Source organism: Acinetobacter sp. YH12155 (assembly GCF_013418255.1).
Taxonomy (GTDB): Bacteria; Pseudomonadota; Gammaproteobacteria; order Pseudomonadales; family Moraxellaceae; genus Acinetobacter; species Acinetobacter indicus.
The window spans coordinates 1-57,671 of record NZ_VPCK01000010.1 but is presented as its reverse complement, the minus strand read 5'-3'; the positions used below and the strand labels follow the sequence as shown (position 1 = coordinate 57,671).

General features: G+C 46.1%; 47 protein-coding genes and 1 rRNA gene (1 of these 48 running past the window's edge). 16 read left to right on the top strand and 32 right to left on the bottom strand.

All coding sequences use genetic code 11. The features are described 5' to 3' along the window. The 5 genes in view from thiL to FTU86_RS08700 are tightly spaced (at most 57 nt apart) and all read left to right on the top strand, a layout consistent with a single transcriptional unit that may run on beyond the window. On the top strand, window positions 1-186 hold the 3' portion of the coding sequence (thiL, locus tag FTU86_RS08720; RefSeq protein WP_005181332.1) for a thiamine-phosphate kinase. The gene continues 732 nt to the left of window position 1, outside the view; only the last 186 of its 918 coding nucleotides appear in the window; its start codon lies beyond the left edge, outside the window; the stop codon is at window positions 184-186. Between the two features lie 22 nt (window positions 187-208). Then, entirely contained in the window at window positions 209-685 is a 477-nt protein-coding gene (locus FTU86_RS08715; RefSeq protein WP_168395641.1) for a phosphatidylglycerophosphatase A, read from the top strand. A gap of 18 nt (window positions 686-703) precedes the next feature. After that, entirely contained in the window at window positions 704-2,068 is a 1,365-nt protein-coding gene (gene glmU / locus FTU86_RS08710) for a bifunctional UDP-N-acetylglucosamine diphosphorylase/glucosamine-1-phosphate N-acetyltransferase GlmU (protein ID WP_180048482.1), read from the top strand. A 12-nt stretch (window positions 2,069-2,080) separates the two neighbouring features. After that, window positions 2,081-3,919 (top strand): glutamine--fructose-6-phosphate transaminase (isomerizing), encoded by a 1,839-nt coding sequence (gene glmS, locus FTU86_RS08705; RefSeq protein ID WP_075167635.1) that lies wholly within the window; start codon window positions 2,081-2,083, stop codon window positions 3,917-3,919. Between the two features lie 57 nt (window positions 3,920-3,976). After that, complete coding sequence (locus FTU86_RS08700; RefSeq protein WP_180048481.1) at window positions 3,977-5,347, top strand: phosphomannomutase CpsG; 1,371 nt, start codon at window positions 3,977-3,979, stop codon at window positions 5,345-5,347. Between the two features lie 55 nt (window positions 5,348-5,402). Here the strand turns inward: FTU86_RS08700 and galE are convergent, their stop codons facing one another. From galE to tviB, 15 genes are all read right to left on the bottom strand, one after another. Next, window positions 5,403-6,419 carry a UDP-glucose 4-epimerase GalE gene (gene galE / locus FTU86_RS08695; protein ID WP_180048480.1) on the bottom strand — a complete coding sequence of 339 codons (1,017 nt, stop codon included), beginning with the start codon at window positions 6,417-6,419 and terminating at the stop codon, window positions 5,403-5,405. Next, window positions 6,412-8,076, bottom strand: a complete 1,665-nt coding sequence (gene pgi / locus FTU86_RS08690; RefSeq protein WP_180048479.1) for a glucose-6-phosphate isomerase — start codon at window positions 8,074-8,076, stop codon at window positions 6,412-6,414. Before pgi ends, galE begins: the two co-directional genes overlap by 8 nt. Next, window positions 8,076-9,332 carry a nucleotide sugar dehydrogenase gene (locus FTU86_RS08685; RefSeq protein ID WP_168400393.1) on the bottom strand — a complete coding sequence of 419 codons (1,257 nt, stop codon included), beginning with the start codon at window positions 9,330-9,332 and terminating at the stop codon, window positions 8,076-8,078. The genes pgi and FTU86_RS08685 overlap by 1 nt, the downstream gene beginning before the upstream one ends. Window positions 9,333-9,350: 18 nt before the next feature. Continuing rightward, window positions 9,351-10,226 (bottom strand): UTP--glucose-1-phosphate uridylyltransferase GalU, encoded by an 876-nt coding sequence (gene galU, locus FTU86_RS08680; RefSeq protein WP_180048478.1) that lies wholly within the window; start codon window positions 10,224-10,226, stop codon window positions 9,351-9,353. Between the two features lie 24 nt (window positions 10,227-10,250). Continuing rightward, window positions 10,251-12,125 carry a nucleoside-diphosphate sugar epimerase/dehydratase gene (locus FTU86_RS08675; RefSeq protein WP_180048477.1) on the bottom strand — a complete coding sequence of 625 codons (1,875 nt, stop codon included), beginning with the start codon at window positions 12,123-12,125 and terminating at the stop codon, window positions 10,251-10,253. 140 nt (window positions 12,126-12,265) lie between these two features. Further along, window positions 12,266-13,435 (bottom strand): DegT/DnrJ/EryC1/StrS aminotransferase family protein, encoded by a 1,170-nt coding sequence (locus FTU86_RS08670; RefSeq protein ID WP_104489056.1) that lies wholly within the window; start codon window positions 13,433-13,435, stop codon window positions 12,266-12,268. Between the two features lie 41 nt (window positions 13,436-13,476). Then, the gene (locus FTU86_RS08665) at window positions 13,477-14,133 is read right to left on the bottom strand and encodes a NeuD/PglB/VioB family sugar acetyltransferase (RefSeq protein WP_180048476.1); all 657 of its coding nucleotides are present in this window, start codon (window positions 14,131-14,133) and stop codon (window positions 13,477-13,479) included. Then, window positions 14,126-14,737: a sugar transferase gene (locus FTU86_RS08660; protein ID WP_180048475.1), complete on the bottom strand. Its 612-nt coding sequence runs from the start codon at window positions 14,735-14,737 to the stop codon at window positions 14,126-14,128. The genes FTU86_RS08665 and FTU86_RS08660 overlap by 8 nt, the downstream gene beginning before the upstream one ends. After that, window positions 14,738-15,880 carry a glycosyltransferase family 4 protein gene (locus tag FTU86_RS08655; RefSeq protein ID WP_180048474.1) on the bottom strand — a complete coding sequence of 381 codons (1,143 nt, stop codon included), beginning with the start codon at window positions 15,878-15,880 and terminating at the stop codon, window positions 14,738-14,740. It lies immediately after the preceding gene. Continuing rightward, window positions 15,877-17,367, bottom strand: a complete 1,491-nt coding sequence (gene murJ, locus FTU86_RS08650) for a murein biosynthesis integral membrane protein MurJ (RefSeq protein ID WP_180048473.1) — start codon at window positions 17,365-17,367, stop codon at window positions 15,877-15,879. The genes FTU86_RS08655 and murJ overlap by 4 nt, the downstream gene beginning before the upstream one ends. A gap of 3 nt (window positions 17,368-17,370) precedes the next feature. After that, entirely contained in the window at window positions 17,371-18,741 is a 1,371-nt protein-coding gene (locus FTU86_RS08645) for a hypothetical protein (protein WP_180048472.1), read from the bottom strand. Further along, the gene (locus tag FTU86_RS08640; RefSeq protein ID WP_180048471.1) at window positions 18,734-19,273 is read right to left on the bottom strand and encodes an acyltransferase; all 540 of its coding nucleotides are present in this window, start codon (window positions 19,271-19,273) and stop codon (window positions 18,734-18,736) included. The genes FTU86_RS08645 and FTU86_RS08640 overlap by 8 nt, the downstream gene beginning before the upstream one ends. Window positions 19,274-19,276: 3 nt before the next feature. Then, window positions 19,277-20,443, bottom strand: a complete 1,167-nt coding sequence (locus tag FTU86_RS08635) for a glycosyltransferase family 4 protein (protein ID WP_180048470.1) — start codon at window positions 20,441-20,443, stop codon at window positions 19,277-19,279. A gap of 15 nt (window positions 20,444-20,458) precedes the next feature. Next, entirely contained in the window at window positions 20,459-21,478 is a 1,020-nt protein-coding gene (locus tag FTU86_RS08630) for an NAD-dependent epimerase/dehydratase family protein (protein ID WP_180048469.1), read from the bottom strand. A gap of 21 nt (window positions 21,479-21,499) precedes the next feature. Continuing rightward, window positions 21,500-22,777: a Vi polysaccharide biosynthesis UDP-N-acetylglucosamine C-6 dehydrogenase TviB gene (gene tviB, locus FTU86_RS08625; protein ID WP_180048468.1), complete on the bottom strand. Its 1,278-nt coding sequence runs from the start codon at window positions 22,775-22,777 to the stop codon at window positions 21,500-21,502. A 316-nt stretch (window positions 22,778-23,093) separates the two neighbouring features. On the opposite strand from tviB, the gene FTU86_RS08620 reads away from it, so the two are divergent. The 4 genes from FTU86_RS08620 to FTU86_RS08605 all read left to right on the top strand — a co-directional run bounded on the left by FTU86_RS08620 (window position 23,094) and on the right by FTU86_RS08605 (window position 28,432). Beyond that, window positions 23,094-24,197, top strand: coding sequence for a polysaccharide biosynthesis/export family protein (locus FTU86_RS08620; protein WP_180006923.1), 1,104 nt, complete (start codon window positions 23,094-23,096; stop codon window positions 24,195-24,197). Next, on the top strand, window positions 24,197-24,625 hold the full coding sequence (locus FTU86_RS08615) for a low molecular weight protein-tyrosine-phosphatase (protein WP_180048467.1): 429 nt from the start codon (window positions 24,197-24,199) through the stop codon (window positions 24,623-24,625). The genes FTU86_RS08620 and FTU86_RS08615 overlap by 1 nt, the downstream gene beginning before the upstream one ends. Window positions 24,626-24,642: 17 nt before the next feature. Continuing rightward, window positions 24,643-26,829, top strand: a complete 2,187-nt coding sequence (locus FTU86_RS08610; protein WP_180048466.1) for a polysaccharide biosynthesis tyrosine autokinase — start codon at window positions 24,643-24,645, stop codon at window positions 26,827-26,829. 145 nt (window positions 26,830-26,974) lie between these two features. Continuing rightward, window positions 26,975-28,432 (top strand): capsule assembly Wzi family protein, encoded by a 1,458-nt coding sequence (locus FTU86_RS08605; protein ID WP_180048465.1) that lies wholly within the window; start codon window positions 26,975-26,977, stop codon window positions 28,430-28,432. A 99-nt stretch (window positions 28,433-28,531) separates the two neighbouring features. Here FTU86_RS08605 and FTU86_RS08600 read toward each other — a convergent pair whose 3' ends face one another. Together FTU86_RS08600 and dapB are read right to left on the bottom strand one after the other, a co-directional pair. Continuing rightward, window positions 28,532-29,176 (bottom strand): START domain-containing protein, encoded by a 645-nt coding sequence (locus FTU86_RS08600; RefSeq protein WP_180048464.1) that lies wholly within the window; start codon window positions 29,174-29,176, stop codon window positions 28,532-28,534. Between the two features lie 56 nt (window positions 29,177-29,232). After that, window positions 29,233-30,054, bottom strand: a complete 822-nt coding sequence (gene dapB, locus FTU86_RS08595; protein WP_016658892.1) for a 4-hydroxy-tetrahydrodipicolinate reductase — start codon at window positions 30,052-30,054, stop codon at window positions 29,233-29,235. Window positions 30,055-30,302: 248 nt separating this feature from the next. Here dapB and FTU86_RS08590 point away from each other — a divergent pair, with 248 nt between their 5' ends. Then, window positions 30,303-30,575 carry a hypothetical protein gene (locus tag FTU86_RS08590; RefSeq protein WP_016658893.1) on the top strand — a complete coding sequence of 91 codons (273 nt, stop codon included), beginning with the start codon at window positions 30,303-30,305 and terminating at the stop codon, window positions 30,573-30,575. 85 nt (window positions 30,576-30,660) lie between these two features. On the opposite strand, the gene dnaJ is transcribed toward FTU86_RS08590, so the two are convergent. The 4 genes from dnaJ to FTU86_RS08570 all read right to left on the bottom strand — a co-directional run bounded on the left by dnaJ (window position 30,661) and on the right by FTU86_RS08570 (window position 36,635). Then, the gene (dnaJ, locus tag FTU86_RS08585) at window positions 30,661-31,770 is read right to left on the bottom strand and encodes a molecular chaperone DnaJ (RefSeq protein WP_104472330.1); all 1,110 of its coding nucleotides are present in this window, start codon (window positions 31,768-31,770) and stop codon (window positions 30,661-30,663) included. 106 nt (window positions 31,771-31,876) lie between these two features. Further along, window positions 31,877-32,254 carry a hypothetical protein gene (locus FTU86_RS08580; RefSeq protein ID WP_005181203.1) on the bottom strand — a complete coding sequence of 126 codons (378 nt, stop codon included), beginning with the start codon at window positions 32,252-32,254 and terminating at the stop codon, window positions 31,877-31,879. A gap of 131 nt (window positions 32,255-32,385) precedes the next feature. Further along, on the bottom strand, window positions 32,386-35,532 hold the full coding sequence (locus tag FTU86_RS08575) for an efflux RND transporter permease subunit (RefSeq protein ID WP_180048463.1): 3,147 nt from the start codon (window positions 35,530-35,532) through the stop codon (window positions 32,386-32,388). Between the two features lie 2 nt (window positions 35,533-35,534). Next, window positions 35,535-36,635: an efflux RND transporter periplasmic adaptor subunit gene (locus FTU86_RS08570; protein WP_016658896.1), complete on the bottom strand. Its 1,101-nt coding sequence runs from the start codon at window positions 36,633-36,635 to the stop codon at window positions 35,535-35,537. Between the two features lie 153 nt (window positions 36,636-36,788). Here FTU86_RS08570 and FTU86_RS08565 point away from each other — a divergent pair, with 153 nt between their 5' ends. The 3 genes from FTU86_RS08565 to FTU86_RS08555 all read left to right on the top strand — a co-directional run bounded on the left by FTU86_RS08565 (window position 36,789) and on the right by FTU86_RS08555 (window position 41,834). Then, window positions 36,789-37,400, top strand: coding sequence for a TetR/AcrR family transcriptional regulator (locus tag FTU86_RS08565; protein ID WP_180048462.1), 612 nt, complete (start codon window positions 36,789-36,791; stop codon window positions 37,398-37,400). A gap of 139 nt (window positions 37,401-37,539) precedes the next feature. Continuing rightward, a complete protein-coding gene (ppc, locus tag FTU86_RS08560) occupies window positions 37,540-40,224 on the top strand; it encodes a phosphoenolpyruvate carboxylase (protein WP_104470723.1) in 2,685 nt (894 codons plus the stop codon). A 299-nt stretch (window positions 40,225-40,523) separates the two neighbouring features. After that, complete coding sequence (locus FTU86_RS08555; RefSeq protein WP_180048461.1) at window positions 40,524-41,834, top strand: solute carrier family 23 protein; 1,311 nt, start codon at window positions 40,524-40,526, stop codon at window positions 41,832-41,834. A gap of 243 nt (window positions 41,835-42,077) precedes the next feature. On the opposite strand, the gene FTU86_RS08550 is transcribed toward FTU86_RS08555, so the two are convergent. The 6 genes from FTU86_RS08550 to ilvD (FTU86_RS08525) all read right to left on the bottom strand — a co-directional run bounded on the left by FTU86_RS08550 (window position 42,078) and on the right by ilvD (FTU86_RS08525) (window position 48,542). Then, window positions 42,078-42,254, bottom strand: a complete 177-nt coding sequence (locus FTU86_RS08550; protein ID WP_005181183.1) for a hypothetical protein — start codon at window positions 42,252-42,254, stop codon at window positions 42,078-42,080. Between the two features lie 406 nt (window positions 42,255-42,660). After that, entirely contained in the window at window positions 42,661-42,948 is a 288-nt protein-coding gene (locus FTU86_RS08545) for a chorismate mutase (protein WP_075167674.1), read from the bottom strand. Next, entirely contained in the window at window positions 42,929-44,251 is a 1,323-nt protein-coding gene (locus FTU86_RS08540; protein WP_005181177.1) for a hypothetical protein, read from the bottom strand. The genes FTU86_RS08545 and FTU86_RS08540 overlap by 20 nt, the downstream gene beginning before the upstream one ends. A 79-nt stretch (window positions 44,252-44,330) precedes the next feature. Next, window positions 44,331-46,016, bottom strand: a complete 1,686-nt coding sequence (ilvD, locus tag FTU86_RS08535; protein ID WP_005181175.1) for a dihydroxy-acid dehydratase — start codon at window positions 46,014-46,016, stop codon at window positions 44,331-44,333. 293 nt (window positions 46,017-46,309) lie between these two features. Next, the gene (locus FTU86_RS08530; RefSeq protein WP_067731511.1) at window positions 46,310-46,513 is read right to left on the bottom strand and encodes a hypothetical protein; all 204 of its coding nucleotides are present in this window, start codon (window positions 46,511-46,513) and stop codon (window positions 46,310-46,312) included. Window positions 46,514-46,712: 199 nt separating this feature from the next. After that, window positions 46,713-48,542, bottom strand: coding sequence for a dihydroxy-acid dehydratase (ilvD, locus tag FTU86_RS08525; RefSeq protein ID WP_075174681.1), 1,830 nt, complete (start codon window positions 48,540-48,542; stop codon window positions 46,713-46,715). Between the two features lie 423 nt (window positions 48,543-48,965). Between ilvD (FTU86_RS08525) and fmt the strand changes: the two genes are divergently transcribed. Both fmt and rsmB read left to right on the top strand, forming a co-directional pair. Continuing rightward, window positions 48,966-49,928, top strand: a complete 963-nt coding sequence (gene fmt / locus FTU86_RS08520; protein ID WP_016658903.1) for a methionyl-tRNA formyltransferase — start codon at window positions 48,966-48,968, stop codon at window positions 49,926-49,928. Beyond that, window positions 49,925-51,229 carry a 16S rRNA (cytosine(967)-C(5))-methyltransferase RsmB gene (gene rsmB / locus FTU86_RS08515; protein ID WP_163143347.1) on the top strand — a complete coding sequence of 435 codons (1,305 nt, stop codon included), beginning with the start codon at window positions 49,925-49,927 and terminating at the stop codon, window positions 51,227-51,229. Before fmt ends, rsmB begins: the two co-directional genes overlap by 4 nt. Before the next feature lie 79 nt (window positions 51,230-51,308). Here the strand turns inward: rsmB and FTU86_RS08510 are convergent, their stop codons facing one another. From FTU86_RS08510 to FTU86_RS08500, 3 genes are all read right to left on the bottom strand, one after another. Continuing rightward, a complete protein-coding gene (locus FTU86_RS08510; RefSeq protein ID WP_005181164.1) occupies window positions 51,309-51,419 on the bottom strand; it encodes a methionine/alanine import family NSS transporter small subunit in 111 nt (36 codons plus the stop codon). Window position 51,420: 1 nt separating this feature from the next. Then, on the bottom strand, window positions 51,421-52,908 hold the full coding sequence (locus tag FTU86_RS08505) for a sodium-dependent transporter (RefSeq protein ID WP_016658905.1): 1,488 nt from the start codon (window positions 52,906-52,908) through the stop codon (window positions 51,421-51,423). A 525-nt stretch (window positions 52,909-53,433) separates the two neighbouring features. After that, on the bottom strand, window positions 53,434-54,885 hold the full coding sequence (locus tag FTU86_RS08500; protein ID WP_075174677.1) for an aldehyde dehydrogenase family protein: 1,452 nt from the start codon (window positions 54,883-54,885) through the stop codon (window positions 53,434-53,436). Between the two features lie 137 nt (window positions 54,886-55,022). On the opposite strand from FTU86_RS08500, the gene FTU86_RS08495 reads away from it, so the two are divergent. Further along, window positions 55,023-55,706, top strand: coding sequence for a TIGR04219 family outer membrane beta-barrel protein (locus FTU86_RS08495; protein WP_168369881.1), 684 nt, complete (start codon window positions 55,023-55,025; stop codon window positions 55,704-55,706). Between the two features lie 78 nt (window positions 55,707-55,784). Here FTU86_RS08495 and FTU86_RS08490 read toward each other — a convergent pair whose 3' ends face one another. Both FTU86_RS08490 and rrf read right to left on the bottom strand, forming a co-directional pair. Continuing rightward, window positions 55,785-57,146, bottom strand: a complete 1,362-nt coding sequence (locus tag FTU86_RS08490) for an aromatic acid/H+ symport family MFS transporter (protein ID WP_180048460.1) — start codon at window positions 57,144-57,146, stop codon at window positions 55,785-55,787. A gap of 441 nt (window positions 57,147-57,587) precedes the next feature. After that, window positions 57,588-57,671: ribosomal RNA gene (gene rrf / locus FTU86_RS08485) — 5S ribosomal RNA — on the bottom strand; the annotation flags it as partial.

The window sequence follows — 57,671 nt, the reverse complement described above, 5'->3', positions numbered from 1 at the left end:
GCTGGCGGCGATGACTATGAACTGTGCTTTAGCATCAGCCCGCAGCATTTTGAACAACTTTTACAACAACCGCTGAATGTCCGCGTTACCAAGATTGGACAAATTCATGCAGCACCCGAACTTCATTTTGTGCAGAATGGCGTAGATCATTCGCTCCAATTCCAGGGATACCAACACTTTGCCTAAACCTGCCATTCATTTTAAAGCGATGAGCTGGCCCGACCGCCTGGTTGTCTTTTGTGGGGTCGGGTTTGGATCAGGCCTGTTACCCAAAGCCCCCGGCACCTTCGGCTCGGCCTTTGCGCTGCTGTTTATTCCGCTGTGGCTGTGGCTTGGTTTTGCCTATTCGGTTGTGGTGATTTTGCTGATGTCACTGGTCGGGATTTATATCTGCGGGCAAACCGCGCGGGTGATGGGCGTCCATGATGATGGCCGTATTGTCTGGGATGAATTTGCCGGACAGTCGATTACCTTTTTACCGCTGATCTATTTTGGCCAGATGAATACGCTATGGGTCATTGCAGGCTTTGCCCTGTTCCGGCTGTTTGATGTCTGGAAACCCTGGCCCATCCGGGTGATTGACCGTCAGGTCGATGGCGGCTTTGGCATTATGCTGGATGATCTGATTGCCGGACTCTGGGCAGCAATCTGTATTTTAATTTATCTTTATTTTATTTTGGTTTAGCAATAACTAGGATTATACATGTCTACCACCGTGATTATTCTTGCCGCAGGGAAAGGAACGCGTATGCGCTCCAGCCTTCCGAAAGTGCTTCAACCCCTTGCAGGACGCCCACTTCTGGGTCACGTGATTGAAACGGCACAACAATTACAAGCAGATAATATTATTACCATTTATGGCCATGGCGGCGAACAGGTACAACAGGCCTTTGCCCATGAAACGGTTCAATGGGTGGAACAGGCCGAGCAGCTCGGGACCGGACATGCGGTCCAAATGGCGCTGCCGGTACTGGGTCAGGATGGTGTTTCAATTATTCTATCCGGTGATGTGCCGTGCATTAGCCAGGCCACCTTAGAGCAACTGGTCGAGGCCAGTCAGGCTACCGGTATTGGTCTGGTCACGCTGACCCTACCAGATGCGACCGGTTACGGCCGTATTGTACGTGACAATGGCCAGATTCAGGCCATTGTTGAACACAAAGATGCTTCTGAGGCACAGCGCCAGATTCAGGAAATCAATACCGGCATTTACTGCGTCAGCAATGCCAAACTGCATCAATGGTTACCAAAGCTGTCCAATAACAATGCACAGGGCGAATACTACCTGACCGATATTGTGGCCATGGCCATTGCCGATGGCATGCAGGTGGCTTCGCTGCAGCCGGAACGTGCCTTTGAAGTCGAAGGTGTCAATGACCGGATGCAACTGGCCGCCTTGGAACGTGAATTTCAAAGCTTCCAGGCCAAACAGTTAATGCAGCAAGGTGTACATCTGATTGATCCAAGTCGCTTCGACTTACGTGGTTCACTCAAAGTAGGTCAAGACGTACGTATCGACATCAATGTGATTATTGAAGGTGAAGTCGAACTCGGTGATCGCGTTGAAATTGGCGCAGGCTGTGTGATTAAAAACAGCAAAATTGCGGCCGGTACCAAAGTTCAGCCGTATAGCGTCTTTGAAAATGCTGTTGTCGGTGAAGATGTACAGATTGGTCCATTTGCCCGCTTGCGTCCGGGTGCAGTGCTGGCCAATGAGGTGCATATTGGCAACTTTGTTGAAGTCAAAAACACCCAAATTGGTGTCGGCTCCAAAGCCAATCACTTTACCTATTTAGGTGATGCAGAAGTCGGCGCCGGTTCCAATATTGGCGCAGGCACCATTACCTGTAACTATGACGGCGCCAATAAATTCAAAACCATCATTGGCGATGCGGCTTTCATTGGCTCAAACAGCTCGCTGGTGGCACCAGTAACCATTGGCAACGGCGCAACGGTGGGTGCCGGCTCGGTAATTACCCGTGATGTGGCTGACCATAGCCTGGCCTTTGAACGCTCAAAACAGTTGAGTAAAGATAATTATCAACGTCCCCAAAAACTGAAAAAATAAGAGGAAAAGATTATGTGTGGTATCGTCGGTGGCGTTGCAGAACGTAATATTAGCAATATCCTGATTGAAGGCTTAAAGCGTCTGGAATACCGTGGCTATGATTCCGCCGGTCTGGCGCTAATCAATGGCGGTCATGTATTACGTGAACGTCGTGTCGGGAAAGTAGCCAATCTGGAACAGGCAGTTATTGAAGCCGAATTAACCGGTTCTTTAGGGATCGCACACACACGCTGGGCGACCCATGGCAAGCCAACTGAAAATAATGCCCATCCGCATATTTCAGGCAATGTGGCAGTGGTGCATAACGGGATTATTGAAAACTTCCAGGAACTCAAAGATGATCTGGAAGCGCTTGGCTATGTATTTACCTCGCAAACCGATACCGAAGTGGTTGCACATCTGGTCAATGATGCCCTGAAATCCACCCCAAGTTTACTGGAAGCGGTGAAACAGGTGGTGCCGCAGCTCAAAGGCGCCTATGCACTCGGTATTATCCATACCGACCACCCGGATGAGCTGATTACCGTTCGTGAAGGTTCACCACTGGTAATTGGCGTCGGGATTGGCGAGAACTTTATCAGCTCGGATCAGCTGGCCTTGTTGCCAATCACCAATCGCTTTATTTATCTGGAAGAAGGTGATATTGCCCGTTTAACCCGTGAAACCATCGAAGTTTTTGTTGATGGTCAGCTGGTGAACCGTCCGGTGAAAGAGCTGGATGCGACGGTCAGCAATGCTTCAAAAGGTGAATACAAGCACTACATGCTCAAAGAAATTTATGAGCAGCCAGAAGCGATTCAGCAAACCATTTCTCAGGCCTTAAATGGCAATGCGCTGCGTGAAGACTTTCTGGCCCAGGCCGAGCAGGACTTCGCCAGCATCCAGCAAGTGCAGATTATTGCCTGCGGTACCAGCTACCATGCTGGCATGATTGCCAAGTACTGGTTTGAACAGCTGATTGATGTGCCGTGTCAGGTCGAAATTGCCAGCGAATACCGCTATCGTACGCCGGTGATTGTTAACAATACCCTGTACATCTGTATTTCCCAGTCAGGTGAAACGGCCGATACCTTGGCTGCACTGCGCGATACCCAAAAACGTGCTGCGGCCAAAGCGCTGAACATTTGCACCATGGCAATTTGTAACGTAGCCACCTCGTCAATGGTGCGCGAAACCCATCACAGCCTGTTAACCCTAGCTGGTCCGGAAATTGGCGTGGCATCAACCAAAGCCTTTACCACGCAGCTGGCTGCGCTGATGCTGCTGATTCTGAAGATTGGTCAGGTCAAACAGAGCATTGCAGACAAGACCGTTACCGAGATTATCGCGGAATTATGGCATACGCCAAAAGTGATTCTGGATACCCTGCAACATAACCCGGCGATTCTGCACTTATCCGAACTGTTTGTGGAAAAGAACCACTGCCTGTTCCTCGGCCGTGGCACCCAGTTCCCGATTGCGCTTGAAGGTGCCCTGAAGCTGAAGGAAATTTCCTATATTCATGCCGAAGGTTATGCCGCCGGTGAGCTGAAACATGGTCCGCTAGCCCTGGTCGATAATGAAATGCCGGTGGTGATTCTGGCACCAAAAGATGACATGCTGGATAAACTGAAATCCAATATGGAAGAAGTACAGGCCCGTGGTGGCGAGCTGTTTGTCTTTGCCGATGAGCACAGCGGCATTAAAACCAAAGAGCGTCAGCATGTGGTACATATTCCATCAATCAGTGCGGTGCTGGCACCAATTGTCTACAGCATTCCGGTCCAGCTGCTGTCCTATCATGTTGCGGTACTGCGCGGTACCGATGTGGATCAGCCACGTAACCTGGCCAAATCGGTGACGGTAGAATAAGCAAAACAGAAAAAGGCTGGTTCACCGGCCTTTTTTCTTCTGCATGGAGAACAAATAATGACCCAACTGACTTGCTTTAAAGCTTACGATATTCGCGGCAAACTGGGCAGCGAACTGAATGAAGAGATTGCCTATAAAATTGGCCGTGCCTATGGCCAGATTTACCAGCCAAAAACTGTGGCGATTGGCTGCGATATCCGTTTAAGCAGTGAAGACTTAAAACAGGCGACCATCAAAGGCCTGAATGATGCAGGTGTAAATGTGCTTGATCTGGGTATGACTGGCACCGAAGAAGTCTATTTTGCCGCTTTCCATCTGGATGTCCAAGGCGGGATTGAAATCACTGCCAGTCACAACCCGATGGACTATAACGGCATGAAACTGGTGCGCGAGAATGCCCGTCCAATCAGTGCCGATACTGGCTTAAAAGAAATTCAGGCCTTAGCAGAAGCTGGTACATTTACCGAAGTTACAGCCAAAGGAACCACACAGTCCTACAATATTTTGCCGGAATTTGTAGATCATCTGATGACCTATATTGATCCGGCCAAGATTCGCCCAATGAAGCTGGTGGTGAATGCCGGCAATGGTGCTGCAGGTCATGTCATTGATGCAATTGAAGATAAATTCAAGGCCCTGAATGTTCCGGTGGAGTTTGTCAAAATTCACCATGAAGCCGATGGCACTTTCCCGAATGGGATTCCGAACCCGATTCTGGTAGAAAACCGCGACAGCACCCGCGAGGCGGTACTGGCGCATGGCGCAGATCTGGGCATTGCCTGGGATGGCGACTTTGACCGCTGCTTCCTGTTTGATGAAAAAGGCCAGTTTATTGAAGGTTATTACATCGTCGGTCTGTTAGCACAGGCTTTCTTGTTGAAACAGTCCGGTGAAAAAATTGTGCATGATCCGCGTCTGGTCTGGAACACCTTTGATGTGGTGGAGCAGTATCAGGGGGAAGCGATTCAGTCCAAATCTGGGCATGCCTTTATTAAAGATGTGATGCGTGAGCACAATGCAGTGTATGGTGGGGAGATGAGTGCCCACCACTATTTCCGTGACTTTGCCTATTGTGATAGCGGCATGATTCCATGGTTACTGGCGATTGCGGTACTGTCTGAAACCGGTCAATCTTTATCGAGTCTGGTTGAAGAGATGATTGCCAAGTTCCCATGCTCAGGTGAAATTAATTTTAAAGTGGCAGATACCCAGGCCACCATTCAAAAGATCTTTGAGCACTATGCCGATCAGAACCCGGCCATTGACCAGACCGATGGCGTAAGTCTGGATTTCGGTGCCTGGCGTTTTAATGTACGTGCTTCCAATACCGAACCGTTATTGCGTTTGAATATTGAAAGCCGCCGTGACCAGCAACCCAAACCAATGCAGGATTATGTCGATGAATTGACCCGTTTGATTCAGGCTTAACACAAAAAATGGAGCTCAACGCTCCATTTTTTATTGTACTGAGATGAAGATGTGACTAACGATAGCCATTTGGATTCTGTTTTTGCCAGTTCCAGCTATCAGCCAGCATATCTTCCAGACCATACTGCGGTTGCCAGCCTAACTCGGCAATAGCACGCCGATTGTCTGCAAAAGAGGTCGCCACATCGCCTGCCCGGCGCGGCGCCAGTTCAAATGGAATCTCCACCCCATTGACCTGTTCAAAGGTATTTTTCACCTGTAACACGGAAATCCCGTTTCCAGTTCCAATATTCCAGGCGCGACAGCCCTGTGCATTTAAACGGTTATTCAGTGCACATAAGTGTGCATTGGCCAAGTCCACCACATGGATATAATCGCGGACGCCTGTGCCATCGACGGTATCATAATCACTGCCAAAGATTAAAAGCTTTTCACGACGACCGACAGCCACCTGGGTCACATAAGGCATCAGGTTGTTTGGAATCCCTTGCGGGTCTTCACCAATCTGGCCACTTTTATGCGCACCGACCGGGTTAAAATAGCGCAATAAGGCAATTGACCAGCGCTCATCAGCAATTGCCAGTTTTTCCAATAACTGTTCAATAATCAGTTTGGTATAGCCATAATTGTTGCTTGGCATCCCGGTGGGCATTTCTTCATTTAAAGGAGAAATATTGGCTTCATCATACACCGTTGCAGAGGAACTGAAGACCAGTTTAAACACCCCTGCGCGTTGCATCGCCTGCGCCAGACTGATAGACCCGGCAATATTATGCTCAAAATAAGCCAGTGGAATTTGCTGACTTTCCCCCACCGCTTTAAGACCGGCAAAATGAATCACCGCATCAATCTTGTGCTGCTGGAACAGCTGATCCAGACCGGCACCATCCCGAATATCCCCTTCAATAAAATGGAGACTTTTCTGGGTCAGTGCTTGTACCCGTTGTAATGATTCTGCCGAACTGTTTGACAAATTATCCAGCACCACCACCTGATGCCCGGCATTGAGCAGCTCCAGACAGGTATGCGAACCAATATAACCGGCGCCACCGGTGACCAGAATATTAGCCATCTGATTTTCCTAATAAAATATGTAATAAACCCTGTGTCGAAGCATCCAGTGCCGATACATCCTGCTGCTGGCCATTTAAAATTGGCAACAGCTGATTGGCAATTTCCTTGCCCTTTTCTACGCCCCACTGATCAAAGGGGTTAATATTCCAGATCACCGACTGGACAAACACCTTATGCTCATACAAGGCAATCAGCATGCCCAAGCTATACGGGTTCAGTTCCTGGATTAAAAAGGTTGAACTCGGCTGATTACCAGCATATTGCTTATATGGTGGCAGACTGCCTAGCTCGGCCTGATCCAGTGCCTGATTGCCAAAAGCCAGTAAGCGTGATTGCGCCAGACAGTTAGACAGCGCCAGATGGTGCTGTTCGACCAGCGCCTCTGCACTTTCGGCATAGGTAAACTGGTTGGCATTGTAGCGTTTGATTGGGGCAATAAAATCACAGCTGACCGCCTGTGTGCCCTGATGCAGCAGCTGATAAAACGCATGCTGGGCATTCGGTCCTACTTCACCCCAGACAATTGGACAGGTATCCAGTTCGACTGCGTCACCACTGCGCTGAATCGATTTACCATTCGATTCCATTTCCAGCTGCTGCAGATAAGAGGCAAAATATTTTAAGCGGCCATCATAAGGTAAAACTGCATGGGTCTGAATATCCAGAAAATTATTGTTCCAGATCCCGAGCAGGCCCATCAACACCGGAATATTCTGTGCAAAGGGTGCGGTCTGGAAATGCTGATCCACCGCATAGGCCCCGGCCAGAAAGGCTTTAAAGCCTTCCACGCCAATAATCAGCGCAATTGGCAAGCCGATACAGGACCAGAGTGAATAACGGCCACCGACCCAATCCCACAGCAGGAACTGGTTTTCTGGCGCGATGCCCCATGCGGTCATTTTATCGGGCTTGGTCGATACCCCAACAAAATGATGCTGTAATACGCGTGCCTGTTTGCCCAAGGCTTTTTCCAGCCATAAACGGACGGTTTGTGCATTGGACAAGGTATCAATGGTGCCAAAAGACTTGGAGGAAATAATAAACAGCGTGGTTTCCGGACGCAGCTTGTGCAGTAAATCCGAAAGCTGGCTGCCATCCATGGTCGAAACAAAATGTACGCTCAGCGGCTTGGCACTTGGATGTTTAAAATCGGACAGTGCCTGAGTGGCCATCAAAGGTCCCAAGTCTGAACCACCAACGCCGATATTGACCACATCCTGAATTACTTCACCGGTCGCACCGCGGCACTGCCCGGCATGAATTTTTTCTATCAGCTGATACATACGCTGTAGCTGGGTTTGTACCTGCTCAGCCAGTTCCGGATGAGTACCGTCCTGTTCCGGCAAACGCAGCGCCCAATGCATGGCTGCACGCTGTTCGGTATAGTTAATCGGGTCAGTGGAAAACAGGGTGTTGATCCAGCCCGATAAGTCATGTGCCTCAGCAAAACGAATCAGCTGCGCCAGTACTTCGGCATCGATCCGCTGTTTGCTATAATCAAAAACCAGCGATTTTAAACGTACGGAGAAGTGCTCGAAACGCTGCGCATCCTGGGCAAATAAATCGGTTAAATGGCGCTGTTCAAACTGATTTTTTAAAGTCTGTAACTGTAATAACAGTGAATCACGCGTATGTAGCGCTGCTGAACTGCTCATTAGCGTCCTACTCCCATATAGGCAAAGCCTTGCGCTTTGACAAATTGCGGATCATAGATATTACGGCCATCTAGAATTAACGGATGCTGCATACTGTTGAGCAGGGTTTTATAGTCCGGACTCCAGTAATGTTTCCAGGCGGTTAACAGACACAGCGCATGGCTGCCTTTAACGGCTTCATACTGGTCCTGACACAAGATCAGATCATCGCGTTCGCCATACAATGCCTGAATTTCTGGCAAGGCCTGCGGATCGTGTAATTTAACCGTGAGCCCTTGCGCCCAGAGTGCCTTGAGCATGGCGTGAATCGGCGAATGGTGCACACGTGAGGTATTTTCCTTAAACGCAGCGCCCCAGATGGCAATGGTTTTGCCTTTTAAATTGCCCTGATAATAGTTCCACAGTTTACGAAATAGCAGCTCTTTTTGCTGCTCGTTAATTTCCCAGACCTGGGCCAAAAGCTGGCTTTTCACACCGGTGGTTGAAACGGTATTGGCTAAGGTCAGGACATCATGCGAGAAGTTTTCTCCGCCAAAACCGGCACCGGGATACATATAGGACGCGCCAATCCGGCTATCAGCAGCCATGCCCTGACGCACATGCTCAATATCAATGCCGAGTTTTTCGGCCACCACAGCCAAGTCATTGATGTAACTGATTCGGGTTGCCAGCATGCCGGAAATGCTCAGCTTGGTAAATTCCGCATCCAGCACCGGCATAAACAGGTATTGCTGCTTACGCGGGAATAAAGGACGTAAAAACTCCTGCACTTTGCTCTGTACCTGCGGGTTCATACAACCCACAGTCAGCTGCTCCGCTTGGGTGATACTGGCCAGTGCATTGCCTTCCTGGCTCATATCCGGCAAATACACCCAGTCATCTTCAGGCAGTAGCTGTTTCAGACGTGCCGTACCCTGCAGACCGAGGGTCGAGGCATTGATCATCAGTTTCGGATGAATGATCGGACGCTGCTGGAGCTGCTGCAACAATTCAATCAGTAGTGGCTCTTCAGCCGGGTTCAGGCTAAACAGATAGACATCCATCTCTAGACCCAGCTCTTTCAGGCTACAGTAATGCAGAAAGCCTTGCGCATGTTGCTGCTGCAGCAGGCGATTGACCGCCTCATCCTGAAAATCAGGCGCTTCCGGGCTATCTTGCTCGAAAATGTCACACCAATAGACCTTGTGCCCACATTCTGCCAATAGCGCCGCCATCACTCCGGCATAAAGCGTTCGACCAAAAACTGCAACCTTCATGCTGACCTCTGCCCTGTATTAGTCTTTAAGCTCTTGAATCAACTGTTTAAATGCTGCACCTAAACTTGGATGATCCACCCCGTAATGCAAGACGGCCTTTAAATAGCCGAGTTTGCTGCCACAATCAAAGGTCTGGCCTTTCATGCGATAGGCTTCGACGGTTTCCAGCTGCTGTAATGCGGCAATGGCATCAGTCAGCTGGATTTCATTCCCGGCCCCTTTCGGTGTGGTGGCCAACAGCTGCATAATTTTGGCTGGCAATACATAACGCCCGATCACGGAAAGATTAGACGGTGCAGTACCGACCGCTGGTTTCTCGACAATCCCCTGCATTGCCGCACTCTGGCCTTCTGCGGGTGCAGCGGCAACATCCACAATGCCATATTGATCAACCAGATGCTCCGGCACGGCCTCAACCATAATCTGCGCCGCCTGTGTGGCATTAAAACGTTCAATCATCAAGGACAGATCGTTTTTTTCTGCCTGATCTTTGACCAGCACATCTGGCAGTAACACGGCAAAAGCGTCATCGCCGACAATATCTTTGGCACACAGCACCGCATGACCCAGGCCCAGTGGCTGTGGCTGACGCACACTGACCACGCTGACTTGTGGCGGTAAAATTTCGGTAATTTCTTTTAGCAAATCCCACTTTTTCTTCTGCTCTAATGTGGTTTCCAGTTCAAAATTACGGTCAAAGTAGTTTTCAATTGATGCTTTGGAAGAATGCGTGACCAGAATAATCTGTTCAATACCGGCAGCAACCGCTTCACGCACCACATATTCAATCGCTGGACGATCGACCACGGTCACCATTTCTTTGGGAATAGATTTACTGGCTGGTAAAAAACGGGTACCCAAACCTGCAACGGGTAAAATCGCCTTCTTAATCATATATTTTAACCTGATCTCGATATTTTAATTCACTTTAACTTCTTTACCACGCTGATAGCCATCAACATAGTGCTCCAGCTGGCTTAATGCCCAATCAATATCCGATTGCACCGCGGTTAAATCATTGAAACGCTCAAAGACCTGCAATAACTCATCCAGAGGATACATTTTTTCATAAGAACGCAAAATCCGGCTGTGTTGCGTCACTTCGGTATTATCGGCATCAATCAGTAATTCTTCGTAAAGTTTTTCACCGGGACGTAAACCGGAGTACTGGATTTCAATATCGCCGTCCTGACTGTCGGCTTCACGCACTTTCAGGCCACTGAGCGCAATCATCTGACGGGCCAGATCCTGAATCCGTACCGGCTCGCCCATATCCAGCAGGAACACATCGCCACCATGACCCAAGGCACCAGCCTGAATCACCAGCTGTGAGGCTTCAGGAATGGTCATAAAGAAACGGGTCACATCCGGATGGGTCACGGTAATCGGGCCACCCTTGGCAATCTGCTGTTTAAATAGCGGCACCACAGAACCGGATGAACCGAGCACGTTACCAAAACGCACAATACTGATCTGGGTCTGGTCCTGCGCTTCTGCCATGGCCTGACAGTACAGCTCGGCCATACGTTTTGATGCACCCATGACATTGGTCGGACGCACCGCTTTGTCGGTCGAAATCAGCACAAAGGTTTCAACGCCATTTTTGACGGCTGCATTTAAACTAAAAGCGGTACCAATTGCATTATTTTTCAAGCCAGCAATCGGGTTACATTCTACCAGCGGTACATGCTTATACGCCGCCGCATGATAGACCGTCTGCACCGCATATTGTTCAATAATCCGTTCCAGTTTGGCCTGATCCAGGACCGTACCCAGAATCGGAATAATTTCGACATTGGACGCCAGTCGCAGTTCTTTATCAATGCTGTACAGGGCAAATTCGGTCAGCTCATAAATGACCAGTTTCTGCGGCTGGTTTTTAATAATCTGTCGGCATAGCTCGGAACCAATTGAACCACCGGCACCTGTGACCATTACCACTTTATCTTTGATATTTTTTTCCAGCAGCTCTGCCACAGGCGGCACCGGATCACGACCCAGCAAGTCAATAATATCGACTTCCTGAATATCGGAGACGCGAATTTCACCATCCACCAGTTTGGTCAGGCCCGGAATTTCAGTAATTTTTAAATGTGCCGGTTCCAGAAATTTGACAATTTCACTTTTGCGGCTACGCCCCACAGAGGGTAAGGCAATTAAAATTTCATCAATCCGCAATTTAGCAAAACATTTAAGCGCTGTTTCCGGCAGATGGACATCAATTCCGCCAATATTCTGTCCACTTAAAGAAGGATTATCATCAATAAATAAAATGGGTAAATGTTCATTGGAACGGGTTAAAGTCGCAGCAACCTGCTGACCAGCATTGCCTGCTCCATAAATCGCGATACGTTTTTTCGGTACGCCGGCCTGTACATAAGAACGGACAATAAAACGGATGAACCCACGGCTAAACCATACCCAGGCGAACATCATAAAGCCGAACATCAGTGGAATAGAAGTTGGAATAAAAGCATCTGTTAAATAGGCCAAGGCATAGAGTCCCACCACTGCCAGGAAAGTCGCCAGGCCCAGTTTGACCATAAATACTTCATTGTAGGTACGTACAATAAAGCGATACACCCCGAACACAAACAGCAGGATAACCGCAATTGCACTGACCCACAGTGAACCAAACGGAATATTCGGCACCACCTCTGCACCAAGGTCAAACTGACGAATGGCATAACACAGCCAGATTAGGACTGGAAATACACAGAAATCCAGAATGACCAGAAAAGCCAATTTGGCAGCACGAGGGGATTCGACGAGAGGTAGGATGACGGATTTCACTTGATGTGTCTTCTCAATAGGAATAGTACAGCTCAGTTCAATTATTAATATTGGAATGATTAAACTGCAAATTAAACTCAGTTTGTAAAATGCATCAGTTGATGCATTTTTTATATGACATTATTGTAGCGCATATTAAATTATATACGCTGAATCACCTGGGCAATCGCCTGTTCAGTTGTGCGAATATTATCTTCCGATAAGGTTGGATGCACCAGAAACATCAGGCTGCTTTCACCCAGCTGCTGGGCATTGGCTAGACGCTGGGCTGGTCGCCATGGCGTACCATCGAATGCATGTTCTAAATACACTTCTGAGCAGGAACCGCTAAAGCAAGGCACGCCCAGTGCATTGATTTCGGCCATAATCCGGTCACGTGACCAGCCTTCAGGCAACTGCGCTGTATTGACCTGTACATAGCACTTATAGTTGGCATGGACATAATCACTGTTCGGATAATGCACGCTAAAATACGGACTGTCCTGAAATACCTTTAAAATACGTTGGGCATACTCGGTGCGTTTTTGCGTCCATTCTGGCATCCGCTGTAACTGCAGTCGACCAATCACAGCTTGCATTTCCATCATGCGCCAGTTGGTGCCAAAAGAGTCGTGTAACCAGCGAAACCCTGGTGGATGCTGTTTGTGATAAATACTGTCGTAATTTTTACCATGGTCTTTATACGACCACATTTTTTTCCAGAGCTGTTCATCATTGGTGGTGACCATACCGCCTTCGCCACCGGTGGTCATAATTTTGTCCTGACAGAATGACCAGGCACCAATATGGCCAATTGATCCGGCAGGCTTGCCTTTGTACATGGCACCATGTGCCTGTGCACAGTCTTCAATGACATACAGGCCTTTGTCCTGCGCCAGTTGCATAATCGGGTCCATATCACACATCCAGCCCGCCAAATGCACGCAAATAATCGCTTTGGTATTTGGAGTTAGTGCTGCTTCTATGGTACGGGCAGAAATATTTTGTGAGTCGAGTTCTACATCGGCAAACACCGGATTGGCCCCAGCAGTCACAATCGAGCTGGCAGATGCCAAAAAGGTCCGCGAGGTGACAATCACGTCATCACCTGCACCAATATTCAGGGCTTTTAAGGCCACATCCAGTGCAACTGTACCATTGGCCAGCGCCACTGCATATTGAGTTCCTGCAAAGCGGGCAAATTCTTTTTCAAATTCGCGACATTCCTGCCCGGTCCAGTAGTTTACTTTGTTCGAGAGCAATACTTGAGATACGGCATCTGCTTCCTGTTGAGTAAAGCTTGGCCATGGTTCAAAGGCAGTATTTAGCATGGTTTATCCTGGAATAATCTGATTCTTCAAATATTAAAAAACTACTTCTTTTCAAGTATACGCGCCGGGTTGCCAATAACGGTTACACCGGGTGGTACGCTTTTTGTGACAACGGCTCCCATACCCACAACAGCTCCTTTACCAATAACAAGCGGTTGGCCTGGGGTACCCTGCTTAATGACAGCACCACTTCCAATATAGGCATGGTCTTCAATATGAATATTGCCATTACACTTTACACCGGGGGCAAATGTGACATAGTCACCAATCACACAGTCATGTTCGACATAGCTATATAAGTTGGCATGAAAGCATTTACCAATTCTGACGTTTGAGGTAATACTGACAAATGGGCTCAGCGCTGCGCCGGCGGCCAGCTCAATATTGTCCATTAGCACCACATTATCTGCCTGAACCGTCCATAACGCGATTGAATCCTGTTCAAGTCTTAGGGCAATTTTTTCACGAACCTGACTATTGGCAATGGCAATGAGCACATATTTTTTTGCGGCTGTTATCTTTTTGAATGCTTCATAGTTCATGGCGCGGTGTGAATTAATTATAGCCTCTACACTTAAGCCATCATCAATAAAGACAATTTCAGCCTTTATACCAGCGCGTTTTAATTGTGCTCTGGCAACCGGCATTAGACTACGACCGCAGCCCGATGCCCCATAAACAGCATAGAGATCAGTCATGATGATGGTCTACTTTGCTACCCGTAAATTTGGTCATTGTGGCTTCACCTGCTTCATTAATATCATCTTTGGCAAGTACTTTTTTTACCGTTTTTAGCATAATTTTAAAATCTAACCAGACCGATTGATTTTCGACATACCAGGTATCAAGTTTAAATTTTTCTTCCCAGCTTATGGCATTACGTCCATTCACTTGGGCATGACCAGTCATACCCGGACGTACCAGATGACGCTTGGCTTGTTCTTCGTTATAAAGGGGTAAATATTCCATAAGCAATGGACGCGGCCCGACAATGCTCATATCGCCTTTAATCACGTTCCACAGTTCCGGCATTTCATCTAGACTACTGGAACGCAGCATTTTGCCAAACGGGGTTAATCGCTCACTGTCTGGTAAGAGGTTACCTTGTGCATCTACTGCGTCTTTCATACTGCGAAATTTGATCATTTCAAACGGTTTGCCATATAAACCGGGGCGTACCTGACGAAATAAAACAGGCGAACCTAGATTTTTTTTCACTTTATGTGCCACATAAAAATACAGCGGTGACAGTAAAATGAGGGCAATGGAAGCAATAATAATATCAAGGAGGCGTTTTAGCATTTATATTAAACCCATTTCTTGCATCATATGCCGGTTCACTTGATGCACATCATATTTATTTAAAGCAATTTCTCTGGATCGTTGCCCCATTTGCTCAATAAGTGCAGGATTATTTATAAACTCTTGCATGACATTAACCAGACTACTTACAGATTTTACTTCAACTAAAAAGCCATTTTCGCCCTGAATTACAGTTTCACGACAACCTGGGGCATCTGTAGTAATAATTGCTCTTCCCATTGCCATAGCTTCCAAAACTGTGCGCGGTGTTCCTTCTCTATACGAAGGTAAAACATACACTGAACTTTCTGCAATAGCGGGGCGCACATCTGAAAGCTTACCCCAATATTTAAGTCTTGAATCAGCAATCCACGTATCTAGCTCTGATTGTTGAATGGCTGCAGGGTTTTCATCAATCCAACCAACCAAATGGAATTCAACATCTGGATGCTGCTGTTTAATCAGCTTTGCTGCTTCTGCATACTCTCTTACGCCTTTGTCACCCAATAACCGCGCAATAAGTAAGAATGAAAGCTTAGGCTTATTTTGTGTATTAACAGGAAAAGGCAATACGTTAAAATCTGTAACATTGACCCCTGAGCCATTGACCACCACTGTAGGCAAATTAGGTTGCAAAATTTTTAAATCTTGAAAAAGCTTTAAATCGTCTGGATTTTGAAAAAAGACTTTATGACTATGCGATAGTGCTTGCTGATATAAACCATGAACCAATTTCTGAAAAACACTACGCTTACCCTGAGTTTCTACATTTTGAAATGCATAGCCTAAACCTGTAATTAAGGCATACCGATTCGGTACTTTTGCGAGCCACGCGGCGAGTGTTCCATAGATCACCGGCTTGATCGTATAAGATAGGACATAGTCAGGTTTGATTTTTTTTATGAGCGTATACATGCTTCCTAATGTTTTTAAGTCTGCTACTGGGTTGGTACCTGTACGCTGCATGGAAACTTCATGTACAAAATAACCAAGTTCTAAGAGTTTTTCATGCTCGGCAGCAAATGAAATCAAATCAGGGGCAATAATGTGGATTTCATAACCCTGCCGATGAATTGCTTCGAGTAACTTTCCACGGAAGTTTAAGACTGAAGGGAGATAACTACATATAATCAAAAACTTCATTCTTCCATTTTCCCCTTTAACTTATTGAATAAAATCAAAACAGATCTATCTTTCAGCAAAAATAAAAAAAATATATATGATAAGAAATATATAATTAAATTTAATGGTAAAAATATAGTTTCTGACACAAAAAATAAAAATAATATCGAGAATATAGCAGCAGAAAGTTTTTTGATAGAACACTTTAAAATGCTAATAGAGTTAAGGTTAATGTTAAGTTTTCTCAGATTTAAAAAAAGTAAAAATGCAGTTAAAAATGCAGAGATACTTGTAGCCAAAGCCAAACCAGAAATCCCATAATACTTTGATAAAAGTAAAGCTAAAATTATATTTAATAATACACCAATAATGGAATTAAAAACTGGAACTATAGTATTATGCATTGCATAATAAATCCTTAATAGTATTTCGCGATATGCCAAACCTAACAATCCAATTGAAAAGAAAAAGAATGCATCTGAGGTTAAATTAACAGCTAAAGTATCAAACCCCCCTCTTTCATAAACAAAGGAAATTATTTTTTTAGTTTGAAAAATAAAAAATATACAACAAGGAATAACAAATAGATTTATAATACTAAATGATTTTTCAGATATAGCTTTCATAGCATCTTTATCTTTATTATTAAAAGATTTTGCTAGATCTGGAAAAAAAATAGTTACAGTTGTTAATACAAAAATACCTATTACCAACTCAATTAAATAATGTGAATAATTTATTGCAGAAATTGCACCAACTTGTAGTGTAGAGGCTATAGATTTATCAACAATTATATTAATTTGGTTTACAGCAACACTAAAAATTAATGGCATAGAAAGAAATGCTATTTTTCTGGCATTTTCATCTTTTAAGTTTATATAAAATTTATAACTATAATTCATTTTTCTTATATATGGATACAGGAATATAATTTCAAACAATTTACCAAATACAGCTCCCAAAATTAACCAATAAACCCCATAATAAAAGCTTAGAATAATTGATAATAAAATAGTTAAATTAAATGGTATACCAGCAAGAGCGACTAAAGTAAATTTTTTAAAAAAATTTAAAAAAGCAGAAAATATAGAAATCCAACAAGAAAAATACACCCCAACAACGAAAATTCTTGTGAACTTAATAGCTAAGCTTTTAGTTTCCTCATCAAAACCAGGAGCACATATATAAACAAAGTATTCCGCAAAAATAAAAGTTAATACTACAATAAATGAACTTACTAAAATAAATATATTCAATATATTATTTACAAAATTATTTCTCTCCTCAGTATTTTCATAAACTTTTGAAAATACTGGAATAAAACTCACAGATATAGCTACACTAAAAAAAGAAAACAAAACACCAGGAATAGTTAATGCAACCAAATAAGCATCTATTATATTAGACACACCATAATAATAGGATAATAATATCTCCCTTAAAAACCCTAAGACTTTAGATAATAGAGTTAAACCTATTAAGGAAAAAAATATTTTAAAAAAACCCACTATTTATTTTCCCTTTAAGGCTAAATTAAATAATTTATGAGCAGAATATATTATAAAAAACAAAAACAAATTCATACTGAGATCATTAATCATATTCATAGTATTCTGACCAAGCATAAAACCTAAGCGTAATATTGCTAAAGCGGAAAAATAATACACTTCTATATATCTTGTAGAAAAATATATTTTTTCAAAAATATAAGCAACACCTATAAATATCATTGAAAAAAGCGGTGAAAATATAAAACCTAAAAATAGATTAGCTTGCCCAACCATAGGGATGATTTGAGAGCGCCTATCTACATTGGTCCAAATCCTATTATTAAAATAAATATTAGAATATATTTGCTCTTTATCTTTTAATAGTAGATTAGGTCCTATCATTGGTCTAAATATATCATATAATAAGACTTTAAATTCTGAAGCCTCTGGATAAAATTTTTCTACCTCTAGAGCTATAGCTACATTATAAACGCCACCAGTATATGCTTGAATAGCATCTGTTCTATCAAGAAATTTACTCTGCCCTGCAGATATAGACTGCGTTTCTCGGAAAGAATTCACTGTACCTAATATCAAAAATAAACCAATACAAACAGGAGCTAAGTATTTTAGAGTTTTTATTCCATAAACTTTATAAAATACAAGTAAGCTTGCAATCCCAGCGATTAATATGTCCGATTTATTAGTTCCCCAATATATTACAATATTCAACAAAAGAAAAATCATTGATAGGAGGTAATAATGACTCTTGTTACTTAAAGCACATTTATTAAGTATAATAATAAATATTAAAGCCTTAGCAATCAAAAAAATATAAACTGTGAAATTAGTTAAAAAATCAGTATTAACAGATTCATCCAAAAGACTTGGTACAATAAAGTTTATATACAGCAATGACTTAGGGTTAATTAAAACCATTGCAAATGCAAAAATTATAAAAATATAATATATGAAATTACTTTTTCTTAATTTAAATTCACTTTTATTTTTAGTATATTTTACTTTTCTCTCAATAAAAAATATTAATGCGCTGCACACTAATATTTCCCATAACATAATAAATATAGCTTTCTCATAACTTTCGATTAAAGGCTCAACAGGAGATCTCCCCCCATAATAATCTAACAAGGTTATACATAATGGAAGAACAACATATCTTAATGTAGATATTATAGAAAATACAAAAAGAAAAGGTCTAAATGGATTAAAATAGAAACCTTTATAAAGAACTAAAAAATAGCAAGGCACAAAAAATAATGGGTGTAAAAAATACCATGAATATCCTTCATTATTATTTAGAAATAAAACAAAACAAGAAACACATAAAGCGATAAAACATGGCAAAACTCTTATCAATAGAAAGCTATTCATTTAAATAAATTTCCAATGTTTTAATTTTTTTGGCCGGAACGCCACCAACGAAGGTATAGGCCTCAACATCTTTCGTTACAGAAGAACATGCGCCTACGATTGAACCCTCTCCTATTGTAATACCTAATGTAACAACAGAATTACTGGCCACCCAAACTCCATTTTTTATATAAATAGGTTTATTTTCAGACTTTTCTAAAGAACTTTTACCGTTCTCATAAGAATGTTTTGTAGTTGCTATAACTACTTTGGGAGATATAATCACATCATCGCCTATAACTAATCCCCCAGTTGCATTTATCCAAACATTATGAGCAATATATACATTATTACCTATTTCCATATTTCTAGGCATATTAATAATACAACCTTTAGCTATCTGGAAATTTTTCCCACATTTCTTAAAAAAACCACTTAACAATAAACCGCGAATTTTATTAAAAAATTTTAAATTAGGAAAAATATTACACAAACCAATTATAAATTGCATCAATAAAATGTAATATAAAAAATTAAATAATTTTCTCATCATAAGTCACAATTCATTAATAATCTCATTAAAGATATTATCTCTTCTTAAATTAATATCTGATTCCAAATAATTCTTGGCTTCATAAAAATTTCTTTCTGCAACCCTTACCATTGTTTCTTTAGAAGAAAGTAAGTCTCTGATTTTATTAGCAAGACCTAGTATATCATCATGCTCTACTAACCAAAAATGATCTATTAATTCTATAATACCACCAGTTTTTGTAGCTACGATAGGGCATGCTCTAGCCATGCCTTCTATAATAGACCTCCCTTGCGCTTCAACTAAGCTTGGCTGGACCTGTAAATCTAGATTATCTAACCAACTATTAACCTCTTCTCCTTGAGAAAGAGTACCCGAAAATTTGATTTTAGATTTTAATTTTAATTGTTTAACCAATTTAATCCATCTTTCGGGGTCACCCTTACCTAAAAAATCCACCTCAATATTCAAATTGTTATTTTCCAAAATTTTAACTGCTTTTAATAAAGCTTCATGCCCCTTATAATTTACATCTAATGAACCTATTAGACCTATTCGGAAATTTTTTTTTGTAGATTTAATTTTATTTATTCTGCTTTGTAAAGTATCGCTATCTAATGAGGGGATTAAAACATTTGGACATACTTCAATTTTACCTTTATAGTTTGGATATTTTTTCTGCAAATAACTTCTAGTTATATAAATAACAGCATCTGCATTTTTAATAAATCTTTTCATAAAAAGGAATTCAATAGGAGCTATTACTTTACCTATTATGCTGCCATGATTAAAATTGGCCTCCCAGGCACAACCTACGACCTCAATTATAAGTTTCTTATTGTATTTACTTGCTAAATAACTGCATAAAATTCCATTACTACTAGGAAGTCTAGCTATAACAATATCCGCATTCATAATTAATTTTTTTACATTATTATAAGTCGACTTATAAAAAAATATATTTTTAGGATTTCGTATATCTGTTATAGGGTAATAGTTTATCCCATTTACAGATGCAGCACTTAGATTCTGAGTATGAATTTCTTCACAATTTTGTACACGACACACAAAGTCAATTTCCTTAAAACTCTTAATATATCTGTTAAGAATTTTTTCCGAAAAATTACCTACGCTATAATATTTTTCATCATATTTATAGAATTTATGATCATGCACATAAACAACTTTCATAGATTCCCCAAAAAATTAATTTTTTAAATAACATTTTACTGTAACTTGAATACTATTATAGACTTTAAACTTAGGATCATAACCTAACATTTTTTCAATTTTTTCCACACTTGCCTGTGAATGTCGTACATCCCCAGCACGGAACTCCTGATATACAGGCTCTTTCGTATAAGTCACACCATTTTCATTTAACGCAGCTTTAATCGCATTGAATAAATCATTTAGTGTGGTACGGTCTCCCACTGCTACATTATAAACCTGATTTTTAGCCTCATCATTTTGTGTAGTTGCTGCCAGAATATTGGCCTGCACCGTATTTTCAATAAAACAGAAATCACGACTGGTTTCACCATCGCCATTAATAAATACATCATCGCCCGCAATCATAGCTGCTGTCCATTTCGGAATCACCGCTGCATAGGCACCATTTGGGTCTTGGCGCTTGCCAAAGACATTAAAGTAACGTAACCCGATAGTTTTAAACCCATAAGTCCGTGCAAAAACATCTGCATATAATTCATTTACATATTTGGTGACTGCATAAGGCGAAAGCGGGTTACCAATATTTTCTTCGACTTTTGGTAAAGCAGGGTGATCACCATAGGTAGAACTACTGGCAGCATAAGTAAAGCTAGATACTTTAGCATCACGGGCTGCCACCAACATATTTAAAAAGCCTGTAATATTGGCTGCATTGGTGGTAATCGGGTCTGCAATAGAACGTGGCACAGAGCCTAAAGCCGCTTGGTGCAATACATAGTCCACACCAGTACAGGCTTTTTGACAGTCTTCTAAATTACGAATATCACCTTCATAAAACTTGAAGTTTGCCCACTGTTCAGGCTTGACCAGACTTTGCACTTCATCCAAATTATGTTGATGACCTGTAGCAAAGTTATCTAGCCCCACCACAGTCTGATCTAACTTTAACAAGGTTTCTAAAAGGTTAGAGCCAATAAAACCTGCTACACCCGTTACCAACCAGGTTTTTGGGTGCTGCTTTAATTGCTCACATACTGTTTGATATTGGCTCATTCTTATACGGGTCCCTAAAAATTATAAACGGATGTCAGATTCAGATTGCTCTAATACATATTTTAAGTCATATAAAATATGTACTGGTTTGGCTAAAGCGCGTATATCTGTAGCCCCCATTGCTTTAAACTGCTCATGTGCAACTGCTAAAATGACGGCATCATACTGGCCTTGTTCTAGGCTTGCAATTGGGGTAATACCGTATTCATGTTGTGCTTCTTGTGTATCGACCCAAGGGTCATAAACATCTGCCTGAATATTATATTCTTGTAGCTCATTCACAATATCAATAATCTTGGTATTGCGAATATCTGGGCAATTTTCTTTAAAACTCAAGCCCAACACTAAAACCTTAGCTCCTTCCACCTGAATCTTTTTCTTGATCATTGCTTTTACCAGCTGGGTGACTACATAAGCCCCCATACCATCATTTAAACGGCGACCTGCCAGAATGATTTCAGGATGGTAACCAATCGACTGCGCTTTATGGGTTAAATAATACGGATCGACACCAATACAATGCCCACCTACCAGTCCTGGACGGAATGGCAAGAAATTCCATTTGGTACCGGCAGCCTGTAAAACTGCTTCCGTATCAATTCCCATTTTATTAAAGATCACGGCCAGTTCATTAATCAGGGCAATGTTGACATCACGTTGGGTATTTTCAATGACTTTTGCTGCTTCAGCGACTTTAATACTGGTTGCTTTATGGGTGCCGGCTTCAATAATTAGGTTATAGACCTGATCAACAAAGTCTGCAACTTCTGGGGTAGATCCTGAGGTAATTTTTAAAATATTGGTAACACGGTGCAACTTGTCCCCCGGATTAATTCGTTCCGGGCTATAACCGGCAAAGAAGTCCTGATTAAATTTTAAACCCGAAACCTTTTCTAATACCGGAATACAGTCTTCTTCAGTTGCGCCTGGGTATACAGTAGACTCATACACCACTACATCGCCTTTTTTTAACACCTGCCCAATACTGGTCGAAGCCTTAATGAGCGGGGTTAAATCGGGTTGTTTATAGTCATCAATTGGCGTAGGAACCGTCACAATAAAAAAGTTGCAACTTTTTAAATCATCTAAATTGGCTGAATAAGAGAGCTGAGTCGCCTGTCGAAGTTCTTCTGGTGATACTTCTAGAGTGTGGTCTTGGCCATTTTGTAATTCTTCAATCCGTTTTTGATGAATATCGAAACCAATTACTGGAACCTTTTTTCCAAATTCCACGGCAAGTGGCAAACCAACATAGCCTAAACCAATTACGGCAATTTTCAGGTCAGAGAGCTTTAGCATTTTAACGCCTTATTTATATACTATACTTATGAAGAGCAAATCTTTCGGCAGGAATATTAGCAGAAAATCATGAATGTTCTGTTATGATTTTTAGCCAAAAAATCTAAAATGCTTCCTTTTGTGTCTGTTTTTTGCAAATCATCTTTCTATAATTTTGCAGTCCCTCACAATTTAGATACTTTTTACCTCATTTTTATGCCTGTGCTTGCGTATACTTTCGCAATCTACTTACAATTTGTTATATACCCTTAAAATAACTTCGGTAAACTATTTTTTATTTTTTATCATTTTAGAAAAATCGAGAACGGGAATACGTGTGAGACAATTTAAATCTATAATTCTACTGTCTTTTCTGGTGACAGCAAGCGGGTGTGCGGTCACCTCCGGCTTACAGACCTATGACTTACCTTCTGAGGGTGTCTATCAAACAGACTTAGGGACTTCGGTGAATGTGGTCCGGCTCACTCAAGATACTGTACTCGGTTTGCAACCGGCCGTACAAAATATTCAGCAAGATTATGCTCACCTGTTTACCCAGTCACACCGTAACTATAGCCTTAGTCCAGGGGATATCCTGTCCATTTATTTATGGGCCTACCCAGAAATTACTCCACCTACCAATACCATTAGTAATGAACAAGCCATTCAGGCCAATGGTTATCAAATTGACCAAAGTGGTTATATTCAATTCCCGATTATTGGCCGTTATAAAGCTGCCGGTAAATCTTTAAGTCAGGTAAACCGTGAGCTGCGTAGTCAGTTATCGCGTTATTTAAAAACGCCTGATGTAGTAGCACGGGTTCTGTCTTATCAGGGGCAACGTTACTCGGTACAGGGCAATGTAATGAACGGTGGGCAGTTCTATTTAAGTGACCAGCCGACCAGTGTCTATACCGCTTTAGGTCTGGCCGGTGGGGTTAATGCCCAGCAAGGCAATAATGCCTCTATTACCTTGGTACGTCAGGGGCAGACCTATCATTTAAACAGTATTGAGCTGGAACAAGCCGGTTTCTCTTTACATAATCTGCTCATTCAACCGAATGACACGCTGTATGTGAACAGCCGAGAAAACCAGAAAATCTATGTCATGGGTGAGTCGGGTAAAAACCAGTCCTTACCCATGCGTGATCAGGGCATGAGCCTGAGTGATGTACTTGGTGAAAGTCTGGGATTAAATCCATTGTCGGCCAGCCGCAGCAAAGTTTATGTGGTACGCAGTCAGCCAAGTGGTGCGCAAACCGAAGTCTATCATCTGGACTTAACCAGTATTGCCGACTTTGGTCTGGCTAATCAGTTTAAAATGCGTAGTAATGATATTGTCTATGTCGATGCATCTGGCCTTGCGCGCTGGCAACGTGTCGTGAATCAGATTATTCCATTCTCAAATGCTTTATATAATTTAGACCGTTTGGGGAACTAATGAAAATTAACAATATTCTGGTGGTCTGTATTGGCAATATTTGCCGTAGCCCGATGGCGGAATACTTTTTAAAACAGGAATTTCCGCATTTACAAATTGAGTCTGCCGGTATTTCCGGGCTGGTCGGTCATGCAGCCGATGACAAAGCCAGCCTGTGCATGCAGCGTTTAGGGATTGATATGAGCTCGCATGTGGCCCGAAAGCTGAATGCCGAGCTGGTCAAGAAAGCCGACCTGATTTTAGTGATGAGTCAGAATCAGCAAAAACATGTGGAACAGACCTGGCCCTTTGCCAAAGGTAAAACCTTTAGACTCGGCCACTGGCAAAGTAAAAATGTGGCCGATCCTTACCAGCATGATCAGGCGGTATTTGATGAAACCTGCCAGCTGATTCAGGCCTGCATTGCAGACTGGAAAAAATATATTTAACTTTCGAATAAAAGACTATGAGCCAAAATACCAATACAGAAGATACCATTGACCTGAAGGAATTGTTTTTCTCCTTAATTGCCCAGTGGAAACTGATTGCTCTCTGTGTCATTTTAAGTTTGGTCTGTGCCTTACTTTATTTAAGAACCACACCAGACACCTATCAGGTCGATGCACTGGTACAGGTCGAAGAAAATAAAGGAGCATCTGCCGCCTTATTGGGCGATTTGTCCGAGATGATTGAGCAGAAATCACCGGCTCAGGCCGAAATTGAGATTCTGAAATCGCGTCTGGTACTCGGTACGGTGATTGATCGCCTAAATTTAAATATTCGCATTCATGGTACAGAAGACAGTTTCTGGAGCCGCTTACTGAATAAGCACGAGTATGACAGTGAATATTCGGGCAAATCGGTGCTGTTTAAAGACAACCAGAAAAGCTTTGATGTACGCAGCTTTGAGATTCCAGATTACTACCGCGATAAAAATCTGCTGCTTCGTTTCTCGCAAGGTAAATTTAGTTTAACGGATTCAGCCACAGAACAGGTGGTCTTTTCTGCCCCACTGAACCAGACCAGCCAGTTACAGTCTGAGTATGGCCTATGGAAAGTCGGTATTTATAGTCAGGACAGCTTTGATAGCACTTACCTGATCCAAAAGCAAAGCCTGCCTGCCGCGGTTCGCAGCTTGCTCGCTGACTATTCGGTGGCCGAAAAAGGCAAAATGACCGGTGTGCTCGGTCTCAACTACCAGGGTACCGACAAGCAGCATATTACCCAGGTGCTCAATGCCATTTTAGCGGCCTATAGTCAACAGAATATTGAACGTCGCTCGGCTGAAACCGCACAAACCTTAAAATTCCTGGAAGATCAGCTGCCGGAGCTGAAGCAACAACTGGATGTGGCTGAACGTGAATTTAACCGTTTCCGCCAGCAGTACAATACAGTCGATGTCACTAAGGAATCAGAGCTATATCTGACCCAAAGCGTGACCTTGGAAACCCAAAAAGCCGAGCTGGAACAAAAAGTAGCTGAAGCCTCAGCTAAATATACGGCTGAACACCCGATCATGCAGCAAATGAATGCGCAACTGGGGGCAATTAACAAACGCATTGCAGAGTTAGACGGCACGCTCAAACGCTTGCCAGAATTACAACGCCAGTACCTGCAACTGTTCCGTGAAGTGGAAGTGAAACAGCAGCTATATACCGGCCTGCTTAATTCTTATCAGCAGTTGCGTATTGCCAAAGCCGGTGAAATTGGCAATGTGCGTATTGTCGATACCGCAGTTGAGCCAATTGCCCCTATTGCTCCAAAAAAATTACAGATTCTCATTTTATCAATTTTCCTGGGTGGTTTCCTCGGCACACTGCTGGCCTTATTACGTAATATGCTGCGTAGTGGCGTTAAGGATTCTACCCAAATTGAAAATGAGCTGGACTTACCGGTGTATGCCACTGTGCCGCGCTCTCCTGTACAGGAAAGCCGGATTAAACTGCTGAAGAAGAAAAAGAATATTCCTATTCTTGCGGTTAAAAATAGTGATGATATTGCCATTGAAAGCCTACGCAGTATGCGTACTGCCATTCATTTTGCCTTAAGCAGCGCCAAGAACAATATTATTATGGTTTCTGGTCCTGCACCGGAAGTCGGTAAATCCTTTATTTCAACCAACCTGGCCACCATTCTGGCGCAAAGCCAGAAACGGGTACTGATTATTGATGCGGACTTGCGCCGCGGTTATTTGCATAAATACTTTAATCAGCAAGCCCAACTTGGTCTGGCAGAATACTTAAATGGCCAAACCGATTTAAGCCAGGTCATTAAAGCTACGGAAGTATCCGGTCTGGATGTAATTGCCCGTGGCAAGAGTCCAGCCAACCCGTCTGAACTGCTGAGTACCACACAATTTAGTGCCATGCTGAATCAGCTATCAGAACAGTATGATCATATCTTGATTGATACCCCACCAATTCTGGCCGTCACAGACGGGATTATTATTTCCCAGCATGCCGGGGTGAATCTGGTGATTGCACGCTATGCCAAGACACAAATGAAAGAGCTTGAATTGACCATCAACCGTTTTGAACAGGTGGGTGTGAAAGTCAATGGTATTATCCTGAATGATATTCAGCGCTCCAGTGCAGGCTATGGTTATGGCTATAACTATTCCTATGCCTATAAAGCCAATAAGGATAATGACTAATTTTGCAGTGACCGATTGCTTTAAAAATCTCGCTACGGCGGGATTTTTAATCTTTCCAGATTACAACTCTACTCAACAGTTTGCATTGAAAAAATAAACTCGTCCGCCTATGGTGTGGAGAGCAAAAAACTCCTGAGAATCAAAAATGCGTCTATCAAAAATATTGCTTGCAACCCTTGCCCTCAGCTCATCCCTGACCTTTGCCCAAGGGATTGTTCTGAATGACCAGAACCTGCGTACCGACCTGAATTGGCTGAATCAGCAAGGGGTCATTCAGATTAGCACCTCCACCTGGCCCATGAGTGGCGATGAAATTCAGCGTGCCCTGTCTCAGGCGAAAATCAGCACCCCTGTCCAGCAAAAAGTAGTGGATGCAGTCCTCACTCATTTAAATGCCGATAATCAGCTTCTGAAAGCTGCGCTGTTTGCAGAAACTGATCATAAGTATCTGCCTCAAGCCTTTGGTGATCAGGAAAAATCACAATATCAGGCTGGTCTGGAACTGAATGCTGGCGGTAGCCAATGGGATGCCCGATTACGGGTCAATGCTGAAAAAGACCCGCAGATTGATCATGATCAGGATGTGAATGTTGAAGGCTCTTATATTGCCGGGAAACTCTGGAATCAATGGCTGATTGCCGGCCAGATTCCGACCTATTGGGGACCAGGTCATGAAGGGAGCCTGATTCGTGGCGATGCCAGCCGCCCAGTCTATGGTATTACGGCGCAGCGGGCAGAACAGACTGCTTTTAGCAGCAAATGGCTGTCCTGGATTGGGCCATGGCAATATCAAGCCTTTGCCGGTCAGCTGGACAATTATGATGCAGTCCCGGATGCCAAACTGATTGGCCTGCGTGTCACTGCTCAGCCGCTTCCCTATCTGGAACTGGGTGCTTCACGTGCCATTCAGTGGGGCGGTGAAGGACGTCCGGAAAGCTTGAGCTCACTCTGGGATGCGTTTGTTGGCAACAAAGACAATGGTGGCACAGGTGAACCGGATCCATCGAATCAGATTGCCGGTTTTGATGCCCGTTTAAACCTGCAGCCTTTAGTGCAAATGCCGCTAGGGGTCTATGCCCAGTATGTCGGTGAAGATGAAGCCGGCGGCCTGCCCGCGAAAAAAATGTATCTGGCCGGGGTGGATTATTCATCCAGTTACCAGAATATGCCCTACCAGCTGTATACCGAATGGGCCGATACCCGTACCAATGGCAAGGCACAAGGGATTTCCTATAATCATAGTGTTTATACCGATGGTTTCTATCAGCATGGTTACCCATTGGCGCATGCAATGGGCGGCGATGGCCAGATGATCTCAGTGGGTGGTGATATCCGTTTTGATCCTTTAAACCGTCTGCATGGCCGGGTGCTGTTTGCTAAATTTGATCAAGCTGCCAATCGACCAGGTAGCCGTCAAACAAACTATGCTTTTCCTGAGCAAGATGAGCTAACAGCTTTAGATATCACCTGGACGCATTACCTACGTCCGGATATTCCACTTAGACTGAATGGCTGGCTAGGGGATTCAGACCTGCATGGTAAAGATGGCGGTGCCTCAATCGGGATTGAATTCCCGCTGGAAAAAGGACTATTTAGCTACTAAGGCAGTTAAATCTCGTTTTAAAGACTCAGATCAACGGTATTTCAATACGCTGTCTGAGTCCGCTGATGCATGACCCGTCTAGCACCAGACGGGTATTTTTTATCTTAAAATCGCCGGCAAGGGCCGCTCGCGCCCCGGCAGACTCAGTTCCAGTTTCATTTTTTGTAGCATCTGATAAGGCTGCTGCTGCACAAACATATTCACAAAACTGGTTGGAATCGAACCGGCCGGATCGGCATAGCCATAGGTGGAGACCTTAACCCGGTTAGCGCCCAGTTTTTGAAAGGTCCAGTCGCCTTCATAATGGGTTAAACGCACATAGCTCGGGTTTAAGGGATAACCCTGACTGACCGCCTTGTTCTGAATATGAATCACACCTTGGGCATCTTTAAATATTCTGCCTTTGACCACCAGATCGCGGTCTTTTAGCGGAAAAGGAAAGTCCAGCACCATATACAGCAGGAACTCGCCTTTCTGGTCATCACGCGACAGTACCTTAACGCTGCCCATATACGGCACCCAGCTGATGGCATGCTCCACATCCAGAATCAGGCCAGCGGCTTTTTCAATCGAGACCGGAAAAGTGGTTTCTGCCTTGTACAGAAATACCGGGTTTTGCGGATGCTGATAGGTCCAGACCTTAATATTATTTTTATGAATATTGAGTTTGGCATTCTGCAAATTCTGGGCGGGTACACTCGCCGCCATGGCGAGCGCACCGGCCAATACAATCCATTTTTTCATTCCATTGTTCATCTTATTTTAGTTTTAGTGTTGTTATAACGGATTTTACAGCGGTTTTAAACTTGAATATCGTTAAAACCCAAGACATCTTTCATGTCATATTTACGCGCATCACGACCGACCACCCAGGCAGCAGCACGCACGGCACCGGCAGCAAAGTTCATCCGGTTGGTGGCTTTGTGGGTAATTTCTACGCGCTCGCCTTCACCAATAAACATGGCGGTGTGTTCACCGACAATATCGCCGCCACGAATGGTCTGGAAACCAATGCTTTGACGCTCACGCGGACCGGTATGCCCTTCACGATGATAGACCGCATCTTTTTTCAGGTCACGGCCCAGGGTTTCTGCAATTGCTTCACCCATCATGAGTGCAGTACCTGATGGCGCATCGACTTTATGACGATGGTGCGCTTCAATCACTTCAATATCTACCGTATCGCCAAACACTTTAGAAGCAAGTTCTAAAAGCTTAATTGAAACATTCACACCCACTGAATAGTTGGCTGCATAGACCACCGGAGTTTGCGTTGCCGATTCATCCAGATAGGCTTTCTGTTCATCATTCATGCCGGTAGTGCCAATCACAATTGCCACACCTGCTTCACGACAGATTTTCAGATGGTTTACAGTGGCTGCCGGTGCAGTAAAGTCGATGACCACGTCACACTGCTTTACCACCTCTTCCAGACTGCCAACCACCTTCACACCCAGGCTGCCAATGCCCGCAAGCTCGCCTGCATCTGCACCGATTAAGCTACTTTCCGGACGTTCCACCGCAGCTGCAAGTTGATAACCGGCCTGCTCAACGGCTTGAATAAGGATGCGTCCCATACGGCCACCGGCACCTAATACACCAATGCGTGGAGTTGCTGACATAACATATTCCTGATGTTGATTCGAAATTGTCCTTACTATATCAAAACTCCCTGCCCAGACTAAGCCGGCAGTCTAAAAAAGCCGAAAAAAACTAAGATGGCTCAACCGTAGCCCGCACACCCGGTAATTTAAAAATAGAAATTGAAAAGAAAGTTCTGATTTCTCGCGTTTTTTCACAAAAGTGCAAAATTGCTGCAGCAGACTAGCCGTCACGAATGAATAGAATAGAGATTATAAGGAGATCAAGCATGCATTCGAAACAACTGGGGATGGCAGTGTGTATGGGGCTACTGATGAGCTCGGCTTGGGCAGAACCACCATTACAACCGGGTGATACCTTGGAAAGCCTGTCTCAGGTCCGCATTACCACCACTTTACAGCCAGCAGTATCGGCAGAAGAAGCAGCACAAGTGGCGTTAATTGATGCAATTGAAGAAGAACAAAGCGAACAGAGCACCGAGATGGCTGTATCTCAGGACGATGCGCTGGTGGCAGAAATTGACCCGGTGGAAGGGGTTTAATTTTTATTCGCCATAAAAAAGGGAGATGATGTTCATCTCCCTTTGTGTTTGAGCGCGCTGTTTAAACTGGCTTAGTTAAACTGAATTAGTCAAACAGGCGGTCAAAGAATGATTTTTTCTTTGGTGACGAATTGTTGTTATCGCCATCCAGCGTCGCTTGCAGTTCTTTCAGTAATTCACGCTGACGCGACGTCAGGTTCACCGGGGTTTCTACCACAATACGGCACAATAGATCACCGACCATACTGGTACGTACCGGTTTCACGCCTTTACCGCGCAGGCGGAACAGTTTACCGGTTTGGGTACCTTCCGGAATTTTCAGGCTCACCCGGCCATCCAGGGTCGGAATTTCAATTTCTTTACCCAAGGCGGCATCAGCAATCGAAACCGGCACATCCATATACAGATCGGCACCATCACGCTGGAAGATTTCATGCTCGCGCACCACCACTTCTACGTACAGGTCACCGGCCTGACCATCACGGATCGCTTCACCTTTACCGGTTAAACGTACCCGGTCGCCATTATCGACACCGGCTGGAATGGTAACTTCCAGGGTTTGCTGACGGTCAGATACCCCTGAACCATGACATTTGTTACATGGGTTCTTGATGATTTTGCCCTGGCCACGACAGGTGCTACAGGTCTGCTGCACCGAGAAGAAACCTTGCTGCATACGTACCTGACCGGCACCATGACAGGTTTTACAGGTTTCGACATCATTCGGATTTTGCGAACCTTTACCATCACAGGCATCACACGGTGCAGGTGCGGTAAAGCTGATGGTTTTTTTCACCCCTTTAACCGCTTCTTCCAGGGTCAGTTCCATCACATAGCGCAGGTCCGAACCACGGCGCGCACGTTGCTGACGGCCACCGCCCCCAAAGGCACCCCCAAAAATATCGCCGAACTGGCTAAAGATATCTTCGGCACTAAAGCCGCCGCCGAAGCCACCACCGCCCATGCCGCCTTCAAAAGCCTGATGGCCCATACGGTCGTACATGCTGCGTTTTTCGCTGTCCGACAGCACCTCATAGGCTTCTGAAGCTTCTTTAAATTTTTCTTCAGCTTCCGGGTTATCTGGGTTACGGTCCGGATGATATTTCATCGCCAACTTACGGTAGGCTTTTTTAATTTCATCATCACTAGCGGTTTTAGCAACACCCAAAACCTCATAATAATCACGTTTAGCCATGTCTGGCGATGCTCCTCACGGAATTTTATTTAAGACTCAACTGAGGTCTGAAATTGGGGTTTATCCCAGATTTACAAGGGCAGGCAGCGAAAAAAATTTAGGCTGCTTAAAACACCGCCTTGTTTTTCATGAATTTACTTAAGCCTTTGATCCAGGCATTGAGTAAATATAAGAAGGCAATGGCGCTAAACACCACACCGGCAATGGTGGTCGCAGTGACCCAGGTGGCATCATTCCAGGCATAGAAAAATAACGGAATAAACCACAGGGCAGCAAATACCGCCAAAATGGAGTAGATCATGACATTGCGCATGACCCAGAGTGCCTGGGCCTGTAACCAGACTTCGGTCTGATCGACCATCACCACTTTACGGGCCAGCCAGTAGGCAAAAATGGCGCTAATTAAGGTAAACAGGGCGAAAAACATGAAGACGTAAGAAAGAGCAATCGAACGACGTAACTTGGCTAAGCTATCTTGCTGCATGTGTGCTTCAACCCCATTTACTGCATGTTTGGTTTTATAATATGCAGTAAATTTACCTATTGAAAATTGTAAAAATGAAGGTGCTACTATATTGAAATTTTCAAGCTTTCGCACCTTATATTGACACAAAATCAGGCCATATTCTGATTTTTTTTCACTTTAAACCACTGCGCATACAGGGCCGGCAAAAAGAATAAAGTGAGCAGCGTCGCAATAATCAATCCGCCCATGATCGCCACCGCCATCGGACCAAAGAAAATACTGCGCGACAGCGGAATCATGGCCAGCACGGCGGCCAGTGCAGTCAGCACAATTGGACGGCAGCGGCGCACCGTGGCATTGATAATCGCATCCCATGGCGCTTCACCGGCCTGAATATCCTGCTCGATCTGGTCAATCAGAATCAGCGAGTTACGCATGATCATCCCCGACAGCGCAATGGTGCCGAGCATGGCCACAAAGCCAAAAGGCTTATTGAACAGTAGCAGGAACAGCACCACCCCAATAATGCCAAGCGGCGCAGTTAAAAATACGATACAGGCCCGTGACATGCTTTTTAGCTGCAGCATCAACAGGGTAAACACCACCGCCAAAAACAGCGGCATACCGGCATTGACCGAGCTTTGTCCACGCGCCGATTCTTCCACCGTCCCGCCGACTTCCAGCAGATAGCCATTTGGCAACTGGCTGCGAATCTGCTGTAAGGGTTCGCTTAACTCCCCCACCACCGTGGCCGGTTGTAAACCACTGCTGATGTCAGCACGCACGGTAATGGTTGGTAAACGGTTACGATGCCAGATCAAGCCTTCTTCAAAGCGGTATTCAATCTGGGCAATCTGGGCCAGCGGTACACTACTGCCCTGTGCGGTTGGCACTGCCAGGCTGCTGAGCGAACCAACATCGACCCGCTCGGCTGCATCACCGCGCAGGCGGATTTCAATCAGTTCACGTTTTTCCCGGTACTGGTCAATCGCGCTGCCAAGAATGGAACTGTTGAGGAAATTAGCTAGATCAACACTGCTGACGCCCATTTGCCGTGCCCGGTCCTGATCAATCTGCAGATGAATCACCTTGCTTGGCTCACCCCAGTCCAGATGCACATTGGTGGTGTTTGGATTGTCATCGACCTGAGCTGCGACCTGCTGCGCCCATTGCCGTACCTGAGCCAGATCTTCACCGGAAACCCTGAACTGCAGTGGATAGCCAACCGGCGGGCCATTTTCCAGCAGCGATACCCGGGTACGCGCTTCCGGCAATAACTTACGAATCTGCTCATCCAGCGAACGGCGAATTTCATCCCGGTCTTCTAGCGATGAAGCCAGCACCACAAACTGGGCAAAACTGGTTTGCGGCAACTGCTGATCCAGCGGTAAATAAAAACGCGGCGAGCCAGTGCCCACATAGGCCACATAGTTATCAATCCCCTCCTGCTTGGCCAGGAACTGCTCGACCTTTTGTACTGCGGCTTCGGTGGCTGTTAAAGAAGCGCCTTCTTCGAGTTTCAGATCGACCAGAATTTCGGCCCGGTTTGAGGGTGGGAAAAACTGCTGCGGCACCAGCTTGAACATCAAAATCGACAGCACAAAAATGCCTGCCGTAGCGGCAATCACGGTTTTACGATAAGTCACACAGGTATCGACCCAGCGGCGAAAGCCCTGATAAAAACGGGTCTGATACGGATCATGCTGCTCACCGGCATGATGTACCACAGGCGCTGGAGCGGGCTGCTTGCGCAGACGTGCCCAAAGGCGCTGATACCAGCTGGCCTGTTGTGGCTGCTGATTGAAATCGGGCAGCAGTTTATCACCCAGATACGGCACAAACAGCACCGCGGCAAACCAGGACACCACCAAGGCAATCGTCACCACCTGGAAGATGGAGCGGGTATATTCACCGGTACTAGACGCGGCCGTGGCAATCGGTAAAAAGCCGGCCGCGGTAATCAGGGTACCGGTCAGCATTGGAAAAGCCGTGGTTTTCCAGGTAAAACCGGCCGCCTGAAGCCGGCTATAGCCCTGCTCCATTTTAATGGCCATCATCTCTACTGCAATAATGGCATCATCCACCAGCAGACCCAGTGCCAGAATCAGGGCACCGAGGGAAATCTTGTGCAGGCCAACATCAAACAGGTTCATGCCGGCAAAGGTCATCGCCAGCACCAGCGGAATCGAAAAAGCCACCACCAGACCGGTACGAAACCCGAGCGAGAAAAAGCTGACCAGCAGCACAATAATCACCGCCTCGGCCAGTACCTTCATAAATTCATTAACACTGTGCTTGACCGCCACCGGCTGATCCGAGACTTTTTGCAGCTGCATGCCCAGCGGCAAGGTCTGCTGTAGCCGCTGGAATTCAGTGGCCAGATTCTCCCCCAGCGCCAGAATATCGCCGCCTTTACGCATAGACACGGCAATACCAATCCCGTTTTCGCCCATAAAACGCATTCGTGGCTGGGCCGGATCGCTAAAACCGCGGTAAATCTCCGCGACATCGCCTAGTTGAATGGTGGTGCCATTGACCAGTAGCGGCATCTGCTGCAAGGCTTCAACACTGTTTAGCTGGCCACTGACCCGGACCTGAATCCGGTCGGTTTCGGTTTCAAAAAAGCCGGCACTGGCCATGCTGTTCTGCTGCTGCAACGCCTGCTGAATGGCGGTAACTGGAATACCGAGCTGGGCCGCTTTGGTATTGGACAGTTCAATCCAGATTTTCTGGTCTTGCAGGCCAATCAGTTCGACCTTGCTAACATCCTTGACCCGCTGCAATTGTAGCTGCAGGCGGTCGGCATATTCTTTTAAGGTGGCATAGTCAAAATCTTCACCAGTCAGCACATAAATATTGCCGAAGGTATCGCCAAATTCATCGTTAAAAAACGGTCCCTGCACGCCTTGGGGCAGTTCATGCCGGATATCATTGATTTTCTTGCGTACCGTATACCAGATATCCGGAATTTGCCCGGAACGCAGCGAATCTTTGGCAATAAAGGTCACCATTGATTCCCCCGGACGCGAATAGGCCAGAATCCGCTCATACTGCCCGGTGGTCATCAGCTCTTTTTCAATCCGGTCGGTGACCTGCAAGGACACTTCCTTGGCGGTTGCGCCCGGCCAGTAGGTCTGCACCACCATCACCTTAAAGGTAAACGGCGGGTCTTCACTCTGCGACAATTTGGAATAGGAATACATGCCAATAATGCCAAGCAGCAGCATGAAATACAGAATCAGGCCCTTGTTTTTTAAGGCCCATTCCGACAGGTTAAAGTTTAGCGGTGCACTCATGCTTAACCCCCTGCCTGAATCTTGACGGCACGGTTTTCCCGGTCAATCGGATGAATTTTTTGCTGATCGCGCAGCAGATGCACCCCACCCACCACCACATAGTCCGTTGGCTTTAGACCACTCAGCACCGGTACGCTGTCACGGCCATAGGCGCCCAGCTGCACATCTACTTTACGTAGCTGATGATTGGCGCCTACCACCAGGACATAGGCCTGCTGGCCATTGGCCGAGATGCTGGACAGTGGCACGGTCAACTGCTGCTGTGCATTGCCATTTAAAAACACCCGCGCACTTTGTCCCAGCTGGATGGCCGGATTGGCAGCACGTAGCGCCACCTTGACACTAAAAGTACGTGACTGATCGGCCGCCGGTGAAATCTCCCGCACATAGGCTTCAAAGCGCTGATCCGGCTGTGACCATAAGGTGACTGTGGCCGGCTGACCGACTTTAATCTGGCTCATGGCCTGCTCCGGCACGCCAATCACCACTTCACGTTCACCGGAAATTGCCAGCTGATACGCCGCCTGACCGGCTGCCACCACCTGCCCCACTTCAATATTGCGTGCGGTAATCACCCCGTTTTTATTGGCCACCAGCCGGTTATATACGGTCTGGTTCTGCGCCACCGCATAATTGGACTGCGCCTGTTTCAGTGCTGCCACAGCAGATTTGTACTGATTGTCGATGGCATCGTATTGCGAGCGGCTGACGGCGTTCATTGGCAACAACTGCTGAAAACGTTGCAGTTCATCTTGGGCAATTTTGGCGGCCGACTGGGCACTGTCGAGCTGGGCGCGCGCTGCATTCAGCTGTAACTGGGCATCTTTAACATCTAAACGTGCCAGCACCTGCCCGACCTTGACCTGATCGCCAACATCGACATAGCGTTCCACCACCTGACCGCCCACCCGAAAAGCCAACGCGGTCTGCTGACGCGCCTGCACCTCACCGGCATAGCTTTTTTGTGCCTGATGACTGGAGGTGGGCTGGGCCACCATCACATAGGGAATATTCTGTTCAGTGCTGGCGCTGTCCTTGCTACAACCGACCAGGGTGCTACACACCAGGATCAGGCTGAGAACTACCGTGTTAATCGTGCTCATGCGGTTGACTCTTATTTGTCAGATGTTTTTCAGGCAAAATAGCAATATATTAAAAATGATCAATTTTTAATTAATATACCGATGAGTACATTAATTGCAAGAAACAGCAAAACACAATGACTGTTTTTATTTTATTTAGGATATTTTCAGCAAATGAACGTCGGACGTCCCAAAGATCTCGAAAAACGCCAGCGCATTCTGGAATCGGCTAAATCCTTGTTTTTAAAGCAGGGCTATCATGGTTCGAGCATGAATGAAATTGCCCGCGATGCCGGCGTGACCAAACTGACGGTCTATAATCATTTTCAGGACAAGGCCACCTTGTTTACCTGTGCCATTGAAGATACCTGTGAAGCCCTGATTATGGCGCGTCCGCCGCAGCTCAGTGCCGACAGCAATTTCCAGCAGGCGCTGGCGCAGCTGTGTGCGCTGTCCCTAGAAATTGTCTATTTACCCGAAGCCATCAAGCTGGAATATCTGCTGCTCGATTTGGCCTCACAGCAAAGTCCGCTGTTACAGCAGTTTTATCAGGCCTCGCATCAAAAGCTGAACCAGGTCTGGCAGCACTTTTTCCAGCAGGCCATTGATTTAGAGTTCATCCCCAACAGACCGCTAGAACAGTTAATCCAGTTGATGCTGTCGTTGTTGCTCGGTCAGCGCCATCATGAAATTTTGCTCGGCATCCGCCCGATTCCGGCCACCGAGGAACAGCAGCAGCTGATCCAGTCCAGTATCCAGCTGCTCCTGCAGGCCATCTCCGAGTGACCGGCTGCCTAAGCCTTGAACAAAACCGGCTTTTTTGCAGCGCTTCCGGATAAAAATTATCCGACTTTCGCCTTATCTTGGCTTGGATTGTCACGAATTCCGGGTATAGTCAAAACAGGAACTCTGGAGAGGGAAAAAAATGATTCAACAAATTGCTGCTCCATTACGCGAAGATGTGCGTCTGCTGGGAAATTTACTGGGTGATACCCTGAAACAGCACGCCGGACAAGATTTGTTTAATCAGGTCGAACAGATTCGTGCGCTGGCCAAAGGCGCCCGTGATGGCCAGATTGAAGCAGAAAAACAACTCGAACAACTGCTGTCCAGTCTGGAAGATGAAGAAATTCTGCCGCTGACCCGTGCCTTTACCCACTTTTTAAATTTTGCCAATATTGCCGAGCAGTATCATGTGGTGCGTAGCCGCCGCCAGAGCGAATTTGATGACAGCGCACCCTCCCCGAATCCACTCGATCATCTGTTTCAGAAATTCCAGCAGCACGATATTTCTGCCGAGACCTTGTTCCAGCAGATCTGCGAGCTGAATATTGAACTGGTCTTAACCGCGCATCCGACCGAAGTCAGCCGCCGCACCCTCATTCAGAAATATGATGGCATCAATGCCTGCCTGTCGGCTTTTGACCAGCAGAAACTGACACCGCGTGAACGTCAGGCGGTGCTGGAAGAGCTGAAACAGCTGATCAGCTCGGCCTGGCAGACCGATGAAATTCGTCAGCATCGTCCAACCCCGATTGATGAAGCCAAATGGGGCTTTACCACCATTGAACAGACGCTGTGGAATGCTGTGCCTAAATTTATCCGGGAACTGGACAGTATGGTGCAGGCCCAGTGTGGCCAGCAGCTGCCGCTGGAAATTGCACCGCTGCGCTTTGCTTCCTGGATGGGCGGTGACCGCGATGGCAACCCGAATGTGACCCATCAGGTGACTCAGGAAGTGCTGTGGCTCTCGCGCTGGAAAGCTGCCGATTTGTACCTGCGCGATATTGAAGATTTGCGCTGGGAACTGTCGATCCAGCAATGCAGTCCGGAGCTGCTGGCCGCGATTGGTACGCCGCATCCTGAACCGTATCGTGAATATTTACGCGAAACCCGCCAGCGTTTAACCGCCACCCGTGACTGGCTGGCGCAAAAGCTGCAAGGACTGGATGCTGATGACAGCCAGGTGATTAAAAGCAAACAGGAACTGCTGACCCCGTTATTGTTATGTCACCGCTCGTTAATGGCCTGCAACATGCCAGAAATTGCCAATGGCAAGCTGCTGGATTTCATTCGCCGGGTCAACTGTTTCGGGATTGAACTGCTCAAGCTGGATATCCGTCAGGAATCTGGTCGCCATCGTCAGGCCATTTCGGCAATTACCGAGTATCTTGGACTGGGCAATTTTGAAACCTGGACCGAACAGGCGCGGCAGAATTTCCTGCTACAGGAACTGCAAAGCAAACGTCCGCTGTTGCCTAAATACCTGCAGGAACCGAAACAGAGCCTGATTGAACATCCGGATGTGCAGGAAGTATTTGCCACCATGCGGACTCTGGCCGAACAGCCATCAGAATCGCTGGGTGCCTATATTATTTCCATGGCCGAATATCCAAGTGATGTGCTAGCGGTGTTATTGCTGCAAAAAGAAGCCGGTATTCAAACGCCGCTACGCGTGGTGCCACTGTTTGAAACCCTGAAAGATCTGGACGGCGCAGCCAATACCATGCACACCCTGTTTAGTATGCACTGGTACAAGCAGCATATTCAGGGCAAACATGAAGTGATGATTGGCTACTCCGACTCGGCCAAAGATGCTGGCTTTATGTCGGCCAACTGGGCCCAGTATCGTGCCCAGGAAGAACTGACCGCTGTGGCACAGCAGCACGGGGTTCAGCTGACCCTGTTCCATGGCCGTGGCGGTTCTATCAGCCGTGGCGGGGCACCGACCCAGCAGGCCCTGTTCTCGCAACCACCAGGTTCCATTTCCGGCGCGATTCGCGTCACCGAACAGGGCGAAATGATCCGCTTCAAGTTTGGTCTGGAAGAAATTGCCTTACAGAATCTGGAAATCTATACCGCCGCGACGCTGGAAGCGACCTTGCTGCCACCGCCGGTACCAAAACAGGAATGGCGCCAGTTAATGCACAGCATGACTGACCTGTCGGTGCAGGTCTATCGCCAGACTGTACGGGAAAATCCGCATTTTGTGAAATACCTGCGTACCGTGACCCCGGAACTAGAGCTGCAAATGCTGCCGCTTGGTTCACGTCCGGCCAAGCGTAAAGTCAGCGGCGGCATTGAATCGCTACGTGCCATTCCCTGGGTGTTTGCCTGGACCCAGATCCGTCTGATGCTACCGGCCTGGCTGGGCACCGGTGCGGCCATTAACCAGGTGATTGCCCAGGACCAGCAGGGGCTGCTGGAAGAAATGCTGCGCGAATGGCCCTATTTCCAGACCCTGGTGGATATGCTGGAGATGGTTCTGTCCAAGGCCGATGGGCATATTGCGCTCTACTATGAAGCGCATCTGACTGAAGATGAAGAACTGAAAGCCCTAGGTGCCGAGCTGCGTCAACGCCTGAAAGATGCAGTCCAGACCTTGCTGGCACTGAAAGGTGAGTCGCAGCTCCTCAGCAGCAATGATGTACTGGATCAGTCGATGAAAGTACGTAAACCGTATTTACTGCCGCTGCATCTGCTGCAGGCCGAACTGATGAAACGTCGTCGCCAGTATCTCAACAGCCAGCAGGCCGAGCATAGTCCGGTAGATCATGCCTTAATGGTCACCATTGCCGGTATTGCCGCCGGATTACGCAACACCGGCTAAGTCAAATTGGCAAAAACATACAGCACATGTTCTGCATGTGCTGTATTTTTAAGCAGTCATAAAGCTGCCATTTCTTTTTTTATGAATAAAATAATTATTATTTATACATTCCATCCAGCCAAAGTCGATGAATTAATCTACTGATTTCATACTATTTTTATATTAAAAAATTTTTACCCTGCGGTAAAAAACAAAGCAAAGTCATAGAATTAATTTGAACAAAAATTTTGTATCTCCGATTAAATCTTTTAAAAAACAGGAGTATGATTGGCACAATTTGTCTTTAGAGTGCTCAAAATATGTCCAATTGGTTTCCCAAATGGCGCCCGTATCAAGGCAGTATCGATGCACGTCCTGTAGGTACCAATGAGTATCTTCCACCTGTGCAAACTGTGGTTCTGGGGGTTCAGCACGCGTTTGCCATGTTTGGTGCGACGGTACTTGCGCCTTTCCTGATGGGCTTTGACCCGAACCTGGCCATTCTGATGTCCGGGATCTGTACCATCCTGTTCTTTATTATGACCGGTGGTCGCGTTCCTAGTTATTTAGGTTCCAGCTTTGCCTTTATTGGGGTGGTAATTGCTGCGACCGGTTATGCCGCATCCGGCACGGGCGGACCCAACCCGAATATTGCGGTGGCAGCCGGCGGGATTATTGCCTGCGGTATTTTATATGCCCTGCTCGGCTTTCTGGTCATGGCCACCGGCACACGCTGGATTGAAAAATTAATGCCGCCTGTAGTTACCGGTGCAGTGGTGATGATCATTGGTCTGAACCTGGCGCCGGTCACGGTCAAAGGCGTAGCTGGTAATCCATTTAATATGTGGATGGCGCTGGTTACAGTTCTATGTATGGGTTCGATTGCGGTATTTACCAAAGGACTGTTACAGCGCCTGTTGCTCCTGGTTGGTCTGCTGCTGGCCTATCTGGTTTACTTTATTGTCAGTAATGTCATGGGTTATGGCACGCCAATTAACTTTGCCCCAATCCAGCAGGCGGCATGGTTTGGCCTGCCAACCTTCCATGGTCCGGAATTTGAAGTCAATGCCATGCTGATCATTGCCCCGGTAGCGCTGATTCTGGTGGCAGAAAACCTCGGTCATATTAAAGCCGTGAGTGCCATGACCGGTGAAAACTTGGACCCGCACATTGGTAAAGCCTTTGTCGCCGATGGTGTAGCCACCACTTTAGCCGGTGGTGTCGGTGCGCCGGGCATGACCACCTATGGTGAAAATATCGGCGTGATGGCAGTGACGCGTGTCTACTCGACCATTATTTTTGCAGTTGCCGGTGTGTTTGCCATTTTCCTTGGTTTATCGCCTAAGTTTGGTGCCATTATTCATACCATTCCAAGCGCGATTTTAACCGGTGCCTCAATTGTGGTGTTTGGTCTGATTACCATTGCTGGAGCCAAAATCTGGATTGAAAACAAAGTCGACTTCTCAAAAAACAAAAACCTGATGGTGGCGGCAGTGACCATTATTTTAGGTACCGGTGACTTTGCCCTGCAATTCGGCAGCTTTAACCTAGGTGGTATTGGTACGGCAACCTTTGCCGCACTGTTACTGAACCTGTTCTTTAGCTTGGGCGAAAAATCAGAAAAAGCATAACTGCCCTGACTAATATACAAAAAAACCGAAGCCGGTATGATCAGTACCGGCTTCGGTTTTTTTATCTGAAACCTAAACGCTAGCAGTCAGGTTTCAAGGCAAAATTAAATTATTTTTGCTTTTTCAGGGCTTTTTGCAGCTGTTTCAATTTGCCCTGATGTTTTGAAATCTTTTTCAAACGTGCTTTGATTTTTTGCTTTAACGATTTAACTTGCTTCGCCATGGTATTACTCCCTAGTAAGGCTATTCGCGCTTGTGCTGTTTCACAAAGCTACGAATAAATTTTCTTAATTCACGAGCAGCACTAGTATCCAGTTCTTCACACAGATGAATAAATTCATCGCGTTCAGCACTATTAATACGAATTAAAAGTTGTCCATCTTTTTTGCCTGTCTTTATTTTTTTGATTTGCTCGCTCATTGCTTCACTCCAAAATAAAGACGCTTTAACAAAAAGATGTATATACAATATATATACATTTTCAATTAAGTCAAATTTATCGTGTTAAAATATGTAATAAAATCAATATATTTAGTTTACCAAGAAACTATAGACGCGCGCAAAGCCTGCCGGGCTCTAGCTTTGCGCAGAACGCCGCCATCGGTTTATTTTTAAATTAAAGCTAGATGATTCGTTTGTTTTTCAACCAATCTCAATCTTGAAGCGAAACAGCAGCTCAGATTCATCTCACCTGCCGAGTGCGGATTTCTATGGTTCTGGCTGACGATTAAAGACAAGTAAATAAAGCGCTGGCCACACCAGGAAGATCATTCCGGCCTACTGTGATAAAAACAGAGTGCCAGCGCGTTTTTAATTGTTATCGGTTTTAAGGTCTAAACTGTTTCAGTTCACGCTGAATAAAGTGCTGGAACATGGTCTGGTACAGCTGTTCAATTAGCTGAGCATCGAGCCCCAAGCTGGTGGCCTGGCTACGCAAACGCTCCAGAATCTGGGCCTGGCGTTCCGGGGTCTGCATATCGGTTTCTGATTTTTTAAAACGGGTGGTCTGATCAACATAATATTGACGCGCTGCAATCAGCTCCACCAAAGCACTATCAATCACATCAATCTGTGCGCGAGCCTGTTCCAGCGACTCAACTTTCTCTTTTTTCATGTTGTAAGATGTCATTTTCAGCTTCGTTTTCACTTTTGTACTTTTCTTCTAACACATTACTGAAAATACTTTCAATCATCCAGACGCGATAAAGGCTATTAAACACATAACTTTGCCCGTCAATCCGCAGCTCCAGCACCGGTAAATTCGGCTGAGACTTCATTTCACAGAGCATGTCATTGTCTTTAAGATACTGTTCAATATCGGCACTGCTCAGTTCAACAATGTTCAGCTCACGGCGTAACTGCTCGAAATGGGCTTTAAAAGACAGGTCTTTGCCCTGGGTCCACACCGCCTGCAAAATTCGGTGAATGGCCTGCATGCGCTGCTCTTCCGGCACGCTATAAAACAGTCGCGCCATCTGATAGGTGGCATCCTGGGTCGGCCGGCAAAACGGGGTAAACGCGACTTCGGTGCGTTTGGATAAACGGGTCGCCAGACTCCAGTCAAACAGGTCACGGCCCTGATAACTGAGCGGATAGACATTCAAATGAATATTATAATAATTGGCCAGCTCTTCCTGAATATAGGCCAGCAGCAGCCAGGAAATCGGATCTTCCAGCGCAATATATAAATCCAGCTCCGGGTCCATACGCTGAATTTCATTTAAGGCTTCGGCATCATTAATTAAATGCTCGCGCCATTCAATATGATTGATCAAGAAAATCGGATTACCGGTCAGCAGCTTCTGCTGTTTTAGGCGCCGGGTCAGGCGTAACAAATCATCTACCGCATGATACTGACGGCCACCAAACTCGAAATAGCTGGCAAGAATGGCGTCCTGATTAAAGATCCGTTCCGGAAAATGCTGTTCCTGATGATGGCGGCTGGCCATGGCATACAGGGTGCGCAATTTGCCATACTGTTTTTGCCAGAGCATATGGAATACATCTTCGAGCAAATACAGAAAATCCTGACCACGCAAAGGCGTATGCCGCAAGATGGTCTCAGCTTGTGCCAAGGCTTCCGGGGTTGGTTGCTCAGGCGTGTCATGAAAACTGAAACGGTGCTGCTTGGACAGGATCTGTGCATCATTCAGGCAATAGTTCTGCCATTCCAGCGCCGACATCTGGTTCGGCGGCTCTGCACTGCCACTGGAAATAATTACCTTTAACGGCTTTAAGGCATCGGAGAGAATTTCTTCAAGCTGTGGCAGTTCCTGCACTGCCAGATAGCTATACACATCATCTAAACGCAGATGAATACTGAGGCCCTGCTCAATCGGTAACACCGCTTGACGAGACGGTTTTTGATAAAACCAACTCGATCGGATTGGATCAAACCAACGGCGTAACAGTGACATGAGCTGAGCCTCTAAAGGATTAAACGGCGGAATAAAAGATACTACACCGGTTTATAACAATTTGATCTTAAATGATCAATTACACATCCAAATTTAAATCGGTCACGGCGCCAGTCTCTGCCCCTGAGGTCAGTCGGGCAAATTTGGCCAGTGCACCATGCGTATAATTTGGTTTTGGCTTGACCCAGGCCGCCTGACGCGCGGCAATTTCCTGTTCAGACACATGCCAGGTCATTTCACGGGTTTCGGCATTGATGGAGATTTTATCGCCATTTTTCACCAAACCAATTGGCCCACCTTCATAGGCTTCCGGGGTCACATGGCCAATCACAAAGCCATGACTGCCGCCAGAGAAACGGCCATCGGTAATCAGGGCCACAGCATCGCCCAGGCCTTTACCAATAATCGCTGAGGTCGGTTTTAGCATTTCAGGCATGCCCGGTCCGCCTTTTGGACCAACACCGCGAATTACCACCACTTCGCCCGGCTGCACCTGACCGTCGAGAATACCGCGCATGGCACCTATTTCACCTTCAAACACCCGTGCCGGACCTTCAAAATACAGCCCTTCTTTACCGGTAATTTTTGCCACCGCACCGGTTGGCGACAGGTTGCCTTTTAAAATCACCAGATGTGAATCTTTTTTCACCGGTGCATCAAATGGCAGGATAATCTGCTGGCCTTCCGGATAATCTTCAACATCCGCCAGATTTTCGGCCAGTGTTTTACCGGTCACGGTCAGACAGGAACCATCGAGCATGCCGGCATCCAGCATCCGTTTCATCAGCGGCTGAATCCCGCCAATCGCAATCAGTTCAGACATCAGGTATTGACCGGATGGACGTACATCGGCCACCACCGGAATATCCTGTCCAATGCGGACAAAATCATCCAGACTCAGCTCGACCCCGGCCGTATGCGCCATCGCCAGTAAATGCAGCACACCATTGGTCGAACCGCCCAGAGCAATCAGCACTTTAATGGCATTTTCAAACGCGGCTTTGGTCATAATGTCGCGCGGTTTAATGTCCAGACGCAGCAGGTTCATTACCGCTTCACCGGCACGCTGACAGTCAATTTTCTTGTCCTCAGACACCGCTTCCTGTGCCGATGAACCCGGCAAACTCATGCCCAAGGCTTCAATCGCCGAGGCCATCGAGTTAGCGGTGTACATGCCGCCACAGGAACCCGGTCCAGGCAAGGCCACTTCTTCAATCTGTTTGACCTGAATTTCGTTAATTTCGCCTTTGGCATGCTGCCCGACCGCCTCAAATACCGAAATCATGTCGGTATGGCCGGCGCCCGGCTTGATGGTGCCACCATAAACAAACAGCCCCGGACGGTTGAGGCGCGCCAGCCCCATAATACAGCCCGGCATATTTTTATCGCAGCCGCCAATGGCAATCACCCCATCATAGGCCTGACAGCCGACCACGGCTTCAATCGAATCGGCAATAATTTCGCGGGTTAGCAGCGAATATTTCATGCCCTCGGTGCCGTTTGAAATCCCGTCAGAAATGGTGATGGTGTTAAAGATAATCCCCTTACCACCAGCGGCATTGACCCCGGCTTCGGCTTCACGCGCCAGCCCATCAATATGCATATTACACGGCGTGACATTGGCCCAGGTTGAGGCAATCCCGATAAAAGGACGCGTAAAATCCTCATCCTGAAAGCCGGTGGCGCGCATCATGGAACGTGCCGGTGCATTTTCAATGCCTTCATAAACAGGCGCGGAATGTTCTCGGATATTGTCTTTACTCATTTTATTCGTCCTGAGTGTAATTTTTGAGAAGCCTAAATATTGGCTAGGTTTTATCCGATTGTATAGAAAGCAATCTCGACATAAAAGTAAGACTCTGTGTATCTGACTCAGTTATTTTTTATTTTCTTAGATGAGTATTTGAAGTACGAAGTTGCCATACATAATAAAAGACCCGGTCTTTTCAAGCCGGGCCTTTTACTGAGACTGTAAATCAGTCATGGGATGATTTCTGATTAGATTCATCTTTACACTATTTAAAATCAATTACTTATAAATTTTTAGTGTAGGCGTACTTAATTCACCTGATGCAGACCAAGTTCTTCATTGGAAGCCAACACCACAGATGCCAGAATCGGAGCCGCCAAAATCACAGGAACAGCTAAGATCCAAAAGACGACGGTATAATGTGGATCAAAGAAAAATTGAATGCTCAGTGCAGCTAAAATCATAATGAGCGCTAAAATTGCCACAAAGCGGCTAATAAATTTCATGGACATGCGTGTAATCACTTTTGCATTGATACTGTCGCTTTAGTATACACATACTTTTTTTAATACTTTATCGGTTTTAAGTATCTAAAGCCCTCTCTCCATTGATTTTATTGAAAGTTTAGGTGTTTTACTTAAGTTTAAATCGCTAAGGAATAAAAAAGCACTCCCATCTGGAGTGCTTTTTCGCGCTATAAAAATTTACAGCTTAGATTTCACGTACCGCACCTTTTGCAGCACTTGTAGTGTGCATCGCATAAGCTTTCAATGCTTTAGAAATCTTGCGTGGACGTTCCTCAGCCGGCTGCCAGCCTTTGGCTTCCTGTGCTTCACGGCGCGCTGCCATGGTTGCATCATCAACCGCCAGGTGAATGCTACGGTTTGGAATATCAATTTCAATGCGGTCGCCATCTTCGACCAGACCAATCGCACCACCTTCAGCCGCTTCCGGAGAGACGTGACCAATCGACAGGCCAGATGAACCACCCGAGAAACGGCCATCGGTTAGCAAGGCACAGTCTTTACCCAAACCTTTAGATTTCAGGTAGCTGGTTGGGTACAGCATTTCCTGCATACCCGGACCACCACGTGGACCTTCATAACGAATCACCACCACATCACCGGCGCTGATTTTACCGCCCAGAATCGCCTCCACCGCGGCATCCTGGCTTTCAAATACGCGAGCTGTACCATTAAATTTCAGGATGGATTCATCTACACCCGCAGTTTTTACGATACAGCCATCCAGCGCGATGTTGCCGTACAGCACGGCCAGACCACCATCTTTAGAGAAGGCATGTTCAGCATTACGGATCACACCATTTTCACGGTCGCCATCAAGGCGTGAATAATAACGGTCTTGTGAGAATGCAGTCTGGGTCGGAACGCCACCTGGCGCCGATTTGAAGAAAGTGTACACCTCTTCGTTTTCAGTACGGATGATGTCCCATTTATCTAAGGCATCTTTTAAAGTTGCTTCATGTACGGTCGGTACAGAAGTATCCAGCAAACCGGCACGATCCAGCTCGCCTAGAATACCCATGATCCCGCCGGCACGGTGGACATCTTCCATATGTACATCATTTTTCGCCGGAGCCACTTTACACAGGACCGGCACTTTACGCGATAAACGGTCGATGTCATCCATGGTGAAATCAACACCGGCTTCATTGGCCGCAGCCAACAGGTGCAATACAGTATTGGTTGAACCGCCCATGGCAATGTCCAGCGTCATGGCATTTTCATACGAGGCTTTGGTGGCAATTGAACGTGGCAGAACGCTGTAGTCGTCCTGTTCATAGTGACGTTTGGCCAGTTCCACAATTAAAGAACCGGCACGTTCGAACAGTTTTTTACGGTTGGCGTGCGTCGCCAGTGTAGAACCGTTACCTGGAAGAGATAAACCGAGCGCTTCGGTCAAGCAGTTCATTGAGTTGGCAGTGAACATGCCTGAACATGAACCACAGGTTGGACAGGCTGAACGTTCATATTCCGCCACTTCTTCATCGGTGAAGTTGTCATCTGCGGCGACAATCATGGCATCAATCAGGTCGATGGCTTTTTCATTACCACGGATTTTGACTTTACCTGCTTCCATTGGACCGCCGGACACGAACACCACCGGAATATTCAGACGCATTGCGGCCATTAACATGCCCGGGGTGATTTTGTCACAGTTGGAGATACACACCATGGCATCGGCACAGTGCGCGCTGACCATATATTCCACCGAGTCAGCAATCAGGTCACGTGATGGCAAGGAATACAGCATACCGTCATGACCCATGGCGATGCCGTCATCGACTGCAATGGTATTGAATTCTTTGGCTACACCACCTGACGCTTCAATTTGACGTGCCACCAGCTGACCAAGGTCTTTTAGATGCACGTGACCCGGTACAAACTGGGTAAAAGAGTTGACCACCGCAATAATCGGCTTGCCAAAATCTTCATCTTTCATCCCGGTCGCACGCCATAAGCCACGTGCGCCCGCCATATTTCTTCCGTGTGTCGATGTTTTTGAACGATAGTCAGGCATGTGTATTTCCAACGAGTTGTGCTTGAGAGGGTGAATCCCCATCTCTGGCTAAAATGTACTGATCTTCAGGTTATCAGTTGAAATTTCGTCACATCATACTACAGCTCAATCTGTCAGCGTGCTGGGTGATCGGGTCTTTTGAACCTTTTATTCTGCGATCTTTCAACTGATGAAAACTGGGGAGACTCGCCTACGGAGCCGATATGATTTGATCATAAAGCATTAGCTCCAGCATTTTCATGAATAATTTTTACCTTTTATATAAACAAAATTTATTGATATTAATTTTTTAAATAAAATTTTGTTTGCAAAGAACAACACCCAGCCGAACTCATGAAGATGCAATCTCTATTTACATGACAATTTAGGCTTAAAAAGGCTTTTCGCATATAATGTGGGGCAAGTTTATATGGAATCTCATGTGTGAAAATTATCTTTGCGGGAACACCAGAATTTGCAGCTGTAGCGCTCGATGCCTTATTAAAAACCGAGCATGAAATTGTGGCGGTCTATACTCAACCTGACCGCAAAGCAGGCCGCGGACAAAAACTTACGGCCTCTGCCGTGAAACAACTGGCGCTGGCACATGATCTTCCGGTATATCAACCGTTACATTTTAAATCATCCACGGAAGAAGGTCTGGCTGCGCAGGCAGAACTAAAAGCCCTGAATGCCGATGTAATGGTGGTGGCGGCCTATGGCCTGATTTTGCCACAAGTGGTGCTGGATACACCCAAATATGGCTGCCTGAATATTCATGGTTCGCTGCTGCCACGCTGGCGAGGAGCGGCGCCCATTCAACGCGCCATTGCCACCGGTGATGCTGAAACCGGCGTGACCATTATGAAGATGGCGGCCGGGCTGGATACCGGCGATATGATGTATAAAACCCTGTGCCCGATTACAGCTGAAGATACCTCTGCCAGCCTGCATGACAAACTGGCCATTCAGGGTGCGGAGGCGATTGTGGCGGTACTGGCTTCGGAGCAGACTTTACAACAGTATCTGGAACAGCGCGAAGTACAGGATGAAGCTTTAACGGTATATGCCCACAAGCTGTCTAAAGCCGAAGCGAAAATTGACTGGTCTCAGGATGCTGTAACAATTGACCGCAATATTCGCGCCTTTAACCCGTGGCCGGTGGCGTTTATTCCGCTGGATGAGCAAAGTAATTTACGGGTCTGGGGATCTGTGCTGTCGAATGAAGCGGTCAATGGCCAGTCGGCGGGGACCATTCTGGCACTAGATAAACAGGGCGTGCATGTGGCCTGTGGCGATGGCAAAGCCATCTGTCTGACCAGCCTGCAATGGCCGGGTGGTAAAGCGCTGAATCCGGTCCAGATTGCACAAACCCAGAAATTAAGTATTGGGCAGGTGCTGGCATGAATCAACATCCATCCGGTCAGTCACATCTGAACTTACGCGCCCAAGTGATTCGTACTTTATTGGCCGTCCAGCAGGGCCAATCTCTGGCCAGTATTTTACCGCTGCATCTGACCAAGGTCGCCGAGCGTGACCGGGCGCTGTATCACGAACTGGTCTTGGGCACCTTACGTCAATGGTATGGCCTGAAAAGCATTACCCTGCCTTTGCTGGTCAAACCGCTGAACAATGAAACCGTCGAAACCTGTCTCTATGTCGGGCTGTATCAGATTTTATGTACCCGTATTGCCGACCATGCGGCTATTTCAGAAACCGTGACTGCCACCAAGCAGTTAGGCTTTCAGGCGCTCAGTGGTGTGGTCAATGCCATCCTGCGTCGTGTTTCACGTGAAACATCGGTCTTTGAGCAGACGCTGCAAGCGGCGCATGGTTTACCCAGCTGGCTGTTTAAACGTCTGAAAAAAGACTGGCCGGAACAGCTGGAGCAACTGACCCAGGACCTGAAACAGACAGCACCACTGACTTTAAGGGTCAATCAGCGCAAGATTAGCCGTGAAGCCTATCTGAATAAACTGCTGGGCGCCGGTATTCAGGCACGTCCGGGCGAGCGTTCCGATGTGGCGATTATTCTGGAACAGGCGGTGCAGATTCCGGAGCTGCCGGGCTTTGATGCCGGCTGGTTCTCGGTACAGGATGAACATGCCCAGCTTTGTGCGCAGTTACTGCCAGATTTAAATGGCAAAGTGGTGATTGATGCCTGTGCAGCCCCGGGCGGAAAAACCGCACATATTCTGGAAAAATTTAGTCCGGCCACTTTGGTGGCACTGGATCAGGACCCGAAACGCCTGCTACGGGTCACGGAAAATCTGGAGCGCCTGCAACTGACCGATACGCAGCAGGTCGAAATTCTGGCGGCAGATGCTACGCGCTGGACCGCAACCGAACCGGTCGATTGTATTGTGCTGGATGCACCCTGCTCTGCCATTGGGGTGATGCGCCGTCATCCGGATATTCGCCTGTTACGCCAGTCCGCTGACATTCAGCAAACTGTCGAGCTGCAGCAGCAGATTCTGGAACAGATGTGGTCCCAGCTAAAAGTCGGCGGCACCTTGCTGTATATCACCTGTTCCATTTTAAAAGCAGAAAATGAACAGCAGATGCAGCAGTTCTTTGCCCAGCATGCCGATGCCAAAGAAATTAAAATTGTCACAGACTATGGTGTCGAACAGCAGTATGGCCGCCAGCTGTTACCGGAAGCCGGACGCGGCGATGGCTTCTATTATTGCCGGATCGAAAAAATCTAGACGATAAAAAAAGGAACCCTCAGGTGGTTCCTTTTTTTATTCTACAGCAGCTTAGTCTGCACATGCATGTACCACAGACTTAATCCTCTGGTTCATCTGGATGTTTGCTCAGATGAATCATGGCCAAGATTAAACCGCCCCAGAGCAGGACAGTCGAGATGATCATCATGATAATTGCTTCAGTATTCATCTTAGTTCTCCTCTTCCGGGACTTTGTCTTTCAGACAGCTCAGTACAATGGCACCCACAATAAACAGGGCCAGCGTACCGCCACCCACCAGCCATAAGATTTCAGCCGGATAACCGCCATAACCTTCTGCAACAATCGACTTGATAGTTAAGCCTAAAGCCACCAGTAATGATAATGGAGTAATCACGGTTAACAGGAAGTTCCAGCCGGCACCCAGTTTAATACTAGAGTACTGGTTGATATGCGCCTGTAACTGCGACAATAACGGACGACGGAACCACGACACCAGAATAATCGACAGTAAACCACCGCCAACAATACCAATATTATTGGCAAAGTAGTCAATGATGTCGACAAAGGTAATCGCACTATGGGTCGAGAAAATCAGGGTCGAAACAATGGCAGAACCACCGGCAATAATGCTGACCGATTTTTTACGTGACCAGCCTAACTTGTCCTGGAAAGCTGAAATCGGCACTTCTAGAATACTGACCATGGAAGTAATCCCGGCAACGGTCAACGAGGCAAAGAACAGGAAGCCAAATAAGTCGCCGCCTGCGCCCATGCTGGAAATAATTTTCGGGAAGGCAATAAAAGCCAGACCAATACCGCCAGATACCACTTCTTCCACGGTTGAGCCTGAGCTGAACGCCATAAAGCCCAAAGCCGCAAATACCCCGATACCGGCCAGAATTTCAAAAGATGAGTTGGCCAGCGCAACCACCGCACCGGAACCAGTCATATTGGTTTTACGCTTTAAATACGAGGCATAGGTCAGCATGATCCCGAAGCCAACAGACAGCGAGAAGAAGATATGACCAAATGCGGCCAGCCAGACTTTATAGTTGCCCATCGCTTCCCAGTTCGGGGTAAAGAAGGCATTTAAACCTGCGGTTGCACCCGGTAAACGGATCGCCTGAATCACCAGAATCGTGAACAGTACCACCAGTAACGGCATAAAGATTTTATTGGCCAGTTCCACACCACGACGTACACCACCGTAGAGAATGAACATCACCACCGCCCAGACAATCACCAGACCGAAGAATAAGGTCGGTACAAAGCCCAAGGCCAGCCCTTCGCCATTTTGCAAATAGGAATTAAAGAAGAAGGCCTGGGTGTCTGCCCCCCATTTCTGGCCAATTGCGTAGTACATATAACTACCGGCCCAGGACAGAACGCTGGCATAGTAAATCCCGATGACCAAGGTCACCATCACCTGCCACCAGCCCAAGGACTCGCTGTTCATGAGCTTTTTATACGCCAGTGGCGGCGCTTTACGGAACTTATGCCCGACCGCGTAATCTAAATATAATAACGGCAAACCGGCAGCAAAAATTGCCACCAGATACGGCACCAGGAAGGCACCACCACCATTTTCGTAAGCCACATAGGGAAAACGCCAAATATTCCCCAAGCCTACAGCTGAACCAATCGCTGCAATAATAAAGCCTGATCGCGCGGACCAGTTTTCACGATTTCCTGACATAAAACACCTAAACCTAGATGCTTTTTTCACTGCTTTTTATGTGGTTTTCTCGCAAGCAAAAAAGCACCATGCAATATTAATCTTGAGTGTTTGATTTAGCCTTGACCTTTTGGGTACTGGTTTCTAAATGACAAACAGGGAGTGGATGACGAAAACTTGCTTAAAGTGCATCGTGAAGACTCCCTTTTATATGGTTCAACAATACTCACTTTTAAAAAATTATTCTGTAATTTCTGCTCCAAATCTTGGGTTTTTATAATCTATCCTGATTCAACCGCTCAATTAATCAGCTTATTTATTGTACAATTTTGGTTATGAATTACCAAACTTTTTGGAATAAATTATGAAGTAAAACTGAAAACTCAATTGCTATCCTTTAAACGGTCATTTATACCCGATGATATAAAATGCCTATCACCTACCCGCACTGCTTTCTTCGGATACTGTATTTCATCAATAGATTGCCGTGATCTATAGATAAGGATGCATCAAGTTCAATATTGCCCTTGATGCATCTCCCAGCGATCAACCCGGTTGATGGATCACCAGCAAACGTTCTTCCTGCATATCACGAATTGCCGATTGAATTCCCTCGCGGCCCAGACCCGAATCCTTGACCCCGCCATACGGCATGTTATCGACCCGGAATGATGGAATATCGTTAATAATCACCCCGCCAACATGCAGCTGGTCCCAGGCATACAGCATCTGCTGCAGATTCTGAGTATAGACCCCGGCCTGCAAACCAAAGCGGCTCTGGTTAATCCGTTCAATGCCCTGCTCAAACTGTTCATACGGCTCCAGAATAGCCACCGGACCAAAAGCTTCATTCTGGTAAATTTCCGATGTTGGCGAAACCTGCTCCAGCAATGTCGGCTCGAACATCACCCCCTGCTGTTCGCCGCCCACCAATACCGTCGCGCCTTCTGCTACGGCCTGATCCAGCCATTTTTTCAGGCGCACGGCTTCGTTCTCTTTAATCATCGGCCCAACCAAAGCGCTGTCCAGACGCGGATCAGCCGCCCGTAATGACTGCAAACGGCTGACCAGTTTATCTTTAAGCTGTGTGTAAATCGCGCGATGCACCAGAATACGCTGCACACTAATACACACCTGTCCGGCATGGTTATAGGCACCGCCAATTAACCGGTCAACCAGCGCATCATTGACCTCGGTATCGGCCTCAATCATCACGGCAGCATTGCCGCCCAGCTCCAGCGTGACCTTTTTACGTCCGGCACGCGCTTTCATATCCCAGCCCACCACATCAGAACCGGTAAAGCTCAGCAGTTTAAAGCGGTCATCGGTGACCAGCACATCGGCCTGCTCACGCGGACAGGGCAATACCGAAAAGGCCCCAGCCGGCAAATCGGTTTCCGCCAGAATCTCGGCAATTTTTAAGGCAGAAATCGGGGTTAGACTGGCCGGTTTTAAAACAAAGGGACAGCCGGCAGCAATCGCGGGTGCAATTTTATGGGCAGTTAAATTCAGAGGAAAATTAAATGGACTGATCAGCGATACCGCGCCAATCGGTACCTGTTTACTGATGCCCTGATAACTGCAAGCCGCGGCAGTTACTGCCAATGGCATCATCCGGCCCTGATCCATCTGGGTTACTGCATCCGCAGCCAGTTGAAAGGTATTGATTAAGCGCTCTACTTCAGCAGCGGCAGCCCTTTTCGGTTTACCGCCTTCAATAATCAGCAGTTCGGTGAGCTCGGCCCGGCATTCCTGAAAACGCTGCACACAATGCAGCAGGATTTTCTGTTTCTGAAACGGTTTTAATGCCGCCATCGCCGCTTCCGCCTGGACTGCGGCCTGAATCGCCTGCTCCAGCGTCTCTGCATCGGCCAGCGCCACACGTGCATAACAGCGCTGCAGATACTTATCTTCGACCTCTAGCCACTGGCCGGTCACATGCGGCTGTCCAGCCAGATATAAAGGATAATCGTGCGGATGATCAGTGTGCGTAGCCATGTGCAGGTCCTCTATTTTTTGCATGATACGTCAATACAATTTATACCAATTCCCGATATGATGCGCCGAGATGTTTCCCGGTTCCATCCTCCACAATAAATTTATTCTGAGAATATACAAGCTCTACAGGGATTTTTATGCGTACACGTCCAGCATTGTGTTTCATCCTCGGTCTTGGCTGTTTTAGCGCCGCGCAGGCCGATATTATTGGTGTTAAAGGTAGCGTCGATTACTGGCATTATGACAGTGACTTATCGAGCGCCTTGGGCCAGCCCGAGATGAAAGATGACTCCAGTTTGTCTTTTGCCTTGGCGGTTGAACATCCAGTACCGTTATTGCCGAATGTCAAAATCAAGCACAGCACACTTGAGGCAGAATCAGAACGTGAAGTTCTGAATGAAAAGATGGAGCGGATCGACCTCGATTATTCCGACTTCATTGTCTATTACGAAATTCTGGACAATATTGTCAGTGCCGATATTGGTGTGGGTGCCAAGGTGCTGGACGGTACCGTGCAGCAGAATTTAACCGAAGTGGAACAGGTCAGTGAAACCTTGCCAATGCTGTATGCCGAAGCCGGGGTGAAACTACCTTTTACCGGTTTAAGTGCCAAAGCCGAAGCCAGCTATGCCAAGTTTGATGATACTGTCATTAGCGATGCGCAGGCAGAACTGAAATATAATTTTATTGATAATTTACTGATCGATGTCGGCCTGAAAGCCGGTTACCGCATTCTAGATGTGGAGCTAAACGAAGGTGATGAACGTAATCTCCAGCTGGATTTTAAAGGTCCTTATCTCGGGCTGGAAGCACATTTCTAAAACAACAAAACATCTTTTTCCCTTTAAACAAAAAGCCTCTACTGAGGCTTTTTGTTGGTTTAGATGAATTACATCAGTTTAGCTATAAGAGCGACTGGCCTTAGACACCACCGGTGGTGTTTCAGTAACCGGCTCTGAGGCTTTCTGGATGCGAATCAGGGCAACTGCAATTGCACCAATCACCGCTGGAATCGCCACCGCCAAGAAATTCAGTTTATGCGGTAATTCCATACCCAATAGCACCCCGATAATAATCGGGCCGACAATTGCACCTACACGGCCGACCGCAGAGGCACAACCAATCCCGGTTGAGCGCACCGCTAGTGGATAATACTGCGCCACAAAGCTGTATAGCAGAATACTACTGCCAATTGCGGAAGCCCCAGCCAGCGCCACCAGTAGGTAAATCACCGGTTGTGGCGAGTTAAAGCCTAATCCAACCAGCGCCACAGCCCCCATCAGGAACATGCCAATAATCACCGGTTTTAAATGGAAACGGTCTGCCAGAATCCCGCCGCCAATGGTGCCAATTACTGCGCCAATATTCATCGACATCAGGAACATCAGGCTGCTACCCAGCGAGTAACCAGCGGCCATCATTAGTTTTGGTAACCAGCTGCCCAGTGCATAGACCATCAATAAACACATAAAGAAGCAGCACCAGAACAATAAGGTACTCATGCCACGGTTTTGCTTAAATAAGACGGCAATAGAGGCATCCGGCACCTGTACTTCATTTAAGACCAGTTGAGTCTGCGCACTGACTTTTTCTTCTGGCGTGATTTTCTGGATAATCTGGCGCGCTTTTTCATCCTGCTGTTTTTTCACTAAAAAGGTCAATGATTCAGGTAAAAACTTCCACAAGATCGGTAACAGTAACAGTGGAATACCCGCGATATAGAACATGATTTCCCAGCCAAAACTTGGAGTTAACCAGGCACCCAGTAACGCAGCCATAATACCGCCGACCGCATACCCACTAAACATGGTGGTCACCAAGGTACTGCGCAGTTTCTGTGGTGCATATTCAGAGGTTAAGGCCACCAGATTCGGTAATACTCCGCCAATTCCTAAACCGGCAATAAAGCGCAAAATTCCGAATTCAGTCGGGTTAGATGCGAAACCGCCCCAGAAGGTAAAACCGCTAAATAAGGTCACACAAATTAAAATGACATTTTTACGGCCAATCTTATCAGCCAGCATGCCAAAAAACATGGCACCGAACATCATTCCGGCCAGGGCAGTACTGGCCAACATGCCTGCTTGCACAGCAGTCATATTCCATTCTTGCATCAGTAGTGGTAGGGCTACGCCATTAATCGCCAGGTCATAACCGTCAAAGATGACTACAAATAAACACCAGAGTACGACGTTTAAATGAAAAGGTTTGAACTTCGCCTTGTCCACTACAGCATTCACATTCATTGTTGTTGCTGTCATTAATCCTCACCTCCAATTGTGAGATTTTATTCTTAATATGAAAAAATGAACAATCATTCACTTTTGTCTATAAAATGAATGATTATTCATTTTTTGTCTATGGATAAAAGGTCTAAATGATAAATTTTTCTTAAAAATCAGATTTGATTTAGCAATAAAGCTCAATTTCAGAGCAGAAAATTTAGTTATAAATCTTACAATTAGTGGAAACTTATTCTATTTTTTAAAATTTTTATATTACAAAACAGTGAAATAAAAGCTTCATCATTGCAATTTTTAAGACAGGCTTAAATGACAACTTCTACCACACAAATTTGCAAATAAATGTAAAAATTGTGTCATAAAACCTAAAAAGCACTATCTAAGTCGTAGATGTAGAAACTAGAAATTACGCCCATAAAAAAATCCCCCTAGCTTTTGCTTGGGGGATTTTGAATAATGAGCTGGCGATGACTTACTCTCACATGGGTAACCCCACACTACCATCAGCGCTAAGAGGTTTCACTTCTGAGTTCGGGAAGGGAT

Excerpts from the sequence above, each read along its gene's own strand:
- FTU86_RS08715 (WP_168395641.1), top strand. The coding sequence starts at position 209 with ATGAGCTGGCCCGACCGCCTGGTTGTCTTTTGTGGGGTCGGGTTTGGA.
- glmU (WP_180048482.1), top strand. The coding sequence starts at position 704 with ATGTCTACCACCGTGATTATTCTTGCCGCAGGGAAAGGAACGCGTATG.
- glmS (WP_075167635.1), top strand. The coding sequence starts at position 2,081 with ATGTGTGGTATCGTCGGTGGCGTTGCAGAACGTAATATTAGCAATATC.
- FTU86_RS08700 (WP_180048481.1), top strand. The coding sequence starts at position 3,977 with ATGACCCAACTGACTTGCTTTAAAGCTTACGATATTCGCGGCAAACTG.
- galE (WP_180048480.1), bottom strand. The coding sequence starts at position 6,419 with ATGGCTAATATTCTGGTCACCGGTGGCGCCGGTTATATTGGTTCGCAT.
- pgi (WP_180048479.1), bottom strand. The coding sequence starts at position 8,076 with ATGAGCAGTTCAGCAGCGCTACATACGCGTGATTCACTGTTATTACAG.
- FTU86_RS08685 (WP_168400393.1), bottom strand. The coding sequence starts at position 9,332 with ATGAAGGTTGCAGTTTTTGGTCGAACGCTTTATGCCGGAGTGATGGCG.
- galU (WP_180048478.1), bottom strand. The coding sequence starts at position 10,226 with ATGATTAAGAAGGCGATTTTACCCGTTGCAGGTTTGGGTACCCGTTTT.
- FTU86_RS08670 (WP_104489056.1), bottom strand. The coding sequence starts at position 13,435 with ATGCTAAATACTGCCTTTGAACCATGGCCAAGCTTTACTCAACAGGAA.
- FTU86_RS08665 (WP_180048476.1), bottom strand. The coding sequence starts at position 14,133 with ATGACTGATCTCTATGCTGTTTATGGGGCATCGGGCTGCGGTCGTAGT.
- FTU86_RS08660 (WP_180048475.1), bottom strand. The coding sequence starts at position 14,737 with ATGCTAAAACGCCTCCTTGATATTATTATTGCTTCCATTGCCCTCATT.
- FTU86_RS08655 (WP_180048474.1), bottom strand. The coding sequence starts at position 15,880 with ATGAAGTTTTTGATTATATGTAGTTATCTCCCTTCAGTCTTAAACTTC.
- FTU86_RS08645 (WP_180048472.1), bottom strand. The coding sequence starts at position 18,741 with ATGAATAGCTTTCTATTGATAAGAGTTTTGCCATGTTTTATCGCTTTA.
- FTU86_RS08640 (WP_180048471.1), bottom strand. The coding sequence starts at position 19,273 with ATGATGAGAAAATTATTTAATTTTTTATATTACATTTTATTGATGCAA.
- FTU86_RS08635 (WP_180048470.1), bottom strand. The coding sequence starts at position 20,443 with ATGAAAGTTGTTTATGTGCATGATCATAAATTCTATAAATATGATGAA.
- FTU86_RS08630 (WP_180048469.1), bottom strand. The coding sequence starts at position 21,478 with ATGAGCCAATATCAAACAGTATGTGAGCAATTAAAGCAGCACCCAAAA.
- tviB (WP_180048468.1), bottom strand. The coding sequence starts at position 22,777 with ATGCTAAAGCTCTCTGACCTGAAAATTGCCGTAATTGGTTTAGGCTAT.
- FTU86_RS08615 (WP_180048467.1), top strand. The coding sequence starts at position 24,197 with ATGAAAATTAACAATATTCTGGTGGTCTGTATTGGCAATATTTGCCGT.
- FTU86_RS08610 (WP_180048466.1), top strand. The coding sequence starts at position 24,643 with ATGAGCCAAAATACCAATACAGAAGATACCATTGACCTGAAGGAATTG.
- FTU86_RS08605 (WP_180048465.1), top strand. The coding sequence starts at position 26,975 with ATGCGTCTATCAAAAATATTGCTTGCAACCCTTGCCCTCAGCTCATCC.
- FTU86_RS08600 (WP_180048464.1), bottom strand. The coding sequence starts at position 29,176 with ATGAAAAAATGGATTGTATTGGCCGGTGCGCTCGCCATGGCGGCGAGT.
- dapB (WP_016658892.1), bottom strand. The coding sequence starts at position 30,054 with ATGTCAGCAACTCCACGCATTGGTGTATTAGGTGCCGGTGGCCGTATG.
- FTU86_RS08590 (WP_016658893.1), top strand. The coding sequence starts at position 30,303 with ATGCATTCGAAACAACTGGGGATGGCAGTGTGTATGGGGCTACTGATG.
- dnaJ (WP_104472330.1), bottom strand. The coding sequence starts at position 31,770 with ATGGCTAAACGTGATTATTATGAGGTTTTGGGTGTTGCTAAAACCGCT.
- FTU86_RS08580 (WP_005181203.1), bottom strand. The coding sequence starts at position 32,254 with ATGCAGCAAGATAGCTTAGCCAAGTTACGTCGTTCGATTGCTCTTTCT.
- FTU86_RS08575 (WP_180048463.1), bottom strand. The coding sequence starts at position 35,532 with ATGAGTGCACCGCTAAACTTTAACCTGTCGGAATGGGCCTTAAAAAAC.
- FTU86_RS08570 (WP_016658896.1), bottom strand. The coding sequence starts at position 36,635 with ATGAGCACGATTAACACGGTAGTTCTCAGCCTGATCCTGGTGTGTAGC.
- FTU86_RS08565 (WP_180048462.1), top strand. The coding sequence starts at position 36,789 with ATGAACGTCGGACGTCCCAAAGATCTCGAAAAACGCCAGCGCATTCTG.
- ppc (WP_104470723.1), top strand. The coding sequence starts at position 37,540 with ATGATTCAACAAATTGCTGCTCCATTACGCGAAGATGTGCGTCTGCTG.
- FTU86_RS08555 (WP_180048461.1), top strand. The coding sequence starts at position 40,524 with ATGTCCAATTGGTTTCCCAAATGGCGCCCGTATCAAGGCAGTATCGAT.
- FTU86_RS08550 (WP_005181183.1), bottom strand. The coding sequence starts at position 42,254 with ATGAGCGAGCAAATCAAAAAAATAAAGACAGGCAAAAAAGATGGACAA.
- FTU86_RS08545 (WP_075167674.1), bottom strand. The coding sequence starts at position 42,948 with ATGAAAAAAGAGAAAGTTGAGTCGCTGGAACAGGCTCGCGCACAGATT.
- FTU86_RS08540 (WP_005181177.1), bottom strand. The coding sequence starts at position 44,251 with ATGTCACTGTTACGCCGTTGGTTTGATCCAATCCGATCGAGTTGGTTT.
- ilvD (WP_005181175.1), bottom strand. The coding sequence starts at position 46,016 with ATGAGTAAAGACAATATCCGAGAACATTCCGCGCCTGTTTATGAAGGC.
- FTU86_RS08530 (WP_067731511.1), bottom strand. The coding sequence starts at position 46,513 with ATGTCCATGAAATTTATTAGCCGCTTTGTGGCAATTTTAGCGCTCATT.
- ilvD (WP_075174681.1), bottom strand. The coding sequence starts at position 48,542 with ATGCCTGACTATCGTTCAAAAACATCGACACACGGAAGAAATATGGCG.
- rsmB (WP_163143347.1), top strand. The coding sequence starts at position 49,925 with ATGAATCAACATCCATCCGGTCAGTCACATCTGAACTTACGCGCCCAA.
- FTU86_RS08510 (WP_005181164.1), bottom strand. The coding sequence starts at position 51,419 with ATGAATACTGAAGCAATTATCATGATGATCATCTCGACTGTCCTGCTC.
- FTU86_RS08505 (WP_016658905.1), bottom strand. The coding sequence starts at position 52,908 with ATGTCAGGAAATCGTGAAAACTGGTCCGCGCGATCAGGCTTTATTATT.
- FTU86_RS08500 (WP_075174677.1), bottom strand. The coding sequence starts at position 54,885 with ATGGCTACGCACACTGATCATCCGCACGATTATCCTTTATATCTGGCT.
- FTU86_RS08495 (WP_168369881.1), top strand. The coding sequence starts at position 55,023 with ATGCGTACACGTCCAGCATTGTGTTTCATCCTCGGTCTTGGCTGTTTT.
- FTU86_RS08490 (WP_180048460.1), bottom strand. The coding sequence starts at position 57,146 with ATGACAGCAACAACAATGAATGTGAATGCTGTAGTGGACAAGGCGAAG.